Genomic DNA, 56,337 nt, shown 5'->3' on the forward strand with positions numbered 1-56,337 from the left:
GGAGGACTCGGGCAGCTCCCCCAGTTCGGCGATGGTCAGCCGGAACTGGTCGAGGTACCGCTCGCAACCGGGGCACTCGGCGAGGTGATCGACGAAGGCACGTTCGGTCGCCTCGTCGAGCGCTCCGTCCAGGAACGCGGTGACGAGTTCGACGAACTCCGCACACGTCATCGGTAGTACTCCTCGATCCGCGCCCGTACGAAGGCGCGTCCGCGGTGCAGCAGCACGCGCTGGTTGGCGGTCGAGATCTCCAGCAACGCGCACACCTCCTCCGCCGAATGCCCTTCCACGTCCCGCAACGTCACGACGATCCGCTGCCGCGTGGGCAGCTCCCCGAGTGCCCGGCCGACGACCTGGCGAAACTCGCCGTCGAGGACCCACGGCTCGGGAAAGTCCCGCCAGTGCCCGGGATAGTCGTCACCGGGCCCGCGGAACCGCTCCGGGTCGACGGTCGGCCCGGCGTCGCTCCACGGGACGGTGCGCTGCTCACGTACACCCCGCTTCTTCGCGGTGTTGACCAGGATCCGGTACACCCACGTGCGCAGCGACGAGTTCCCCTGGAAACCCGCGACGCCGCGGATGACGGCGAGCCACGTGTCCTGCACGACGTCCTCGGCCGAGGCGTCGGTGGACACGAACGACCTGGCCAGCCGCAGCATCGACGCCGACCAGCTGTCCAGCAGCCGCGCGAACGTCGCCTCGTCACCGGACCGGAGTCCGGCGACGAGCACGTCGTCCGCGGGCAGCACCCACGGGAATCTACCGGTACTCGGGGTTGTCGAAGTCGTAGCGACATCCCGCGTCCCACCCCGCGCGCTGGTTTCCGTGCGCCGGTATCCCGCCCGCGTCCTTCAGCATCCTGGCCAGGTGCAGCAGGTTCCACGTCATGAACGTCGTGTTGCGGTTGGTGAAGTCGTTCTCCGGACCACCCGATCCGGGGTCCAGATAGGACGGCCCCGGCCCGGCCTCGCCGATCCAGCCCGCGTCGGCCTGCGGCGGGATCGTGTAGCCCAGGTGCTGCAGGCTGTAGAGGATGTTCTGCGCGCAGTGCTTCACCCCGTCCTCGTTGCCCGTGATGAGGCATCCGCCCACCCTGCCGTAGTAGGCGTACTGGCCGGCGTCGTTGAGCAGGTGCGAGCACGCGTAGAGCCGCTCGATGACCTGCTTGGTGACGGAACTGTTGTCCCCGAGCCAGATCGGGCCCGCGATCACGAGGATCTCGGCGGCCAGCACCTTCTCGTAGATCTCCGGCCACGCGTCGGTCGCCCAGCCGTGTTCGCGCATGTCCGGCCACACGCCGACGGCGATGTCGTGGTCGATCGCGCGCAGCACCTCGACCTGGACGCCCTGCTTCTCCATGATCGCTCTACTGAGGTCGACCAGACCCTCGGTGTGACTGCGCTCGGGCGAGCGCTTCAGCGTGCAGTTGATGAACAACGCCTTGAGGTCGCTGTAGTCGGTCACGAGAAACGCTCCTTCACAAGAGTTCGGCGTCCTGTTCGACGCACAACAAAGCGGGTCCTTCGGTGGCGAAGAGCTCGGTCATCGCCTCGTCGAGCTGGTCGCGCCGGTCGACGTGGATGCCGGTCGCGCCGCAGATCCGGGCGTAGGCCGCCCAGTCGGGGTTGTGCAGTGACGTGTGCCAGACCGGGTAGTCCTCGGCCAGCTGCTCCTTGCTGATCTTGCCGAGGCTGTTGTTGTTCAACAGCACGTGCTTGATTCCGATCCCGTACTTCACCGCCGTGGTCAGCTCGGCGGCGTACTGGCCGAACCCGCCGTCTCCCGTCACGGCGACGATCGGGCGGCCGGGCGCGGCGGCCCACGCGCCGATCGCGGCCGGGTAGCCGAAGCCGATCGACCCGAGGTAGCCGGACATGAGCACCGGCTGGCCCTTGGACTCCAGGTAGCGGCCGAGCGAGTACGCGTGGTTGCCGACGTCCACGGTCACGACCGCGTCCGCGCTCAGGTGCTGTGACAGCGCGGCGAACACCGCCGCCGCGGGCACGCCACGTCCGCGGTCGTCGGCGGCGCGCCGGGCCTTCTCGTGCCGCCAGATGTCCCACCGGGCGGCCACGTCGGGCCGCTGGTCGGTCGACTTCACCTCGTCCAGCACGTCCAGCAGGGCGGTCAGGGTCAGCGCCGCGTCGCCCAGCACGTCCGCGGTGACCGCGTCGAAGCGGCCGATCGCGGTGTGGTCGTCGTCGATCTGCACGATCGGCTTGTACGGCGCGATGCCCGTGTGGTTGGCGAACGAGGCGCCGACCACGACGAGCAGGTCGGACTCGTTCATCAGCCAGCTCGCCACCGGCGTGCCGCTGCGGCCGAGCACACCGCCGGCCAGCGGGTGCGAGTCGGCGACGAGGCCCTTGGCCTTGAACGTGGTCAGCACGGGCGCGTTCAGCCGTTCCGCGAGCATCCGCACCTCCGTGCGGGCCGCCCACGCCCCGTGCCCGGCGATGAACACCGGCCGGCGAGCGTCACGGATGAGCGCCGCGGCCCTGGACAACGCCGCGTCGTCCGGCCGCGTCCGGCGGTCCGACAGCCGGCCGTCCGGCGTGGCGGCACGGGCGTCGGACGGCAGCACCTGCACCTCGTCCGGCAGCACCAGGTGCGCGACACCGCGTCCGTCGATCGCGCGCTTCACCGCCAGTGCGGCCAGCTCCGCGTGATCGCTTCCACTGTGGACGGTCGTGGTGGACACCGAGACGTCCTTGAAGACCGCGGACAGGTCGACGTCCTGGAACGCGCCACGCCCGAGCACCTTGGACGGCACCTGCCCGGAGATCGCCACGACGGGCGCCTGGTCGAGCTTGGCGTCGTAGAGACCCGTGAGCAGGTTGGTCGACCCCGGTCCGGCGATCGCGAAGCACGCGGCGGGCCGGCCGGTGAGCTTGCCGTACGCGCTGGCGGCGAACGCGGCGGCACCCTCGTGCCGGATTCCGACGTAGGTCAGCTCGCCGCGGGCCTCCGCTCGTCGCAGCGCCTCGGCGAACCCGAGGTTCGAGTGGCCGACCATGCCGAACACGTGCGTCACGCCGTGCGCGACGAGCGTCTCGACCATGACGTCCGCGACGCTGCGCGGGCGCTTTTCCAACTCGGGCAGCTCGACGTACACACCGTCCGGGCGTTCCTCGACCGGGTACGACGTCACCCCGTCGGAGAAGCCCTCGGGCGGCTTGCCGGTCAACGGGTGGTAGTCGTACCCGTGCCAGGGACAGCGCAGCCAGCCCTTCTCGATCGCGCCCTCCCCGAGCGGGCCACCCTGGTGCGGGCACCGGTTCTCCAACGCCCCCAGCCCGGCGCCGCACCGCGACAACGCGACGGTGCGTCCGTCAACGACGACACTGCGCACCCGCCCGTCCGCGGGTACGTCGGCGGGATCGACCCGATGCCACGACATGTAACGCCTCCTCGGTCGGCGGACACTGAACACTCAGTTCCGCGAGAACCGACGGGCGTTACACGAGGAGACGAGATGACTTTCGAGGCCACCCGCCGAGCACTGCACGGCGTCGCCGAACTGGTGCTCGCCGGACCCCAGTACGAGCGCAGCGGCACCATCCGGCTGCGCGTCACGCCGGGCGGCTTCGGCACCGTCGCCGAGCCGGACCTGCGCGTCGACGGCGACCAGCTGGTCACGGGCGGTCTGCGGCTGCCGTTGAAGGGCACGCCGGCCGAGCTCGCCGACGCCGCCGGGATCCGCGCCCGGCAGCTCACGGACGTCTACCACGACGGGTCGGGTTTCGCGCTCGACGAGACCCTGGAGATCGACGAGCAGTCGGCAAAGCGGATCGCCGACGCGTTCGCGCGCGGTGAGAAGGCGTTGCGCGAGTTCGCGCCGGACCAGACGCCGGTGCTGTGGCCGGAGCACTTCGACCTCGGCATCACCCTCGACGAGGTCAACTACGGCATCTCCCCCGGTGACGCCCACATCGCCGAGCCCTACGCATACGTCGGCCCGTGGACGCCGCGCACGGGCCCGTTCTGGAACGTGTCGTTCGGCGCCGCGCACCCGCTGTCGGAACTGGACTCGATCGCGGACTTCTTCCGCGAAGGCCGGTCGTCGTGAACGCCGTCGACGAGTGGCTGGACGCCAAGGCGCATCCGCTCGACGCCACGATGCGGCGGGCCCGCGAGGTGATCCTGGGCGCCGACAGCCGGGTCACCGAGTCCATCAAGTGGCAGACGCCCACGTTCGCGTTCAAGGGCAACATCGCGAGCTTCAACCCGTCGAAGAACCTCGTGAGCATCATGTTCCACCGCGGCGCCGAGATCCCCGGTGACCATCCGCGACTGGAGGGTGACGGAAAGCTGGTCCGCACCATGCGTTTCCACGACCTCGCCGAGCTCGAGGCCGGCGAGGCCGACCTGGTCGCGGTCGTCAAGGCCTGGTGCGACTGGAAGGCGTAACGCCCGCCGAGATCGCCTCGACGGACCTGAGTGGAGCGAAACCAACTCAGGGACGGTCCACCATGCCTCGACAACATCGTGTCATGACCATGTCGGCCGCGGGTTTACTCGTACTCGCGGTCAGCACACCCGCATCGGCGGTGGTCGCACCGCTCAGCCAGGCCAGCGGCGCCAGCGCGTTCGCCGTGAACTGCAACGGCGCTCCGCAAGGCGGCACCACCTTCCCGAACTCGGAGGTGGAGCCGTTCGTCGGCGTCAACCCCACCAACTCCCAGAACCTCATCGGCGTCTACCAGCAGGACCGCATCTCGACCGGCGGCGCCAACGGCCTCGGCACCAGCGTCTCCGCCAACGGTGGCGCCAGCTGGACGCAGCTCGGCGTCGGCGCCCTGCCGCGGTTCACCCGCTGTGCGGGCGCGGCGCCGGGCAGTGTCGGCGACTACGAGCGCGCCACCGACCCATGGATCACGTTCGGCGCGAACGGCCGCGCCTACCAGATGAGCCTGTCGTTCAACGACACCCGCGACCTCAAGAACGCGATGCTCGTGAGCAGGTCGAACGACGGCGGCCTCACCTGGGACACGCCCAAGGAACTGATCGTCGACACGGATCCGCACGTGTTCAACGACAAGAACTCGATGACCGCGGACCCGTTCAACGCGAGGAACGTCTACGGCGTCTGGGACCGGCTGGTCTTCCCGAACGCTCGCGCGGGCGGGCAGTCGTTCCTGACCGCGGCGGCGTTCACCGGCCCGACGTACTTCACCCGGACCACGAACGGCGGCGCGTCGTGGGAGCCGGCGCGCAACATCTTCGACCCCGGCCAGAACGACCAGACCATCGGCAACCAGATCGCGGTGACCGGTCAGGGAGCGCTGGTCAACATCATGACGGTGTTCCGCAACGACAACTCCGAGGGCCGCAAGGGCGGCACGGTGTCGGTGCTGCGGTCGACCGACAAGGGCGCGACCTGGAGCGGTGAGATCCCGGTCGGCCGCCTGGGCACGGTCGGCGTGCGGGATCCGCGCGACGGCGCGGACGTGCGCACCGGCGACATCATCCCGTCGATCGCCACCGACCCGCGGCCCGGCCACAACGAGGTCTACGCCGTCTGGCAGGACGCCCGGTGGAACGGCTTCCAGCGCGACCAGATCGCGTTCTCGAAGTCGGCCGACGGCGGCCTGACGTGGTCGCCGGCGGTGCGGATCAACGCGGTCGGCACGACGCAGGCATTCACCGCGGCCATCGCGGTAGACGCCGCCGGCAACATCGCGGTCACGCACTACGACTTCCGCAACGACACGACCGCCAGCACGTCGCTCGACACCGACGTGTGGGTGCTCCGGTCGAGCAACGGAGGCGCCTCGTGGAGCGAGGAGCGCGTGACCCCGTCGTCGTTCGACATGCGCCAGGCACCGTTCGCCCGCGGCTTCTTCGTCGGTGACTACGAGGGTCTGGCCGCGACGGGTGAGACGTTCAAGCCGTTCTTCACGATGTCCAACCCTGCGACCGACACGTTCGGCACGACCGTCTCGGCACCGTTCCCGCCGCAGACGATCACGCCCGAAGCGTCGCCGCCGGGGCTGCCGAACTCGGCCTTCCCAGTGCAGCGCGGGAGGCCCTCACCGGCCTGACGTTTTCTCCGGTACGAGGCGCAGCCGCGTCCAGGACTAGCCTGTCGGCCGTGGGACTGTTCACGGTGGACGAAGCACGCGACGAGCTGGCCCGGCTGCGCCCGGTACTGGACGAGTTCATCAGCCTGCGAGCCGACGCGGCCGAGCTGGCCGCGGCACTGCAAGGCGGCGAGACCCAGCTGGGTGGCCTGCCCGAGTGGAAAGCCGCCCAGGCACGACTGGACGAGCTGATGGAGACGATCCAGGCAACCGGCGCCGAACTGAAGGGCTGGGCTCCGCTCCTCGTAGACTTCCCCGCCGAACTCGACGGCGTCCCGGTCCTCCTGTGCTGGCTGGAGGGCGACCCGGAACTGACCTGGTACCACCGCACGGACCTGGGCTTCCCCGGACGCCGCCGGATCCCGGCATGAGCGCGGGCCGCATACTCGGAACCAACATCCGAGCGGTCCGCGAACAGCGCGGCCTGTCACTGTCCGAACTGGCCCGTCGCTCGAAGATCGCCAAAGGCACCCTCTCCCAGCTGGAGAACGGAACCGGCAACCCGACGATCGAAACCGTGTTCAGTTTGTCGAACGCCCTGGACGTGCCGGTCTCCGAACTCCTGACCGAACGAACGCCGCCGGACGTAGTGCTGATCCGCGCGCAGGACGTCGACGTGCTGTCCAGCAACGCCGTGGACCTGCGGCTGATGCGCAGGATGGACATCGGCACCACCGTCCTGGAGATGTACGAACAGCGCGTGCGCCCAGGCGCCACCCAGCACTCCGAAGGCCATCCAGGCAAGGAACATGTGCTGGTCACGTCCGGTCGGCTCAAGGTCGGCCCGCCGGACGCACCGTACGAACTCGGCCCCGGCGACTACGTCTGCTTCCCCGGTGACACCCCGCACATCTACGAGACCGTTGACGGTCCCGTCACCTCGGTGCTGGTGTTGGAGTACCCGAGGCACTAAGGTCGCCTGCGTTCACTTTAATGAACGGCGGTGAGGCGAGATGCACCCGGACGTCGTGGTCGTGGGAGCGGGCATCATCGGTGCCGCGTGCGCCGAGGCGCTCACCGCGCGCGGCCTCCGCGTCACCGTGCTCGACCGCGGGCCGGTCGCGTCCGGCACGAGCGCCGCCGGCGAGGGCAACGTGCTGGTGTCGGACAAGGAACCCGGACCCGAGCTCGACCTCGCGGTCGCCTCTCGCGAACGCTGGTCCGTCCTCGTGCACGAACTGCGCGAGGAGACCGGGCGAGACGTCGAATGGGAGGAGAAGGGCGGCCTGGTCGTCGCGACCACCCCGCGAGCTCGAGAACCGCTAGAAGAATTCGCCGACCGACAACGCCGAGCCGGCGTCGACGCCTGCGAGATAACGCCCGAAGAGGCGCGCGAACTCGAACCGCATCTCAACCCCGAGCTCACCGCCGCGGTGCACTACCTCGACGACGCACAGCTGAACCCGGTCAAGGCGACGCTCGCCCTGCTCGAAGCCGCGAAACGCCGTGGCGGCACGGTACTGCCGCACACCGAAGTGTCCACAACAGACGGTCGAACCACCGTCACAAGCAACGGCACGATCCAATCAACAGCGGTGATCAACGCGTGCGGCCCTTGGGCAGACCGGTTCGGCGTGAACGTCCGACCACGGCGAGGCGTCGTGCTGGTGACCGTGCCGATGCCGGACATGGTGCGACACAAGGTGTACGACGCGGACTACGTCGGCGCGGCAGCGAGTGACGACGCCGGCCTGCAGACCTCCGGCGTCGTCGAGTCCACCCAGGCGGGCACGATCCTCATCGGCTCCACCAGGCAACGGGTCGGCTTCGACGAACGGATCGAGCCGGCAACGCTGAAAGTGTTGGCACAGCAGGCGATCGCGTTGTTCCCCATGCTCAGTGCTGTGCCGGTGATGCGCGCATACTGCGGCTTCCGCCCGTACACACCGGACCACCTGCCGATCATCGGGCCCGATCCGCGCACCCCAGGTCTGTGGCACGCCACCGGCCACGAAGGCGCGGGCATCGGGCTGGCGGCGGCGACCGGGCGGCTGATCGCGGAGCTGATCACCGGCGAGAACCCGCACGTGGACCCGCACCCGTTCCGCGTGGACCGACCGGCGGTGCCGGCATGAAGGTCACCGTGGACGGCGAAGAGATCACGACGACACCCCGGACGATCAGCGCGCTCTTGCTCGAACGACAGCAGCACCACGGCCTGTTCTGCGGCATCGGGGTGTGCTTCGGTTGCCTGGTGGAGGTCAACGGCACACCGGAAGTCCGTGCGTGCCAACGCGCTCTCGCCGAGGGCGACGACGTGCGGACGCACCGATGAGGGTCGTCGTAGTGGGCGCGGGACCGGCGGGCATGGCGGCCGCACGGACCGCCGCGGACGCCGGCGCAGAGGTGGTCCTGGTCGACGCGGAACCCGCGGCCGGTGGGCAGTATCTGCGCGGCGCGGTCACGTTCACACATCCCGGCGTCACCCTGGAAACGAACGCCGAAGCCTGGACCGTCCATGGCAACACGCTGTTCCTCAAGGGATCCCGAACCATCACCTTCGTCGCGCTGGTGCTCGCGACCGGCGCGCACGACCGCGTCCTGCCGTTCCCCGGCTGGACCGAACCGGGTGTCGTCACGGCCGGCGCGGCGCAGGCGTTGGCGAAACAGGGCGTCGCGATCGGCAAACGGGTGATCGTCGCCGGCACCGGCCCGTTCCTCCTGCCGGTCGCGGACACGCTCATGAAACTGGGCGTGGACGTCATCGGTGTGTACGAGGCGGGCAGCCCGCTCAGCTGGCTGCGCGAACCCCGAGCGCTCCTGGCCGGATGGCGCAAGATCGCCGAACTGTTCCGCTACCGCAAGGTGTTCCCGCGCTACCGCATCCGCACCGCGGTGGTAGCGAAGGACAAGAACGAGGTCACGGTCGCGCGCCTCGACCGGCACTGGCGGCCGCGCGTCACCCGCAAGATCACCGTCGACGCGGTGTGCGTCGGCTTCGGGTTCCTGCCGCGCCACGACCTCGCTGCGCACTGCGACCTCGACAACGGCTTCGTCAAGGTGAACGAACGCCAGGCAACGTCGACAGAGAACATCTACGCGGCCGGGGAGATCACCGGCATCGGCGGCGCGGACCTGGCCGAGGCCGAGGGCATCGTCGCCGGGGCAGCCGCGGCGGGCCGCGAGCCGACGGAACAGGAACTCCGCCGCGTGCGCCGGGGACGAACGTTCGCCGCGGGCCTCGCCCGAGCACACGCGCCCCGCGACGGCTGGCGGACCTGGCTAGCCCCGGACACGACGATCTGCCGCTGCGAGCGCGTGCCGCTCGAAGCCCTGACGCAGGCCGACGGCATGCGGGCGTTGAAACTCAGCAGCCGCGTCGCCATGGGCCGCTGCCAGGGCCGGATGTGCGGCCACCTCGTGCAGGAGCTGACCGGCATTCCGTTCACCACCAAGCGAATCATCGCCACGCCCATCCCCCTGGGCGAACTCGCCGCACTGGAGGAGCCATGGAACGACTCGACGGCGTGATCGTCGCGACCGCGCTGCCCTACGCGGAGGATCCGCGGGCACCGGCCGGGCTGCGGCCCGACCTCGACCGGTACGCCGAGCACTGCCGGTGGCTCATCGAGAACGGGTGCCGCGGTGTCGGGCCGAACGGCTCGCTCGGCGAGTACTCCTCCCTCACCGACGCCGAACGCCGGGCGGTGGCGAAGATCGCGATCGAAGCGACCGAAGGCGTAGTCGTCGTGGGCGTGCACGGCGCGGGTGCGCACCAGGCGCGGCACTGGGCCGAACTCGCTGCGGAGGACGGCGCCGACGGCGTCCTTTGCTTGCCGCCGACGATGTATCGCGCAAGTAAAACTGAGATCGTGCACCACTTCCAGGAGGTGGCGAAGGCCGGACTGCCGATCATGGTCTACAACAACCCGATCGACACCAAGGTCGACCTCACCCCGGACCTGGTAGCGGAGCTCGCGGACATCGAACAGGTCGTCGCGGTCAAGGAGTTCTCCGGCGACGTACGGCGCGTGCTCGCGATCCGCGAGGCGGCACCTCGCCTCACCGTCGTCGCCGGCGCGGACGACGTCGTGCTGGAGAGCCTGCTGATGGGCGCGACCGGCTGGTTCGCCGGGTTCCCGAACGTCTTCCCTGCCGAGTGCGCACGGCTGTTCTCGTTGGCGTTCAAGGGGGACGTCGCCGAAGCGCGGAAGCTCTACGAACCGATGGTCGCGGCGTTCCGCTGGGACTCGCGCACCGAGTTCGTCCAGGCGATCAAGCACGGCATGGACTTCGTCGGCCGCTACGGCGGCCCGTGCCGACCGCCGCGCGGCCCGTTGTCCGCCGAACACCGAGCCCTGCTCGACGCCGATCTCCGCAAGGCCACGGAGGTGTGAAGTGCACGCGTCGCGTTACTTCAGCGCCGTCGACTCGCACACCGAGGGCATGCCGACGCGCGTGATCACGGGTGGCGTCGGCGTGATCCCGGGCGCGACCATGGCCGATCGGAGGCGACATTTCGTCGAGCACCTCGACCACATCCGGCAGCTCCTGATCAACGAACCGCGCGGCCACTCCGCGATGAGCGGCGCGATCCTGCAGCCGCCTGCCCGCGACGACGCCGACTGGGGTGTGCTGTTCATCGAGGTGTCCGGCTGCCTGCCGATGTGCGGGCACGGCACGATCGGCGTGGCGACCGTGCTGGTGGAAACCGGAATGGTCGAGACGACGGAACCCGTCACCACGGTCCGGCTGGACACCCCCGCCGGGCTGGTACGAGTTGACTACGACACGCGCACCCGGCAGGTGACCCTGCAGAACGTGCCCGCCTACGCGCACGAGCTCGACGCCGTCGTCGACGTACCAGGCATCGGCGAGGTTCGCTACGACATGGCCTACGGCGGCAACTTCTACGCCATCCTGGCGCTGGAGCAGCTCGGCATTCCGTTCGACCGCAAGGAAAAAGACCGGATCCTGAGCGCCGGACTGTCAATCATGGACGCGATCAACGCGGCGAACCGGCCCGTGCACGTCGCCGATCCCACGATCTCCGGTTGCAAGCACGTGCAGTTCACCGCACCCGGAACCGGCGGCGCCGACTCGCGCAACGCGATGGCGATCCATCCCGGCTGGTTCGACCGATCCCCTTGCGGCACCGGCACATGCGCCCGCATGGCACAACTGCATGCACGCGGTGAGCTGGGCCTGAACCAGGACTTCGTGAACGAGTCGTTCATCGGCACGCGGTTCACCGGCCGGTTGGTCGAGGAGACGAGGCTCGGTGACAAAATTGCCGTTGTGCCGACGGTGTCCGGGCGGGCGTGGATCACCGGCATGGCCCAGTACCTGCTCGACCCGACCGACCCGTTCCCGCGCGGCTTCGAGCTATGACCGGTCCGGCCGCCGGATCGCGGCGACCGGACCTTGTCCAGAAATCCAACACAGCGAGCTAGAAGTCGAACACCGCTCCGGTGTGGGCGGCCAGCACGCACGAGTTGGGGAACGTGCGGGTCTGCGAAACCCATTCACCGCGCCAGAACCCGACCATCCGCGCCTCGACGGGGGCGTAGATCATCGGGCACGGCCGGTCCTTGCCGGACAGCGCGGCGAGGTCGCCACTCACGGCGGCGAGCTGCGCGCACGCGGCGGCAGACCGGGGGTGCTCGTCACGGCCGCTGCAGTCGAGCCACGTCACCTTCACGCGGTAGTCGTCCACTTCGGAGGCGTGCGTGCTCAGCACGAGCCCCGTAGGACCGGCCGGCGCGGCCTGCGCCGCCCCGGCGACCGCGAAGAAGGAAAAGAAGAATGCAGCAATCGCGACAATCCGCGAATTCATCGGAAAGGTCCTCCTGAGACCTGGACAACAATGCGGCCGGATCAGCCGCCGAGGAAATGTTGCCACAGCGGAAGCCCTGCTCCGACGTGCAAGGCGTCACAGTGCGAACGCGAACGAATACGCCGACAGTGTGAATGCACATGGCCGGTACTGCGGTATTCCCGCGCATTTCGCATTCACCGTGGCCGTGCGCGTCAATAAGTCAGCCGCGGGCGTACCTATCCGTTCGGCGGGTTGACCGAACCCACTGGTGCCGCAAGGGTTCTGGCACACCCTGCACCAGGAGGTTCCGTGACGAAGAAGCTCCTCTCCCTGCTCGGCGCGGTTCTGCTCGTCGCACTTGTACCGGGAACGGCGTGGGCCGACCCACCGCAGGCGTTACCGGAGAACCACACCGCCGCCGAAGGCAAGTGGCAGCCCGCGTTCGACTACGACACCGATGGCTGCTACCCGACCCCCGCGATCGGCCCCACCGGCACCGTCGCACCCGGACTGAAGAACTCGGGCGCACTCAACGGCAACTGCCGCGACCGGTCCGATCTGGACAACACCAACTCGTACTCGCGCTCCAAGTGCGACAACGGCTGGTGCGCCTACCTGTACGACCTGTACTTCGAGAAGGACCAGGCGGTGCCGGGCCTCGACTGCTGCGGGCACCGGCACGACATCGAGCACGTCATCGTCTGGGTCAGCAACGACCAGGCGCAGTACGTGTCCACGTCCGCGCACGGCAACTTCTCGACATACCCACGTGACCGGGTCGCATGGGAGGGCTCCCACCCGAAGATCGTCTACCACAAGGACGGGTGGAGCACGCACTGCTTCCGGCTCGCCGGGATGACGGAGACGCCGGAGAACCACTACGGCACGTGGCAGTACCCGGACCTGGTCGGCTGGGACCACTTCCCGGCCGGGATCCGCGACATCCTGGTGCGGGCGGACTTCGGCAGCGCGAGTCTGGCGATCAAGGACGGCTCGTTCGAGTACAACCTCGGCAAGGCCAAGCCGGCGGGCATCCCCTTCAACCCCAACGCCTGACGCTATGGGGGGAGCTTTCCAAGCGCTCAGCGCTTGGAAAGCTCCCCCCATGGCAATCAGCGCTCGCCGAGCTGCCACTCCGGACGGACGTAGTGGCAGGTGTAGCCGTTGGGGTAGCGCTCCAGGTAGTCCTGGTGCTCCGGCTCCGCCTCCCAGAAGTCGCTCGCCGCGGTCACCTCGGTGACGACCTTGCCCGGCCACTTGCCGGACGCGTCGACGTCCGCGATGGTCGCCTCGGCGACCTGCTTCTGCTCGTCGGTGTCGTAGAAGATCGCCGACCGGTAGCTGGCGCCGATGTCGTTGCCCTGCCGGTTGCGCGTCGTCGGGTCGTGGATCTGGAAGAAGAACTCCAGGACCTGCCGGTAGGTCAATTTCTCCTCGTCGAAGACGATCTCGATCGCCTCGGCGTGGCTGCCGTGGTTCCGGTAGGTCGCGTTCGGGACGTCGCCGCCGGTGTAGCCCACGCGGGTGGAGACGACGCCGGGGTGGCGGCGGAAGAGGTCTTGCATGCCCCAGAAGCAGCCACCGGCAAGAACAGCCCGCTCGGTCACAGTCACTCCTCTGATCGATGTCCACTCAGCCCAACGTCCGGGGCACCCCGGTTCATCCCCGATCCAGCCGCGCGGCCCTGAGACGCAGGTAACGCTGCCGCGGCACGCTGGCCGTCCGCCTCGCCGCCTCCACGTACGAGGCGCGCGCCGCGACCGGGTCGCCCGCCAGCTCCAGCAGGTGGGCGCGCACCGCGTGCAGCCGGTGGTCGTCCGCGAGCCGGTCGTCCAGCAGGCCGAGACCGGCCTCGGGACCGTCGACCATAGCGACCGCCACGGCGTGGTTGAGCGACACCACGGGGTTGTCGTCGAGCCGAAGCAGCACCTCGTACAACGCCCTGATCTGCGGCCAGTCCGTGTCCTCCGCCGACGGCGCCTCGTCGTGGAGCGCGGCGATGGCCGCCTGCACCTGGTACGGGCCGGGCTCGCGCCGCGGCAGTGCCTCCTCGACCAGCGCGATCCCCTCGGCGATCAGGTCCTTGGACCACAGCTCGCGGTCCTGCTCGGCCATCGGGACCAGTTCACCCGCGGGTCCCGTCCGCGCCGGCCGGCGGGCATCGGTGAGCAGCATCAACGCGAGCAGCCCGGTCACCTCGGCGTCCTCGGGCATCAGGTGGTGCACGATGCGCGTCAGCCGGATCGCCTCGGCGGACAGCTCGACGCGCTGCAACCGCGGCCCGGCCGTGGCAGCGTAGCCCTCGTTGAAGATCAGGTACAGCACGTGCAGCACCGCGCCGAGCCGGTCGTCGCGCGGCATGGCGAACGGCAGGCCCTTCATGCGCTGCTTGGCGCGGCTGATGCGCCGGGCCATGGTCGCCTCGGGCACGAGGAACGCGCGGGCGATCTCCTGCGTCGTCAGACCGCCGACCGCGCGCAACGTCAAAGCGATCTGCGACGCCGGCGACAACGCCGGGTGGCAGCACAGGAACAGCAGGATCAACGTGTCGTCCGCGTCGGGCCCCGGCTCGGGCACGGGCCAGCGCGCGACGTGGTCCTCGCGCTCGCGGCGCGCCTGCTCGTTGCGCAGCAGATCGGTCAACCGGCGCGCGGCGACCGTGACCAGCCACGCCTTGGGGTTGTCCGGCAGCGGTGGCCACTTCGTCGCGGCGGCGAGCAACGCCTCCTGCACGGCGTCCTCGGCGAGGTCGAAGTGGCCGTACCGCCGCACGACCGCGCCGAGGACCTGCGGCGCGAGCGTGCGCAGCAGGTCCTCGACCCCCCTGTCAGGCATCCAGCTCCTCGGCGCCGCCGATCGGCCGGATGTCGACGTACCACTCGCGCCCCAGCTGCGCGCCCTCCGGATGCGGCGTGTCCGCGAGCTTCGCGGCGATCTCCGTGGCCCGGTCGAAGCTCGCGCAGTCGACGATCGTGTACCCGGCGAGCACCTCGGCGGTCTCGGGGTACGGCCCGTCCGTCACGACGGGCACGCCCTCGCGCACCTGGACGCGCCGCGCGTGCACCGGGGCGCCGAGGCCCTGGGCGTCGACGAACTCACCGGACTCGACGAGCTCGTTGTTCCACTCCCCCATGAACTTGTGCAGGGCCATCAGGTCGTCGGGCGTCCAGCTCGCGAGCATGTCGTAGTCCTGCTGGGACCCGAACATCATGATCATGTACTTCACGATCTCTCCCATCCTCCGGCGGGTGCTTCACCAGAGATGTCGAGGCCGCCGCCGCGTTCCGGACATCACCGCCGGTGAGTTTCGTACATCCGCCCGGCCACCACGACTCCGGACGCGAACGTGATCGCCGCGACCACCCACACCGCGGTCCGCAGCCCGTACAGGTCGGCGACCACACCGGCCAGCAACGCGCCGACCGCGAACCCGCCGTCCCGCCACAGCCGGTACACACCGACGGCCCGAGCCCGCCAGCTCGGGTGCGCGACGTCGCCGATCGCGGCGAGCAGCGTCGGATAGACCATCGCGGTGCCCGCACCGAGCAGCACGGCAGCCAGCGCCCACATCCCGAACGACGAAGCAACCGCGACCACGGCGAGCGCGAAGGCCTGCACGAGCATTCCCGAAGTGATCAACCCCTTGCGCCCCAGGCGATCCGACAGCGGACCGGTCACCAGCTGCCCGAAGCCCCACACGGCCGGATACAGCGCGACGAGCACGCCGATCTGCCGCAGCGAAAGCCCGGCGGTCGCGAACAACACCGGGAACAGGCCCCACGCCAGACCGTCGTTGAGGTTGTTGACCATGCCCGCCTGGCTCGCGGCCGACAGCGCGGGTTCGCGGAAGCTCGTGCGCACGAGGACTTCCCGGTTGGTGATCGACTCGAACGTGCGGGCCTCGAACCGGGCGTGCTCGTGGGTCTCGCGGACGAGAACCAGCGACAGCCCCAGGCCCACCGCGACGTAGGACAGGCCGAGCAGGAACGGCGCGGGGCGCAGGCCGTGGCGGGCCGCGAGGTAGCCGGTGATCAGCGCGGTCATCGCGACCGCGATGTACCCGGCGGCCTCGTTGAGCCCCATGGCGAGGCCGCGCCGGGCGGGACCGGCCAGGTCGATCTTCATGATCACCGTGGTGGACCACGCGAGGCCCTGGTTCACGCCGAGCAGGACGTTGGCGAACACCACCCAGCCCCAGTGCGGCGCCCAGATCAGCAGCAACGGCACGGGGATCGCGACCAGCCAGCCCGCGAGGAGCACAGGTTTGCGGCCGAAGCGGTCCGACCACGTGCCGGCGAAGTAGTTCGTCGCAGCCTTCGTCAGTCCGAACGCGAGGATGTAGGTGAGCGCGGCGCTGTAGGCGACCAGGTGGAACTCGCGTTCGGCGAGCAGCGGCAGGACCGTGCGCTCCTGCCCGAGCACGCCGCCCACCATCGCGTTGACCGCGACCAGTAGCGAGAACTGCGCGAGGTTGGCGCGCAGCCCCAGCCCGATGCCGGTCATGCCTGCCGCAGCACGGCGAGGTCGCGGTGACCCGCGCGTTCGAGGATGCTGGCACCGCTCATGGCCCGTTCGCCGTGTGCGCACATCACCACGGTGGGCTCCTTCGACAGCTCCCGGCCGGGGAGCTCGCCGAGCTCGACGTGGACGGCTCCGGGGACGTGGCCCGCCGCGTACTCCCTGTCCTGGCGGACGTCCAGCACACGTTCGCCGTTCAACTCGGCGACGAGCCTGGTGCGGGCGAGGTCGCCGGTCCACTGCGACAAGGGAAACTCTCCGCTCAGGTCGTAGCCGATCTTCGCGGCCTGCCAGGCGATCTCGGCCGGGTCCTGGTCGTCCCCGCGGACGATCACGACCGGCCGGTCGGCGGGCACCAGCCAGCCCAGCCAGCTGGCGAACGACGGGCGCAGCGCGATCGACAGGGATCCGGGCACATGCCCGGCGGCGAACTCGGTGATCGGCCGGGTGTCGACCACGACCGCGTCCGCGGGAATCTCGCCCAACGGGGCCAGCCTGACACCGTCGAGCAGGGCCGCGCCGCACCGGTTGAGCTCGGGCAGCCGGCCGAAGTAGGCGGGGTAGCTGCCGAGCGAACCGAGCAGTTCCGCGACGAACGCGTCCTCGGACTCCGCGCGCAGCAACGAGTTCGTCGCCTTCTCCCGGCCGATCGTGCTGATCCGCTCGGCACCTGGTGGCGCGGAGCAGAACGACCCGGCACCGTGGGTCGGCCAGACGGTTGTTTCCTCCGGCAGCGTCGCGAGCCGTTGCAGCGACGAGAACTGCTGGCGCGCAAGGATTTCGGTCTGGTCCGGTGCGACGAGGTCGGTCCGGGCGGCCGAGCCGACGATCAGCGAGCCGCCGGTGAACACGCCGGCTGGGCGGTCGCCGTCGAGCAACAGGAACGACACGTGCTCATGCGTGTGTCCCGGAGTCGCGAGGACGCGCAGCCGCAGGCCACCGAGATCGACCTCGTCACCGTCGTGCAGCCCGACGTGCTCGAACTCCCGCTCCCCCGCGGCCGACGCCAGGACTTGAGCCCCCTCGGTCGCCGCGAGCTGAAGGGCGCCGGACAGGAAGTCCGCATGCAGGTGAGTGTCCGCCGCGAACGCCAGGCGCCATCCGCGATGGGCCGCGATCCGGTGCACTTCCCGCAGGTCACGGCTCACGTCGACGGCGAGCGCGCGGCCGTCGCCGAGGTCCACGAGGTACGCGGAGTTGCCGAGTCCTTCGTCCACGAGCGGCACGACGTCCATGTCCTACAATATTCCACGAATGATTGGAGGACGCTATGGGAGATCGGGCGGCCAAGACCGCGCTGTTCGAGCAGTTCGCACGCGTGACCAAGGCGCTGGCCAGCGGAAAGCGCCTGGAGCTGGTGGACCTGCTGGCCCAGGGTGAACGCACGGTCGACTCGCTCGCGAAGGCCGCGAACCTCGGGCTGTCCACGGCGTCCGCACACCTGCAGACCCTCAAGCACGCCCACCTCGTCACCACCCGCCGCGAGGGCACGAAGATCTACTACCGCCTAGCGGGTGACGACGTCGCGGCGTTGTTCGCGCTGGTCCGCTCGGTCGCCCAGGACCGGCTGGCCGACCTCGAGACCGCGCGCTCCGCGTACCTCGGACCGGACGACACCGGCTACGTGACGCGCGAGGAGCTGCTGCGGCGCGCGCGGTCCGGGACCGTCACGGTGCTCGACGTGCGGCCGGCCGAGGAGTACGCGGCGGGGCACATCCCCGGCGCGATGTCCGTGCCGCTGGCGGATTTGACTGACCGGCTCGCGGAGATTCCAGCCGACCAGGACATCGTCGCCTACTGCCGCGGCGCCTACTGCGTGCTCGCGCACGACGCGGTCCGGCTGCTCACCGCGGAGGGCCGCGCGGCTCGCAGGCTGGTCGACGGCATGCTCGAATGGCGGCTCGCCGAACTTCCGGTCGCAATCTGATCGAGCCGTGTCGAGATCGGGCGGGTTCGATCGTCTTCACCTCGACGACGAGAGGACCGCGATGTACTACATGCTGCTGATCTACGAATGCACCGACCGTCCGCAGCCCGGTGACCCCGGCTTCGAGCAGGCGCTCGAGCGGGTCAACGCCTACGCCGACGAGTGCCGCAGGCGGGGCGTGTTCGTGGCGGGCGACCCGTTGAAGAAGGCGAGCACGGCGACGACCGTGCGGGTGCGGGAGGGCAAGACGATGCTCACCGACGGGCCGTTCGCCGAGACCCACGAGCATCTGGGCGGGTACTACATCTTCGACTGCCGCAACCTCGACGAGGCGCTCGAGCTGGCCGCGATGTGCCCGATGGCGCAGACCGGGTCGATCGAGGTACGGCCGCTCGACCACATCCCGGGCCTCACCCACGGCGTGGCATGACCGATCTCGCGGCCGCCGCGGTCGAGCGGGTCTACCGCGAGCACCGCGCCCGGATGCTCGCCGCACTGGTGCGGGTGCTCGGCGACTTCGAGCTAGCCGAGGACGCCCTCCAGGAGGCGTGCTCCCAGGCGTTGCGCAAGTGGCCCCGCTCGGCCGTGCCGGACGACCCGCTGGCCTGGCTGCTGACCGTCGCCCGCAACCACGCGATCGACCGCGTCCGGCACGCGGCGATGGCGCGCACCAAGCTGGAGCCGCCGCGGGAAGTGGTGCCGATGAACGACAAGCAGCTGATCGACATCGGCGACGAGCGCCTGAGCCTGATCTTCACGTGCTGCCACCCGGCCCTGGCCGAGGAGGCGCGCGTGGCGCTCACCCTGCAGGCGGTCGTAGGCCTGACCGCGGCCCAGATCGCGCGGGCGTTCCTGGTCGGCGAGTCCACTCTGGCCCAACGGCTGGTGCGCGCGAAGCGCAAGATCCGCGACGCCGGGATCACCCTCGAGGTCCCGGCGGATCACCTGCTGCCCGAACGGCTGTCCGGCGTGCTCGCGGTGGTGTACCTGATCTTCACCCAGGGCTACACGACGCGCGACTCTTCGCTGCGTCAGGAGGCGATCCGGCTGGGCAAGCTGGTCGCGTCGCTCATGCCCGACGAACCCGAGGCGATCGGCCTGGTCGCGTTGCTACTCCTCCACGACTCGCGCAGCGCCACCCGCTACACGGACTCGGGTGACGTGGTGCTGCTGGAGGACCAGGACCGGTCGCGCTGGGACTTCGCCTCGATCGACGAGGGCGTCCGGCTGCTGGATCGCGCGCTGCGGTTCGGCACACCGGGTCCGTACCAGCTGCAGGCGGCGATCGCGGCGGTGCACACGCAGACACCGCCCAACTGGTCCCGGATCGCCGCGCTGTACAACGACTTGCTGATGCTGGCACCGACGCCGGTGGTGGCGCTGAACCACGCGGTCGCCGTTGCGATGGCGGACGGTCCGGCGCTCGGGCTCGCGTTGATCGACGAGATCTCGGACCTCGACCACTATCACCTGCTGCACGCCGCCCGTGCGGACCTGCTTCGGCGCCTGGATCGCCTGGACGAGGCCGCCGACGCGTACCGCCGTGCCCAGTCGCTGGCTACCGACCCCGCGGACCGGCGCTTCCTGGCCGGCCGGTCGCTCGAACTCGGAAATCGTTGAAGTTGGCTGTCGAGTTCGTCCTTGGCCGCTCGTCCTTGGTGCGTCAGATCGCATCTTGGTGAAGGGACACGGTCATGCCTGGAGAGGTCAACTGGTTCGAGCTGCCCGCCGAGGACACCGCGCGGGCTCGTGAGTTCTACGGCCGGCTGTTCGGCTGGCAGACCAGCGAGATGGGTGGCGACTACCACGTCGTCACCAACGGTGCCGCTGGGGCGATCGCCGCGCGCGACGCTCAGTTGACGCAGCCCCGGCTTTACTTCCACACCACCGACATCGAGGCGTCGGTCAAGCTGATCGCTTCGCTCGGCGGGAAGAGCGAGGACGTGCAGTCCGTGCCCGACGTTGGGCGGATCGCGCACTGCCAGGACGATCAGGGCACGCCGTTCAGCCTGTACGAGCCGGCCTGATTCAACGGACCGCGGGTGGCGCGCGTCTGGTTGGCATGGGCCACCTCGAAGCCAGACGTCGCGCCTACCGCGAGCGGGTGCGTGCGGAGTACCCGGAGTCGGCTGAACCCCTCTGGGCTGAGGAACACACTGGCGTTGTGTGGCTGGCGATCGGGTTCCTGCTCGGCGGTGTTGCGGTTGCGGCGTTCGCGGCCGACCTCGTTGACGTCTGGTTCGATCGACTCTTCTGCGGGCCTGGCGGATGCTATCCGTTGCTTTTGACGCTGTCGGGGTGGGCGTTCGCCGCGTTGCCTCTGGCCGCATGCGTTGTGGCGCCTCGGTATGCGGTGCACGTTTGTGCGTTCTTGCTCGGCTTCCTTGGTTGCTACTTCTGGACTGGGGCGGCTGATCATCCGTGGCAGGACTCGTTGTGGCCCTTGCCGGTTACCTACTTCGTGGTGTTTCTGCTTGCCGCGCCTGGTAGTTGGGGGCTTGCCTGGTTGTTCGCTCGGACGTCGAGGGCTCGGTTGGCTGTCGCTGCTGCGTTTCACTGGGTGCTGTTGGCTGGGATCATCGTGTGGTTGGCCTAGTTGGGCTTTGACGCGGCTGCGCCGCGACACGTTGGCATTTTCGCGCACGCCCGGCGCTAGGGCGCCGGGCGTGCGCGAAAATGCCAACGTACCGAGACGGTGGTTGGCTGCCGTCGTGGTCCCGATCCTGTCCAGACTTGCGTTCGTTCGGTGCGGTTGCGGGCGTGGTCGCCATGAGGTGGCTTGAGTTGGCACCGTTTTTCCCATGCGTCAGCTCACCATGTGCAGTGGGTTGCGTCTCGGCTGCCGTAGCGGGTCGAGGAACGCCGGTGGGATGAAGTACGGGATCCCGTTGAGCAGCTTCACTTCCCAGTCGCTCTGGTGGATCAAGTCGTGATGTCGTCGGCAGAGCAGCACGCCGTTGTGCAGGCTCGTCTTGCCGCCATCGGCCCAATGCTTGATGTGGTGGCCTTCGCAGTGCCGTGGCGGCCGGTCGCAGCCCGGGAAGGCACAGCCCCGGTCTCTCGCGACGAGCGCTCGGCGTAGGCCGCTGTTGAACAGCCTGGCCTTGCGGCCGACGTTCAGGGGTTGCGAGCGGCTGCCCATCACGATCGGGATGACGCCTGCTTCGCAGGCGAGTTTGCGGAGTTGCTTGACCGGGATGTGTTCCTGGTTGTCCAGCACCGCCTGACCCACGTTGGCCTTGAGGTCGTCGTAGGAGACGGTGACGGCCATGGTGACGGTCTCGCCGCCGTGCTCGGGCAGTACGTCCGCGCGCAGCACCAGGTTGATCAGTTCGGCGAACGCGTCGCCCTGCCGCTCGACCAGGCTGCGTGGATCCGGGCCCTCCGGACCGGCCGGATGCGGCTTGGCCAGCGGGTCCAGCGCGGCCCGGAACGCCGCGCCGATCACCGGGTCGACATCGCCCCAGAACCTCAGGCGACCGCGCTGATCGCGCAGCACCACCTTGTTGACCGGCGGCTCCGGCTCCTTGTCGACCGGTTCCTCGTCGTTCTGGAACATGCCGTAGACCAGCCGCTTGCCGAGCTTGCGGGTGATGCGCGGCTCGTAGTCCCGGCCGAACTCGACGACCAGCCGCTCCACTTCGGCAGCCTGCTCCGCCGGGGCATCCACCGGAAGGCTCTTCATCACCTCGGCGACCGCCGCCACGTGCTCCTCGGTCAGCTGCCCCTCGGCCATCGCCTCGGCGGTGGCGGGCAGCTTCGGCTCGATCTCGGCCCCGGACGGCCCGACCTGAGCAGTGAGCAGCCGCGCGGTGGCCACCTTTGCCTGGGAGAATTTGGTGTCCCATTGCACCAGGTGCTTGAACACCTGAGCCAAGTCCTTGTGGCCCAATTCGGCGGCCAGGCCGCGTCGATCCATCTCACCGATGAAGCGCAGCTTCATCTCCGCACGCACCCGATCCTCACGCTCCATGTCGACGAACCTGCGAAGCAGTTCGTCGTTGGAGAGAAGAGCAAGGCGTTGATCGCTCACGTGTTCGACTCTACCGCAAGATCACAACCAAAAGGGCCGTCTACCTGCGAAAACAAGCCACACGATCGGGTGAACCTCTTTCAAAAACGATCAAAACGCAAGCCACCTCATGGCGACCACCCACGCAACCGCACAACACGAACGCAAGTCTGGAACGGATCAGGACCACAACGGCGGCCAACCACCGTCTCGGTACGTTGGCATTTTCGCGCGGACGCGGCGCCCTAGCGCCGTGGCCGCGCGAAAATGCCAACGTGTCGCGGCGCAGCCGCGTCCAAGGCTCATCCGGCCGACCGCAGGAACGCCAACACGGCTGCCACCCGACGATGCACAGGCTCATCCGCAAGCCCAAGCTTGGAGAAGATCGAGTTGACGTGCTTCTCCACGGTCGACGAGGACAGGTGCAGAGCCCGCTCGATCCCGGTATTCGTCTTCCCCTGCGCCATCTCCCGCAACACGTCCAGTTCCCGGGCCGTCAACGACCCCAGCGGCGAGGCAGCAGCCCGAGTCCGCCGAGCCACCAGAGCCTCGACAACAAGCGGGTCGATAAACGACCCACCACGAGCCACCTCCCGCAAAGCCCGCACGAGATCCTCAAGATCGCCCAAACGATCCTTCAGCAGATAGGCCAACCCAGCAGTCCCGTTGCACAACAGGGCAAAGGCGTAACTCTCATCGGTGTGCTGAGACAACACGGCCACACCGATCGAAGGATGCTCGGCCCGGATCGAGTGCGCGGCCTCGATGCCCTCCATGTGATGACCGGGCGGCATCCGAATGTCGGTCAGCACAACCTGAGGCCGGAACCGCCGGACAGCATCATGCAGCTCGGAAGCGGACCCCACGGCGGCGAGCACCTCAACCTCCCCGGAGTCCTCCAACAACCGCCGAGTCCCCTCGCGGACCAGGTAGTTGTCCTCGGCGATCACCACACGCAGGAGTTCACTCACAAGGCAGCTCCGCAAGCACTCGGGTCCCCGACGAGCCGGACAGGGTCAAGGATCCCCCCAGCGCCTCCACGCGGTCACGGAGATTGGTAAGCCCGTGCCCGTTGCCGGACCCGAGCCCAACACCCGAATCCTGCACCGAAACCTCCAGCCGTCCATCCACAGCAGACAAAGACACCACGGCATCCGAAGCACCCGAGTGCTTGACCACGTTGGTAAGCGCCTCGCACACAACGAAGTACGCAGCACCTTCCACGTCGGGGCCCAAGCGTCGATCCCGCAGCTCCGGCGAAGCGTTCACGGTGACGGTCAACGGCAGCCGATCAGCACGTGCCTCGACGGCAGCCACCAGACCACGGTCGCTGAGCACCGGCGGATGGATGCCATGGGCGAGCTCGCGCAGGTCCGCCAGGAGCTCGCGAGTATCGGACTGCAGCTCATCGAGCACGTCACCGACCGGACGCGCTCCACGCAGAAGCTGGTTACGCGCCAAGCGGAGTTTCATGATCAGAGCGACGACCTGTTGTTGGGCACCGTCGTGGATGTCGCGCTCGATGCGCCGACGCTCCTCGTCCTGCGCGGTAACGATGCGAGTACGCGACAAAGCGAGCTCGTCGACCTGGGCGGCAAGGCGGGCGGTCAGCTGGACGTTCGAAATAGCGGTCGCCGCCTGCCGCGCCAGGGTGACCAGCAGCTCGCGGTCGGCCGGGCCGTAGCCGCCTTCCTTGGAGCCGCACTCGATCCGGCCGGCCACTGACCCCAGCGGCACGGACAGCACCGGATCCCCCGAGACGACACCGGCGACGGCAGAGGTGCTCGGCAGCGCCACTCGGACCCATGACGCCGCTAGTCCTTTGTGGACTGTCTCGGCCAGGCGCGGCAGCAGCTCCCCCAGCTCAACCGTCTGCTCCAAAGCCGCGCCGAACCGGGTGACCAGCTCGTAGCGGTTGACCCGCTCGCCGAACACCAGGCGGTTGGCGACCCGTTCGAGATACTTGCGCAACGGCTGGAACGCGGCCGCCGCCACGATGGTCAGCACGACGGCCAGCTCGACCGGGATCTGGTCACCGAGCGCCAGGCCCGGCGCGACGCTCAGTCCGATGTAGACGGCCGCGATCGCCAGCGACAGCAGGCCGAACGCCACCGACCGGCGCACGACCAGGTCGATGTCGTACAGCCGGTGCCGCACGATCCCGACGACCACGCTCACCGGCACCATCAGGAGGAAGACGATCGAGATCCCGCCGAACAGCTGCACCCACAGGGGCCGTTCGGGGAACCGGCTGGCGAGCGCCTCCTCCAGCCCGAAGCTCACGATCAGGCCGATCGTCACGTACATGAGCAGCCGCATACGCGCCCGCTGCTCGGCGTCCGCCTGCAAGAACCGCACGAACAGCACGCTGACCAGCACCGCCGCGCCGTAGTAGCTCAGGTACAGGTCGGCCAGTGGCCCGCCGAGCGGTGCCAGCCAGGGCACGAAGAACGGGCTCGGCACCACCGGCGGCGTCGGGAGGAGATAGACGTCGATCGCCAGGTTCGGGGCGGTGATCAGCAACAACGGCGGCATGGCGAGGTGCAGCCACACGGCCCGCAGCGCCCAGCGCTGCCACGTCCGCTCCACCACGCCGTCCGGGAACGACGCCAGCAGGAGCACGGCCGAGATCAGCGCCAGCATCCCGGTGTACTGGTAGATCAGGTTGGCCCACCAGAACCACCGGCCCGGGCCGTTCGACTCGAACGCCCGCTGGATCGGGATCTCGACGCCCGCGTTCACGGCCAGTGCGGTACTCATCAACAGCATCCGGCGGGCCTGCGGGTGGTCGGGGCGCTTTCGCGCCAGCCACACGCCGACGACGAACAGCGGCAGGATGCCGAGCGCCACCCAGCTCAGTCCGGCCACGGTCCCGTGCGGGCCGGCGGCCTCCCCGAGCCGCAAGCCGATCGCGACCGCCAGCCCGGCACCGCCCAGCGCGGTGCCGGCATACCACGCGATGCGGGGCCAGGAGGGCACGACGGAATTGTGTGCCCACCACGATCCATCGCGCCACGGGGACAACCCCCACCCAGACCCCGCGGAAAACCGCCAGACGGCTGTGCGACCGGACCGCGTTCCCGCGCGACGGACGAAACCAGACCATTTCCGGCGAGAGAGGAAGTGGTGGTCATGAAGGTGATGCGCAGGCTGATGCGGATGGGCAACTCGCTCGGCGTCTCGCTCTACCGCCGGTCACACGGCCGCATCAACGGCAGCGGGAGGGGTCTGCCGGTGCTGCTGCTGACCGTGCCGGGCAGGCGGAGCGGGCAGCCGCACACGGTCCCGGTCGTGTACATGGAGCACGACGGCGCCCACCTCGTGATGGGCTCCGGCGGCGGGTCGAAGCCCGAGCCGCAGTGGATGCGCAACCTGCGGGCCGCGTCCAACGCCACGATCCAGATCCGTGACGACGTCCGCGAGGTCACGCCGCACGTGCCCACGGGCGCGGAGCGCGACCGCCTGTGGCACGACGTGGTCCTCGCCCGCGCGCCGTTCTTCGCCGACTACGAGCGCAAGTCCGGCCGCACGATCTCGGTCGGGGTGCTGCGATGAGCGCGCGGACGTGGGCGGTGGCCGCCGGGATCGCCGGGCTGTTCGCGAACCTCTCGCTGGTGCTGTTCTTCGCCATCGACCAGCCGTGGCGGCCGCAGCCGTATGGGACGGGCTGGCTCGGTCCGGTGAACGACATGCTCGTCGTGATCCAGTTCGCGCTGCTCGTTCCGGTGGCGGTCGCGCTCCGGCGCGGTGCGGCGATCGCCGTGCCGGCGATGGCCGCGGTGGTCGCGCTGCAGCTGTTGCTGATCGTCGGCGTGCTGTCCTTCGAGGTCGAGGTGATCCCCGTGGTCGCCTGTTTCGCGGTCGCCGTCGGGTGGGCGTTCGTCGTGAGCAGGCGCGCCGGACTGCCGCGCCCGGCCGCCCGGCTCGGCACCGCCGTCTCGGTCGGCTACCTCGCGGGCCTCGCGATCGTGCTGCTCGCGCTGCTGCTGCCGTGGGGATCGACCGCCCAATGGATCGTGCTGGCCGTCGGGGGACTCATCGGAATCTTCGGCTACGTCGGCTTCGGCGTCTGGCCGCTGTGGCTGTTCAAGGAGGAGAGATGATCACCGACACCGTCGCGCCCGAGGTCGTGCTTCCAGGACCACGCAAGTCGTTGCGGGCACTGCGGATCGTCGCCGCGGTGTGCGGCGTGTCCGCGGTCGCCCAGCCCATGCTGGCCGGGCTGTACCTCAGCGGCGTCATCGACGCGCTGTTCCCCCACGGCCGCAACGGCGACGCCATCAGCGTGTTCACGCTCATCCAGCTGATCACCGCGATCATCTTCGTGTGGCGGGGCCACGGCCGGCGGTGGCCGTTGTGGGCCTCACTCGCGATCTTCCTCGCCGTGATGGTGCAGATGCCGCTCGGCATCGAGGGCATCGTCGCGCTGCACGTGCCACTGGGCGTGTCGATCGTGGTCAGCCAGGTGCTGTTCACCGTGTGGGTGTTCCGCGCGGACGCGGGCAGGCGGCGGTCATGACCCTCTCGCGACGCGGTTTCCTGGGAGCGCTGGGCATCTCCGCGCTCGGCGTGTCCAGCTTCGGCGGCGCGCTGCTCCCGGCCGGGCAGACCGCACAGTTGCTGCGCAGCCGGGCGCGGCTGCCCGAACCGTTCACGGTGCCGCTGACGATCCCGCCGCCCGCCCGGCAGATCGCCACCGATCACTACGAGATCGTGCAGCGAGCCGAGTCGTTGGAGATCCTGCCCGGCCTGCGCACCCCGGTACTGACGTACGACGGCCACTTCCCGGGACCGACCGTGGTGAGCCGCCGCGGCCGCGCGATCACCGTGACGCATCGCAACGAACTGGACGTGCCGACCGTCGTGCATCTGCACGGCGGCCACACGCCCGCCGAGAGCGACGGCTTCCCGACCGACCTCCTCATGCCGGTTTCGGGCGCGCACCAAGGGCATGCGATGCACGGCGGCGGCATCATCGCTCACGGCACGCGGGACTACGTGTATCCGTGCGACCAGCCGGCGGCGACGCTCTGGTACCACGACCACCGGATGGACTTCACCGGCCCGCAGGTCTACCGCGGGCTCGCCGGGTTCCACCTCGTGCACGACGACGAGGAGGACGCGCTGCCGTTGCCGAAGGGCGAGCGCGACCTCCCGTTGATGATCACCGACCGCGCGTTCGCCGAGGACGGCTCGCTGCTCTACCCGTCGCGCGGTCCTGAGGTACCAGGCGTCACCGAGGAGTACATGGAGGGAGTCCTCGGTGACGTCATCCTCGTGAACGGCAGGCCGTGGCCGGTACTGGAGGTCGACGCGGCGCGCTATCGGCTCCGTTTGCTCAACGCCTCCAACGCGCGCCGCTACCGGTTGACCGGCCTGCCGTTCACCCAGATCGGCTCCGACGGCGGCCTGCTCGAACACCCCGTGTCGCTGAACGAAGTGCTGATCGCACCGGGCGAGCGGGTCGACGTCGTCGCCGACTTCTCCGGCCTGGCAGCCGGCACCGAGGTGATCGTCCACAACGGACTGGGCAGCGGAACCACCGCGCAGGTCATGAAGTTCCGCGTGACCCGCCGGGTCCAGGACGACAGCCGAGTGCCGGACGTGCTCACCCGGTTCGAACGCCTGGACCCCGCGAAGGCGGTCCGCACCCGCGACTGGCGGTTCGGCCGTGGCAAGCACGGCGGCGGTGACAACCACGGCTGGCTGGTCAACGACCGGCCGTTCGACCCCTACCGCGCGGACGCGACGGTCCGGCTGGGTGAGGTGGAGATCTGGCGGTTCAGCACCGACCTCCACCACCCCGTGCACGTGCACCTGAACCCGTTCCAGGTCGTCTCGTCGTCACGAAGCGAGCCGCCCGTGGGGTGGAAGGACACCGTGAACCTGGGCCCGGCCGAACACGTCGAGGTGGCCGTCCGGTTCACCGACCACGCGGGCAGGTTCCTGGTGCACTGCCACAACCTCGAGCACGAGGACATGGCGATGATGGCGAGCTACGACACCGTCTGACCCGGCCGGTGGATGCCGAAGGTCCACTCGAAGCCCTCGGGGTCCAGGACGCGGAACCGGTAGTTGAACGGCGTGGTCTCGGGCTTCCACACGACGGTCGCCCCGGCGTCGACCGCCCGCGCGAACACCGCGTCGACGGCGGCCTCGTCGGCGACCGAGAGGTAGAGCCCGAGCCCGCTCGTGTCGCCCTTGCGCGGCGCGCGCTCGTAGCCGTCACGGTCGGAGAACACGATGATCGCGGCGTCACCACGCCGCAACTCCGCGTGCGCGACACCGCCCTGCTCGTCGGGGAAGCGCGAGGTGGTCTCGAATCCGAAGGCGTCGCCGAGCCAGTCGATGGCGGTGCCGGCGTCGCGGTAACCGATGTATGCGTTCAGTTGAGTCATGACCCGAGCATTTCGGGCGAAGCGGTCAGTTCCCGACCTGAATTCATCTCGGCCGTGGCACGGAACGGAGAACTCACCTGAAACGTCCCTTCGACAAAGGCGATAGGTGAGCTAGCGTCCCGCCGTCGAAGGGAGCCGTCGTGACCGACCGCGGCGATCGGATCGTGAGCGTCCTGCAGGACGCGTTCGAAGTGCTGATGCTGGCCGACCCGGCCGCGTTCCGGCACAAGTTCCGCAAGATGGCGGCCTCGCCCTGGGCCTTCTACCGCGGCAGCGCGTGCCTGTTCTACGCCGACATGGCCGGCGAGCCCGACGAGTGGGCCGACGACCGGACGGGCCGGGTGTGGATCCAGGGCGACCTGCACGCCGAGAACTTCGGCACGTACATGGACTCCGAAGGCACGCTCGTGTTCGACGTCAACGACTTCGACGAGGCGTACGTCGGGGCGTTCACGTGGGACCTCAAGCGGTTCGCGGCGAGCATGGCGCTGCTCGGCTGGCGCAAGGCGTTGCCGGACAGCGTGATCAAGGACCTGATCCGCACCTACATCGCCGCCTACATCGCCCAGGTACGAACTTTCGCGGAGAAGCCGGGCGACGAGCTGTTCAGCCTCCGCCTGGACACGACTGACGGCGTGCTGCGCCGGGTGCTGCAACGAGCGCGGCTGGCCACCAGGGTCGGCCTGCTCGACGAGAAGACCATGATCGTCGACTTCGAGCGGGTGTTCCGCCGCGACAGATCGGGCACGCGGGACGTCCCGGACAACGAACGCGCGCGCGTCGAGGAGGCCTTCGCGGCGTATCTCGACACCATCCCCAGCGGCAAGCGCGCCACCAGCAGCCTCACCTACGCGGTCAAGGACGTGGTGGGGCGCAGCGGGTTCGGCATCGGCTCGGCCGGGCTGCCCGCGTACAACGTGCTCGTCGAGGGCCGATCGCAGGCGCTGGAGAACGACGTCGTGCTGTCCATGAAGCAGGCCAACGTCGCGGCGCCCAGCCGGATCGTGCACGACGACTACATCCGCCGGTACTTCACCGACCACGGGCACCGCACCGCAGTGTCCCAACGCGCGCTGCAGGCGCACGCCGACCCGTGGCTCGGCCACACGCAGATCGACGGCGTGGGCTACATCGTGTCAGAGCTGTCGCCCTATCTGTCCGATTTGGACTGGTCCGATCTGACCGAGCCGGCCGACATGCTGCCGGTGCTCGGCTACCTCGGCCGCGCGACCGCCAAGATGCACTGCGTCGCCGACTCGGACTCGTCGCAGACACTGGTCGGGTTCCAGGTCGAGGAGGCCATCGCGGCCGCGATCGGGGGCCGCGACCAGGAGTTCACCGACTGGATCGTCGAGTTCGCCCTGCGCTACGCCGCCCAGACGCGCGAGGACCACGAGCTGTTCGTCGACGCGTTCCGCGAGGGCCGGATCAAGGGCGTGGACGCGACCGCCTAGTCCGCCGAGGCATGACCGGGCCGGTCAGGCGCCACTAACTGTTCGTGAACGCGTTCCGCGCAGGGCGGATCAAAGGCGTGGACGCGACCGCCTAGTCACGCCGACCACGACCAGCAGCACCAAGCCGCGCAGACAAATGCGGCGTGGCCGGGCCGGTCAGGCGCCACGAACTCTTCCTGAACGCGTTCCGCGAGGGGCGGATCAAGGGCGTGGACGCGACCGCCTAGTCACGCCGACCACGACCAGCAGCACCAGACCGAGCAGACACATCCCGAAACTGATGGCGTAGGTCGACCGGAACCCCAGCACCTGCGCCACCCCCAACAGCGGCCCGGCGATCATGCCGCCCGCGGTAGCCGAATTGGTGAACACCGTGGTGGCGTGGCCGGGCCGGTCGGGCGCGAGGCTCTGGAAGTACGAGATGCCGACGCCCATGATCGCGGAGATGCCCGCGGCGTGCAGCAGCTGCAACGCGGCGACGTGCCAGATGTTCTGGGTCAGCAGCATGGTGACGTGGTACGTCACCGCGATCGCCCCGCCGGCGAGCACGATGCGGTGCAGGTCGCCCCGGCGCGCCAGCATGCCCAGCCCCAGCATCATGGGGATCTCCAGCGCCGCGCACAGCCCGAGCACGAGGCCGGCTTCGCCCTCCGTGCCACGCAGCACCTCGATGACGAACAACGGCAGGCCGGACACCGCTAGCGCCGTGGAACCCTGCAGGAATGTGAACGACGTGGCGGCCAGGAGCATCCCGCCGCCGCCTTCGTTCGACAATGTCGGCGCCCGTTCGACATCGGGCAACGTGGCCGCGAGACCGGCGACGAGCGCGTAGAGCAACGCCGTCACGACGTAGAGGCCGGTGAAGCCTGCGAGGCTCACGATCAGTGCCGCGAGCGGCGGCCCGGCCACCCAGGCGACCGAGATCAGCGTGCGCAGGACGCTGACCACCATCGACTCGCCGGCGAGCTGCCGTCCGTACGCGAAGAGCTGCGGCAGCAGCGACGAGGCGATCGCGACGAACGTGACCGACGCGGCGAGCAGGATCCAGTAGTCGCGCAGTACGGCGAACAGGGCGTACCCGAGCAGGCCGGCGAGGCCGCCCAGGATCATCACGCGCCGCCGTTGCACGCGGGTGTCGGAGAGCTTGCCGATGATCGTGCTCGCGACCACCGACGCGACCGGCGAGAGGAACATGAACGTGCCGAGCGCGAGCGGCGAGACGCCGACTTCGCGCGTGAGGAACAGCGAGCCGAACGGCAGCGCGAACGCCGTCGACACCCCGATGACCACGCTGATCACCGCGAGCTGGAGCACGGACCTCGTGCGGAAAGGGTTCTCGCGAGTCAGCGTCACGCCCCGCATCGTGCAACCTGACCCATCAGTCAGGAAACATAGTTTCCCAATATGCGAGCTAAACCACTGCGGTGACCACGGTGGCGGTATAGCGCATGGTGAAGTCGCCGATGTCCATGCTTTTCAGCAGCTCCGCCTGCTGGTTCGGCGTGAGCTGAGAGAACCCGCCCATCGTGGGCACCTGGTCCAGCCACTCGGCACGGGTGTAGGGACGCTCCCACTCGAACTCCCAGTACTCGGGTTCGCCGAGCCCCATCCCTTCGGCGGCCCTGCGGGCCAGCGCGCCGTACCCGTCACCGGACGGCGCCACGCCGATCACCCGGTGGAAGACCGCGATGCACTCGGGCGGCAGGTGGAAGGCGTTCCAGAACACGGCGAGCCGGCCGCCAGGCCGCAGCGCCTCCTTCGCCTTGGCCGCGCCCGCGACGGGGTGGATCCAGTGCCATGTCTGACCGGAGATCACCAGGTCGAACGTGCGTCCGGCGGGATCCCAGTCCTCGAACCGAGCGACCTCGACGTCCACCCCGGTGCCCCGAGCGAACGACGCCATCCGTTCGTCGATCTCGACACCGAGCACCGTGCATCCGGCCTTCGCGAACTGCCGCGCGGCGATGCCGGTGCCGCAGCCGACGTCGAGCACGTCGCGCCCCGGACTGGCGGCGATGATCCGGTCGACCATCGCGTCCGGATAGCTGGGCCGGGTCCGGTCGTAGCGCTCGGGATCCTCGCCGAACGACGAAGCCCAGCTCCGCGCCTGCGCGGAGTCGGGCGAAAGTAAAGTGGGCATGCGCCCACGGTAGTGGGCAAGCGCCCACTCGACAAGAGGAGTTCGTGGTGCCGACCGGGGTCGCCCTGCGCGACGTGCGCGAGCAGCTGTTCGCCGCCGCCGATCGAATCCTGCTGCGCGACGGCCCCAGCGCGTTGACGAGCCGGGCGGTCACCACGGAGGCCGGCTGCGCGAAAGGCGTGCTGCACAAGCACTTCGCCGATTTCGACGACTTCCTCGCCGAGTTCGTGCTGGCTCGGGTCGACCGGATGGACCCACAGGCCGCCGCCCTGCGCGAGGTCGCGGGTGACGGCACGGTCGAGGACAACCTCACCGACGCGCTGATCGCGTTGTTCGGCTCGGTCGCCGTCGCGATCGTCGCCCTCGTGACGTTCCGCGACGAGCTGCGCGCCCGCCTGCGCCGGTCGCTGCCCGCCGGGGTCCCGGTGCTGACCGAGGCGGCGACCATGATCGGGGACTACCTGTTCACCGAACGCGATCTGGGACGCATCGCCGCGGACGCCGACGTCCACACGTTGTCCGCCATGCTGATCGGGTCCGCCCACCTGCTGTTCGCCGACCGGGACGGCCCCGCGCCGGAACGCGACGCCGTCCGCAAGGTCGTCGGCGCGGTGATCAGCTCCGCTGGACGGGAACCAGGGTCCGGCCGTTGAGCGGCTGCGGCTCGCGCGCGTTGCCGGCCGGGAACACGGCCTGGAACCGGGCGATCGTCTCGGGCGTCACGGTGATCGGCGAGGTCAGGTACCACGCCACGCCCTCGGTGAACGGCGCGGTCGTCAGGGATCCGTTGTAGTGCAACGTGATCCGGACCGGCGACAGCAGCCGGTTCAGGTCGATCGGCGGCACGTGCACCGGCTCGCCGCACTCGGGCGCGAGCTTCGCGAGCGCCTCGTCGACGGCCGACCGCGGCCCGCCGAGCAGCGGAACGCCGATCACCAGCAGCTTGCCCGCGGCGCTGCGGTGCACCAGGTGCATCTCCAGCGGCGTCGACCGCCCGGCGAAGCGGTGCTCGGACGGCGTGTGGAAGTGGAACTGCACGAGCTCGTACCGCACGCCGGCCACGGTCACGTGCCCGGCGCCGGGCTCGACCTCGGCCTCCTCGGTCTCCTCGTGGTGGCGGGTGGTGCAGCCGGATGGGCTCGCGGCGTCCTTACGGATGTACTTCAGCTCCAACGCCGAACGCCCGTAGTCGACGTCCAGCTTCGGCTCTCTCGGGTCGAGTCGGACCGATCCCGGCGTGACATCGACGGGACTCTGGGCGGGAAGCGCGGATTCGGCGGTCGCGGTGAATCCGGCGGTGAGAAGCAGGGATAAGAACAGGGATAACTTGAGCTTCATCGGGCCACTGTTCACCCGGTCGAGCTACGCAGGAAATACCCTGTGAGCACGCTCTCACAAAGACTGTGGTTTTCCCCAGACCAGTGCGGTGCAGACGACCAGAACGACTGCCAGGCCCAGGAAGCCGGCGTCCAGCGACAGCGCGACCGCGATCGCGCCGACGAGCAGCGGGCCGCCCGCGTCGCCGAGCTCGCGGCCCACCTCGGCCGCGCCCATCGTCTGCCCCAAGCGCGATTCCGGCGTACCGGAGGCGAGCTGGGCGAACGCCAGCGGCGTGGCCAGGCCGACGCCGGTACCGATGAACACCGCAGCGGCCAGCACACCGAGAAAACCAGGGACCAACGCGGCCAGAACCATCCCCAATGCGGTCACAACAAGGCCGCCCGCCAAACCCGTGCGATCACCCAGCCGTCCGGCATCGCGCGCCCGGCCGGCCCACGGTTGCACCAGCGCGGAACACAGCGACAGCACGGACACCGCGGCACCCGTCACCACCGGCGTGAGCCCGGTATTCGCGACCGGCAGGAAGCCGACGCCGACGGCCAGCGCGGCGGTGGTCGCCGCGAGCACGACGGTCGGACGCACGAAGCTCGGCTGCGACAGGCGGCGCGCCAGGTCCACGACGGTCTGCCGGGCGCGCGGCAACGGCGGCACCGCGGGCACGACCGCGAACGCCCACAACGCCACCACCAGCGCGAGCGCGGCCAGGGTGCCGAACAGCAGCGGATAGCCGCCCGCCGTGATCAGCACGCCACCCAGCAGCGGCCCGAGCGTGTACCCGAGGCTCTTCCACGCCCCATAACCGCCGAAGGCCCGGCCGATCCGCCGCGGTGACAACCGGGCGACCAACGCTCCGGCCGCGGGCGAGAACGCCGCCGCGGCAGCGCCCTGACCGAGTCGCGCGACGCCGACCAGCGCCGGGTTTCCAGCGAGCACGAAGACAAAAGAAGCGAGCGCGAACGCGAGCAGGCCGCCCAGCAGAACCGGGCGAGGGCCGATCCGGTCGGCGAGCGACCCGAAGACGGGTTTGAGGACCACCTCGGCGCCGTCGTACAACGCCAGCAACAGGCCGAGCGTCAGCAGGGATCCGGTCGTGTACGACCCGAGGTTGGCGGCGATGCTGTGCGCGCCGAACGCGGTGACGAAACCGGCGGCGTACAGCGGTCTCAGGACTGCCGCCACCGATGCACCTCCAACGCGACGCCTACGTTCACCAGATTGTCCTCGACCGGCACCGGCAGCAGGCGCGACGCCCGCGCCAACCGGCGCAGCAACGTGTTGCGGTGCGTGTACGTCCGGGTGGCCGCGTGCGTCGCGTTGCAACCGGAGGCGACGTAGGCGCGCACCGCCTCGATCACGTCCGGGTCCGCGGACAACAGGTCGCCGAGGGTGCGTTTGACGAACCGGTCCGCGCGCTCGGCATCCGCCGTGAGCAGGGCGACGAGCTCGACCTCGTCGTGCGTCGCGAGCTGTTGCGGCGACGCCAGCCTGGCCAGCATGCGCTGCACCGTGAGCGCGTCGAGGTGGCTGCGCCGGAAGCCGTCCGCGTCCTGGCCGCTGGAGCCGAGCGCGACGCGCGCCGCCGGAAAGCGCGCGACCTCTGTGCGGAGAAAGACAACGTCCGGGGCGCCGGGCACCCAGATCCACCGGGTGGCGGCGCTGGCGAGCACGGTCAGCGCGGATCCCGAGCCGAGCAGGTCCGCCACGCGGTCGAGGTCACCGGACGACTCCGGGTCGTCGCTCCACACGATCGCGGCCGTGTGCGGCCCGGAGAGGCGGTAGCCGAGGCGTTGCTCGGCGCGGGCGGCCGAGATCGGCGCGCCGTCCAGCAGCAGCGTCACCGTCTCCAGCCGTTCGGCGTGCGTGCCGCGCGTCAGCTGTTCGCGTTCCTTCCCCATCTGCACCGAGATCGCGGCCACCGTGTCGTCCACGAACGCGGCGATCGACCGGCACGACACGTCGACCAGCTCCCGCAGTTCCTCGGGGTCGGACGTGAGCGAGAACGCGATCTGCATCCACAGCCGCAACGCGACGCCCTGCCCGGAGCGGTAGGCGTCCAGCGCGGACTCGTCGAGACCGCGGCGGATGAGGTCACGGGCGAACGCCAGCGGCGCCTCTCCGAGGTCGGCCGGCACGCGCTCCCCCGGCGCCCGGATGTTGGCCGACGCCCAGCCCAGCAGGTTGGATCGGTTGGTGCGCTTGGTCGCCGCCGCGAGCACCGGGTCCTCGGCGATCTGCTGCCGGTTCGGCCCGGACAACGTCGCCTCGTCCAGCTCGGCCAGCCACTCCGCGGGCGGGTCGAGCGCTATCTCGGCGCCCCGCCTGATCAGTTCGCGGACCCGCCGCGACGGCCGTTCCCAAGACATGGTGCATATTGCACCACAGAAGGCCTATCCAGGTGCACTTCGTGCTGGACCGCAAACGTGAAGGAGCGTCACGATGGAGGTGTTCCGCGAACGTGAGGAGCCGGTGCATGACTGACTTCGACGTCCTCATCGTCGGCGCCGGGATCTCCGGCCTCGGCGCCGCGTACTACCTGCGGCGCGAGCACCCGCACAAGACGTTCGCGATCCTCGAGGCGCGCGGGGCGATCGGCGGCACCTGGGACCTGTTCCGCTACCCCGGTATCCGCTCGGACTCGGACCTGCACACGTTCGGCTACGAGTTCAAGCCGTGGCGGGCGAAGGAGGCGATCGCCGGGGCGGACAAGATCCTCGCCTACCTGCACGAGACGGTCGAGGAACACGGCCTCGGCGACGCGATCCGCTTCCACACCAAGGCGATCGCCGCCGAATGGTCGTCCAGGGAGGCGCACTGGACGGTCGAGATCGAGCGGAACGGCGAGCGCTCCACGCTCAGCTGCCGGTGGTTGTTCTGCGCGGGCGGCTACTACCGTTACGACGAGGGCTTCACGCCGCATTTCGAGGGCCGGGAACGGTTCCAAGGACAGATCATCCACCCGCAGCACTGGCCCGAGGACCTCGACTACGCCGGCAAGCACGTGCTGGTGATCGGCAGCGGCGCGACGGCCGTGACGATCGTGCCCGCGATGGCCGAGGCGGCCGGGCACGTGACCATGCTGCAGCGCACTCCGACGTACATCATGCCGGTCCCGGCGAAGGACCCGATCGCCAACGGGCTGCGCAGGCTGTTCCGCGAAGACCGCGCCTACGCCTTGATCCGGCGCAAGAACATCCTGCAGCAGCAACTGATCTGGCGGTTCTCCCAGCGGTTCCCGAACGCGGCGCGCCGGCTCATCCGGCGGTTCAACGCGAAGCTGCTGCCCGAGGGCTATCCGGTCGACGAGCACTTCAACCCGCCCTACAACCCCTGGGACCAACGGCTTTGCGTCGTGCCCGACGGCGACCTGTTCACGGCGATCAGCCGCGGCAAGGCGTCCGTCGTGACCGACCGGATCACGACGTTCACCGAGACCGGCGTGCGGCTCGAGTCCGGCCGCGACCTCGAAGCGGACATCATCGTGACCGCGACCGGACTCAACGTGCAGGCGTTCGGCGGCATGACGCTGACCGTCGACGGCGCCGAGGTGAGCCTCCCGGACACGTTGGCTTACAAGGGCATGATGCTGTCCGGCGTGCCGAACTTCGCCTACGCCATCGGCTACACGAACTCGTCATGGACGCTCAAGGTCGGCCTGCTGTGCGAGCACTTCTGCCGGCTGCTCGCGCACATGGACGAGCACGGCTACGACACCGCGCGCCCGGTCGTCGCCGACCCGGACGCGCCGACCCGCCCGTTCCTCGACTTCGGCGCCGGCTACATCAAACGCGTCGTGGACCAGCTGCCGAGGCAGGGCGGCCGGGCGCCTTGGCTGACGTCGATGAACTACTTCAGCGACGTGAAGCTGTTGCGCCGCCTGCCGGTCGAGGACGACGAGCTGCGGTTGTCCCGCGCCGAGGTCCTGCGTTAGCTGAAGATCGCCGGGTCGCTGACGCCGGGCGCACCCGTCTCGACGTGCCCGGCGAACCGCCGCAGATACCCGCTGTCCTCTGCGGACACCACGGTCACGTCGTACCACCGCTTCGACGCGGTCAGGTCGATCGTGCGGGTCACGTTCGACCCCTGCCCGACCGTGACCGTCTGCGTGCCACCGTATGCGTTCGTGATCTTCAGGTGCCGGACCGGACCGGGGTTGGTGAACCGGAGCACCAGGTTCCCGCTCTGATAGCGAGCGGTCACCTCGGCCGCCGGCGCGCTTCCGTGGAACTCGCGAAGAAACCCGTTCGGACCGTGCACGGTCAGGTCGTAGACACCGTTGGAATACAACGTGTTCCAGGTGTCCGACAGCTGCTTGCCCGCCTCGGTCGTGTACGTCCACGGACCGTCGCCGCGGTTGCGCGCGGTGATGTAGAACTGCGCCCCCGCCTTCGCGCCGCCGCTGACGGTCAGCGTGATCTTGCCGCCGTTCACCGACGCGTCGGCGATCGGCGCATACGGCAACGGCCGGGTGCGCCTGCTCCCCGGTTCCTGCTTCGGCATCGACGGGTTCACCGGCGGCGTCGGCACGTAGTCGGGGTGCCGCTCGCGGTCCGGCGGCTCGTAGCCGCGGGTGTCCGGCAGCGTAACGAAACTCGTGTTCGTGGCGGTGAAGTCGAACGCGGACGTGAGGTCGCCACAGATCGCGCGCCGCCACGGCGAGATGTTCGGCTCGTGCACCCCGAACCGCCGCTCGACGAACCGGATGATCGACGTGTGGTCGAACACCTCCGAGCACGTGTAACCGCCCCGGCTCCATGGCGAGACCACGAGCATCGGCACCCGCTGCCCGAGCCCGTACGGTCCCGGCACGTACGAGAGGCTGCCGCCGTACAGCTCGGTGCTGACGTCCGTTGTGGACAGTCCCTGCGAGGCCGACGCCGGCGGGTACGGCGGCACGACGTGGTCGAAGAAGCCGTCGTTCTCGTCGTAGGTGATGAACAGCGCGGTCCTGGCCCACACGCTCGGGTTCGACGTCAGCGCGTCGAGCACCTTGGCGATGTACCAGGCGCCGTAGTTCGCCGGCCAGTTCGGGTGCTCGGTGTACGCCTCAGGCGCCACGATCCAGGACACCTTCGGCAGCCGGTTGTTCTTCACGTCGTTGCGCAGGATGTCGAACAGCGTGCCGCCGGCCTTGATGTTCGTGCCGGTGCGCGCCTTCTCGTAGAGCGCGTCGCCGGGCTTGGCGTTGCGGTAGTTGTCGAAGTACAGCAACGAGTTGTCGCCGTAGTTGCCACGGTAGGCGTCGGAGATCCAGCCCCAGCTGCCCTTGGCGTCGAGCCCGTCACCGACGTCCTGGTAGATCTTCCACGACACGCCGGCCTGCTCGAGCCGTTCGGGGTAGGTGCGCCAGCCGTACCCCTTCTCGTCGTTGCCCAGCACCGGGCCGCCGCCCGTGCCGTCGTTGCCCGTGTAGCCGGTCCACATGTAGTACCGGTTCGGGTCGGTCGCGCCGATGAACGAGCAGTGGTAGGCGTCGCAGATCGTGAAGGCGTCGGCGAGCGCGTAGTGGAACGGGATGTCGCCGCGGTTCAGGTACGCCATGGTGGTGGCGGTCTTCGCGGGCACCCACTTGTCGTACCGGCCGCCGTTCCACGCGAGGTGGCCGCCGTTCCAGTCGTGGTTGAGGTCCTGCAGGAACTGCATGCCCATGTCGTCGGCGGTCGGATGGAACGGCAGCACGTCCCGCACACCGTCCGACTGGTGCCATACGGACTTTCCGCTCGGCAGCGTCACCGGCCGCGGGTCCCCGAACCCGCGCACGCCGCGCAGCGTCCCGAAGTAGTGGTCGAACGACCGGTTCTCCTGCATGAGCACGACGATGTGCTCGACGTCGTCGATCGTGCCGGTCCTCGTGGCGGGCGCGATCTCCGCGGCCCGCGCGATGCTCTCCGACAGCGCCGTGAACGCGGTGGCGGCGGCACCCAGTCGCAGAAACTGACGGCGGTTGACCCCAGGCATGGCTGACTCCCTCGGCAGCGGCTCAGGAGTCAGATGTCACCCGTCGGTGGAGAACATCCGGCGATGTGCTGGTCAAGCCCGAACGAACTCGGGGTGACCTTCAGTGTTCGGCGGACAGAATGGCGTCGAGCATCCCCGGATACAGCGCGTCGAGGTCGTCCCGGCGCAACGTCGCGATGCGGGACGTGCCCTCGGGCGTCACGCGGATGACACCCGCCTCACGCAGCGTGCGGATGTGATGGGTGCGCGTCGACTTGGTGACCGGCAGGTCGATCGCCCCGCAGGCGCACCCCGTGCCGATCCGGTTCATCTCCCTGACCAGGTGCAACCGCACCGGGTCGGCGAGCGCGTGCAGCACCGCCTCGATCCGGATGTCGGCACGGTCGGGATGCGGCAACGCGTCACTCATGGTGCCCATAGTACGAGAACTCTCGTAGTTCGATAATTCTCGTAGTACGGTGTCCATCGTACTAACGACTTAGGGGGCACCTTGTCACGGATCCACCTGCTCGCCGCCGGAGCGTTCGCCGTCGGCACGAGCGGCTACATAGTCACCGGCGTCCTGCCCGCCGTGAGCCGGGAGCTCGACGTCTCCCCCGCCGCCGCGGGCCAGCTGGTCACCGCGTTCGCCATCGCCTACGCGATCGCCTCACCCGTGCTGGCCGTCCTCACCGGACGGTGGGAGCGGCGCTCACTCCTGATCGCGGCGCTGGTCCTCAGCGCGGCCGGCAACGCGATGGCCGCCGTCGCGCCCACCTACTCGTGGTTGCTCGGCGCCCGCGTGATCAGCGCGCTCGGCGCCGCCGCGTTCACCCCGGTCGCCACGGCGGTCGCCACCGTGCTCGCCCCGCCCGACCACCGCGGCCGCGCCGTCGCGACGGTGTTCGGCGGCCTCACGTTCGCGCTGATCGTGGGCGTGCCGCTGGGCAACATCCTCGGTGAGCGCATCGGTTACCAGGGCGTTTTCGCGGTGGTCGCACTCGTGTCGTTGCTCGGCGCGGCCGCGATCCAGCTCGGTGTGCCCCGCGTAGCCGCGCCGCCGTTCGCGGGCCTGCGTGAACGGTTCGCCGCCGCGCGCGACCGGCGCGTGCTGCTGGTGCTCGGCATGACCGTGCTGGGCTGCCTGGCGGCGTTCAGCGTGTTCACCTACATCGCGCCGATCCTGGCTTCCGTCGCGCACGTGCAGGGCTTCACGATCAGCGCGTTGCTGCTGGTCTACGGGGTGGGTGGCGCGATCGGCAACACGCTCGGCGGCCGCGTCGCGGACCGCTGGGGCAGCCGCACGCCGTTGTTGGTGATCTTCGCCGTGTTCATCGTGGTGCTGGCGACGTTGCCGCTGACGGCCGTTTCCGCCGTGAGCGCCGGGTTCGTCATGTTCGTGTGGGGCCTGTTCACGTGGTCGGTGAACCCGCCGATCCAGAACTGGCTGATCGAGCTGGCGCCGAGGGAGTCGAGCGGACTCCTGTTGTCCGTCAACGCTTCCGCGATCTACCTCGGGGTTGGCCTGTCGGGCGTGTTCGGCGGCCTGGTGATCAGCAACACCAGCCTGCTCGCGCTGCCGCCGATCGCGGCGCTGGTCGCGCTCGGCGCCTTGGGTCTGCTGCTGGCCCAGCCGCTAGACGCGGCGCGCCCACGTCACGATGAACATCTCGCCGAACATGCAGCCTGATCCCGCGTTGGCCGGGCGGTAGCCGGTCACAACCACCTCGGCTCCAGGACGCACAACGGCCCGATCGTTCACGAACAGCGTGTAGGTCTGACCGTCCACCTCCATCGCGAGGCAACTCTCGACCCCCTCGCGGACCACCCCGTGCAGCGTCTCGGCCGGGGTGCACGACGCGAAGCCGAGCAAGAGCACCACGAACACCGCGCGCCACATCGGTCCATCATCGACGGTCGCCCGCCACGGGTGAAGACGCCGCCCGGCGGCTTCGGCGACGGTGATCGGGTGCTCGTTCCGCTCGCACTCGCGCAGTTCATCTGCAGCTTCGCCGGCTCGAACATGAACGTGATGATCAACGACATCAGTGCGGACCTGGACACCGACGTGCACGGTGTCCAACTGGCCATCACGATCTTCCTGGTCGTGATGGCCGCGCTGATGGTGCCAGGCGGCAAGCTGACCGACCGGTGGGGCCGCAAACGCTGCTTCACGCTGGGCCTCGTGCTGTACGGCATCGGCGCGGTGCTCAGCGCTGTCGCACCGGGCCTCCCGGTGCTCATCCTCGGCAACTCGATCCTCGAGGGCATCGGCACCGCGCTGCTGATCCCGCCCGTCTACATCCTCACCACGGTGCACTTCGCCGCCGGTTCACGCGCCCGCGCGTTCGGCGTGATCAGCGCGATGGGCGGGGTGGGCGCGGCGACGGGTCCGTTGATCGGCGGGCTGATCACGTCGGCGATCAGCTGGCGCGCGGCCTTCGTCTTCCAGGCCGCGATAGTCGCATTGATCGCGTGGATGGCACGCAAGATCGTCGACCCGATCCCGGCCGACCCGACCCGTCCGTTCGACCTGAAGGGCGCGGTGCTGTCGGCCGCCGGGCTGGTCCTGATCGTCGTCGGAATCCTGGCGGCGGACGACAACCTGTGGCTCTTCCTGGGGCTGATCGGTCTTGGATTCGTTGTCCTGGCCCGGTTCTTCCACACCATGCGCACGCGGTCCGACCCGCTGCTGTCGCCGGACCTGTTCCGCAACCGCACGGCGAACCTCGGGCTCGTCACGCAACACGTGCAGTGGTTGCTGCTCATGGGAATCTCGTTCGTCGTCGCCACCTACTTCCAGGTCATCCACGGCTACAGCGCCGTCCACACCGGACTCATCTTCACCTCGGCGACCGCGGGCATCCTGGTGTCCTCGCTCGCCGCCGGGCCGCTCACGCGACGGTTCCAGCAGCGGAACCTCATCGTGGCCGGATTCCTCGTCACCTTCACGGGCATCGTCTTGCTGCTGACCGTCCGGTCGGTGGCGTGGCCGGGACTGCTGGTGATCGGGCTGGGGCTGGGTGGGATGCTCACCCCGTCCGTCAACGTCGTGCAGTCGAGCTTTCCGGAGGCGCGGCAGGGCGAGATCTCCGGTGTGTCGCGCAGCGTTTCCAACCTCGGGTCGGCGCTCGGTACGGCCATCGCGGGCACCGTCCTCGTGGCCGGGTTGACCGACCACGACTACGCGTTGGCTCTCGTCGTCCTGGCCGTCATGGGTGTGGTCGGTCTGGTGGGGGCCTTGCGGTTGCCGGTCACGCGGGCTTGATGTTCAGGTTGCGGTGGAACACGTTTGCCGGGTCGTAGGACGCCTTGATCTCGCGCAGCAGTTGGTAGTCGGCCGCGCTGTAGGCCGTTTCCACTGCAGACGGGTCGTGCAGGAAGTTGAGGAACGAGCCGCCGGTGGCGTGGGGCCAGAGGCGCTCGGCCGCTTCGTCGGGGCCGTCGACGATGATCGAGAACGGGACGTTGCGGTGGCCCGCCGGGCCTTCGCCTCTCGTCATCGCGCCGCCCCAGTACCGGATCTCGACTGCGGCGGACTCGGCCGCCACTTTGAGGATGGTGTCGATGTCGGGTAGCTCGTTGAACAGTTCGAAGTGTCGTGGGGCGGTGCCCGGCACGGGTTGTTCCGAGAACGCGTCCGCCACGCCCAGCGGTTTGAGGGCCTTCCGCGCCGCATGCGCGTCACCGAGGTAGGTGGCGCGGACCGCTACGTGCTCGGCCGTGAGGGCGATGGTGCACGTCAGTTCTTCGGGCATGATCGGTGCGTAGGCCCGGAACCTGGCCAGGATGTCGGCCGCCTGCTCGCTGGGGAACAGCGCCTGGCCTGCATACACCTCGTCTACCGGATGCAGTCGGACCTCCATCGACGTGACGACGCCGAAGTTGCCACCACCGCCGCGCAGTGCCCAGAACAGGTCTGGGTTGTGGTCGTGTGTCGCGGTCACGGCCTCGCCGTCTGCCGTGACGAGGTCTGCGCGGAGGAGGTTGTCCGCGCCGAAGCCGTACTTGCGGGACATTGCTCCCAGGCCGCCGCCCATCGTGAATCCGGCTACGCCGACGCTCGCGTGTGAGCCAGATACCGGGGCCAGGCCGAATGGGGCGGCTGCCTTGAGGACATCAGCCCACACCGCTCCGGCGCCGATCCTGGCGATTCTGCGGTCCGGGTCTACCAGGACGGATTTGATCGCGGACGTTTTTAGCAGTAGGCCACCGTCGGAGGGGACGTGGGTGCCGTGTCCTGTGGATTGGATCGCTATCGGTAGGTCGTTGTTGCGTGCCCACGTGACTGCGGCTTGGACGTCGGCCGTGTTGATTGCCTCGACGATGATGGCGGGGGTTGCGTTGAAGGCCGGGTTGAGCGTGGCGCGTTGGGTGTCGTAGGCGGTGTCGCCTGGGCGGTGGATGTTGCCCTGGACTGTGGCGTAGCTGCTGGTGCGGGCTGGCTGGGTCATCGTGGGGCGCCTTCCGTGGGTGGTCGTTACCCCTGCGTCGAACGGGCCCGCCCTCGTTCGACAGTTGTGCGGTCCTGGCTTCGACGCGGCTGCGCCGCGACACGTTGGCATTTTCGCGCGGCCACGGCGCTAGGGCGCCGCGTCCGCGCGAAAATGCCAACGTACCGAAAAGATGGCTGGCTTTTGTTGTGGGTCCCGATCCTGCCCAGACTTGCGTCGTTTGCTGCGGTTGCGGGCTTGGCCGGGATGAGTGGCTTGAGTTTCGTTGTTTTTTAAAAAAGTACGAAACTTCAGCCACTCATCCCGGCCACCTATGCAACCGCACATCAACATCGAAAGTCTGGAAAGGATCGGGACCACGACGGCAGCCAGCCATCTTTTATCGTTACGTTGGCATTTTTGTGCGGGACAGGCGCCCTAGCGCCTGGCCCGCACAAAAATGCCAACGTGTCGCGGCGCAGCCGCGTCCAAAGCCAACCGGTAGCATCCCCGCGTGACCTACGAAGATCCATTCGACCACCTCGACGCCGCCTCCCTGCCCGAGCGGCAGCAGCACATCCTCGTGGCAATCCGCGACTGGGTGGTCCGACATGGATACTCGCCGAGCACGCGAGAGATCGGCGAAGCGGTGGGCCTGAAGTCCCCCTCAACGGTCTCCAAGCACCTGGCCGCCCTAGAAGACAAGGGCTTCCTCAAGCGAGGCGCAACCATCACCCGCCCCATGGACGTCCGCCTGTTCCTGACCGACACGAAGCGCGAGCCGGACGGCGACTCGGTGTCCGTACCGGTCGTCGGCGACATCGCGGCCGGCACCCCGATCTCCGCGGTAGAGCACGTAGACGACATGATCACGCTGCCCCGAGGCCTCACGGGCCGGGGCACGGTCTTCGGCCTACGCGTCCGAGGCGACTCGATGATCGACGCGGCGATCTGCGACGGCGACATCGTCGTGGTGCGCCAGCAGTCCGAAGCGCATTCGGGCCAGATCGTCGCCGCGATGATCGACGAAGAGGCGACCGTCAAGGTCTACCGCAAGCGCAACGGCCACGTGTACCTGGAACCACGCAACGAGAACTACGACGTCATCGACGGCGACCACGCCGTGATCCTGGGCATCGTCGTCTCGGTCCTGCGCTCCATGTGACTCAGTACTGGATGTAGTGCTTGATCTCAGCCGCTCGCGATGAACCAGCGAACCGCGACACGAGGTGCAGCGCCATATCGATGCCCGCGGACACCCCGGCGGCGGTGATCACGTCACCGTCGTCGACGAACCGGTCGTCCGGGCGCACCTCGATGGTGGGATCGAGCACCTCCAGGAACTCCAGCGTCGCCCAGTGCGAAGTGGCCGGGCGGTCGGTCAACAGCCCAGCAGCGGCGAAGACCAGTGACCCGGTGCAAACGCTGGTCATCAGCGGCGCCGCAGACCGCACCCAGTCGAGGTGCTCCTCGTCCTTCACCAGCACCTCGGTGCCCTCACCGCCGGGATGCACGATCACGTCCCAAGCCGGAGCTGAAGAAAACGAGTAGTCCGGTGTAAGGACCATGCCCTTCGCGCACGTCACGGGTGAACCGCCGGACGACACCGTGGCCACGCGGAAACCGTCGCCGGGATGCTGCTGCGTCCACGCGGCGAGCACCTCCCAGGGACCGACGACGTCGAGCTCCTCGACGCGGTCGAACAGCAGGATGCCGATGTTCTGGGTCATGGAGCAACGAAAGCACCGAGCGGTTACGTAACCGGCCGGGAACCGCGCGTCCCTAGCGTTCGGCGCCATGAGCAGCCCGAAGATCGTCGCCATCCACGGTTCCGAGCGCAACCACGGCAACACGGCCGACGTGCTGGAGTTCGTCGGCAAGGTGCTCGCGGCACGCGGGGCCGAGCTGGAGGTCGTCCGGCTCGGCGATCTGCGCATGTCGCCCTGCGGGCCGTGCGGTGACTGCAACTCCCGCACGGTCCCATGCGCTCTCCAGGACGACATCCCCAAGGTCGTGGAACAGATGGCGAGCGCCGACGGGATCCTCTACACCGCACCGGTGCACGGTTTCGGCACCGGCGCGTTGATGCAGGCGTTCATCGAACGCTCGGGCGTCGGGTTCATGCGGTTCGACCGGCCGCTGACGAACAAGGTCGGTGGCGTGATCGTCATCGGCCGGCGGTACAGCCACGCCGAGGTCTACAACCATCTCGTCACCAACGTGCTGCTCAACCGCATGGTGCTGGTCGGCAGCGGGTTCCCGGCGATCGTCTACGGCAACCAGCCGGGGGATGTGCTGCACGACGACGAGGGGCTGCAGATGGTCGAGCGCATGGTGAACCGGATGGTGGACATGATCCACGTGTTGCGCGAGCACCGCGAGCTCACCGGGCGCGACGGCCTCGACACCGAGCTGGCCAACGAGCGCGACGACAAGTGGTTCGCCGCGCGTCAGTCCCCGATCGGATGAGCCCATGGACCACGCCGAGCTGTGCCGCCGCTACTACGCCCACGAACTGTCCCAAGTGGACCTGCAACAGTGGCATGCCGAACGACTGGACATCGTGCTGCGCCACGTACGGGAGAAGTCGCCGTTCTACAAGGAACATCTGAAGGACGACCTGCCGTTCACCACCAAGGCCGACCTCCGCCGCGAGCTGCACAACGTGCTCAGCGGCGACGTCAGCGAAGCGGCGATCTACTACGAGACGACCGGCACGACGGGCACTCCCACGCCATGTCCACGCAGCGCCAAGGACATCGAGTGGAGCAACCTGCACGTCGAGCGATCGTGGCGGCACATGTTCGCGCACCACTTCGGCGAGCGCATGCCGGTCATCGGGCTGATGGGCCCGTCCGAGCTGTACGCGTTCGGCGACACGTTCGGCGACGTCGCGCAACGCATGAGCGCGTGTCATGCCAAGATCTGGCCGGAGTCGAGCCGGGTGGGTTTCGCGAAGGCGTTGCGGCTCATCAAGGAGCTCAACGTCGAGGTGATCGCGTGCGCGCCCACGTTGTGCCTCAACCTCGCGAAGGCCGCTCTGCACCACGGATATCGACTCGAAGACCTCCCCATCAAGCTCTTCCTCGTGCTGGGCGAGATCTGCACACCCGAGTTCGCCGCCAACGTAAGGTCGATCTGGGGTGCCGACGTCCTCCCCGGCCTCTACGGCTCGCAAGAGGCACTCGCCATCGCGACCGGCTGCGTGCGCAACCGCCTGCACCTGTCCGAACCCAACTACCTGGTCGAGGTGCTGGACTCCGACCCGAGCGGCGCCGGCGAGCTGTGCCTGACCATGCTGATCGACGGCATCAAACCGTTGATCCGTTACCGCACCGGCGACCTGGTCCGCGTCGGCGGATCGTGTGACTGCGGCATGCCCGGCCGTGTCGTCGAGGTGATCGGCCGCGTGGATGACCGAATCTCGTTGGGCGACGGTCAGTTCCAGCCCGCGGAGATCGAGTCCGCGATCCTCCAGAACGTCACCGGCTGCCTCGGCTACCAGGTCGAGATCGACGAGGGCGACCGCGTGACGGTCCGGCTCGACCTGCTCGACGGCAACGAAACCCTGGTGCGACAAGGAATCGTCTCACGGCTGCGCACGCGGTTCGGGGTAGGTGCGGACATCGCGGTCGACGCCGAGCTGGATCCGATCACCAACACCGGCGCCTTCGTCAGCTGGAAGGCCGCGCGCATCAAGGACAACCGGACCGCACCGGACCACGTCGTCGAAGCGGCCCGCGCGGCCGCCGCACGGCACTCGTACACCACCTGATTCGGGAGGCCGCGATGGTGTCGACGGAACGCAGGGCGCTACCGGCACTCGACCCGCTCACCGCGTACCTGGCACTAGCCGAGCGGTTCGGCGAGGACGAGGTCTACCTGCTCGAATCGCCGTCCGGACCGGCCACCGACCGACGCCAGGCGGTGGTCGGCTTCGGTGTGCTGCTGACCATCTCGGTAACCGGGACCGATGTCAGCATCACCGGCGAACCGGCAGTGGTGTCCGCAGTGCGAAACCGGATCTCCGCCGGACTCACCGACCGCCGCCACCTGTGGGAACTGCTGCGCTGCGCGCAGAGCGCGTTCCCCGAGATCGCGGACCTGGGCTTCCTGTCGTTCTTCGGCTACGACACCGCGCACTACGTAGAGGACCTGCCGCGCACCATCCCGGACTCCTTCGACGCGCCGGACGTGTGCGTGGTGCTGCACCGCGGCCGCATCCGGATCCCGGTGGACGGCGAAGCCGAACTGATCGTCCACCACAGCGACCTGTGGCCCGACCTGGAGCCTGATGTCGTTGTCGACGCGCTCTCGATCACTCGCTTCGAGCACGACACGCCCGTCCCGCAGGCTGTATGCCACGACGAGACCGACGAGCCCACCTTCCGCCGCAACGTGCGCAAGGCGTTGGACCACATCGCGATCGGCGACATCTACCAGGTGCAGATCGGGCACGAGCTGCGCATCACCAGCCCACTCGCGCCAGCCGAGGTCTACCGCCGGCTACGCGACCGCAACCCGTCCCCGTACATGTACCTGGCCCGGTTCGCCGGGCACACGGTAATCGGCGCGAGCCCGGAACTGTTCGTGCGCTTCGAGGACGGCGTCGCGACCATGCGACCGATCGCGGGCACGATCCCGCTGGACGCCGGGCCAGCGGCGGCCGCGCGGCTACGCGCCGACCCGAAGGAGATCGCCGAGCACGTGATGCTGGTCGACCTGTGCCGCAACGACATCGGCCGGGTCTGCGACCGCGACACACTCGACGTGCCAGACATGCTGGTAGTCGACCGGTACTCGCACGTCGCACATCTGGTGTCGACCGTGGTCGGCCGGGTGTCCGATGTGGACGCCTACGAGGTCGTGCGCGCACTCTTCCCGTCCGGCACGATGACCGGCGCACCGAAGATCCGCGCCATGGAGATCATCGAGTCGATCGAGACCAGCCGTCGCGGCCTCTACGCCGGGGCGTTGGGGCTCATCGACTTCGACGGGACCGTGAACCTCGCATTGTGCATCCGCAGCCTGACGCACCGGGGCGACACCTACCGCACCAGGGCGTCCGCCGGCGTCGTCGCGGACTCCGATCCGGGCGCCGAGTGGCGCGAGACGCTGGCCAAGATGAGTGCCGCCTACTGGGCGGTGACCGGGAAGGAGCTGGTCCCGTGAGGACCCTGGTGGTCGACGCCTACGACAGTTTCGTGCACATCATCCGGCAGTACCTCGAGACTCTCGACGCCCAGCCGATCGTCATCCGCTCCAACGAGCTGACGCACGCCGACGTGTGCGCGATGAGCCCGGACCTGATCGTCCTCGGCCCCGGTCCAGGCCACCCGTCAGCGTCCGGGCACGTCGAGCTCGTGCACCGGTTCGCCGACGAGGTCCCGATGCTCGGCGTGTGCCTTGGCCACCAGGCCATCGGGCTCGCGCATGGCGCCGAGGTCCGGCCCGCCACGCACCTCGTGCACGGCAAGACCAGCCCGGTGCGGCACGACGGGGACGGCGTGTTCCACGGCCTGCCCAGCCCGTTCGAGGCCACCCGCTACCACTCCCTGATCGTCGTTTCGGAGTCCGTTCCCGACGCTCTCGAGGTGACCGCTCACGCCGAGGACGACGGCTACGTGATGGGCCTGCGGCACCGCACCCTGCCGCTCGAGTCCGTGCAGTTCCATCCGGAGAGCATCACGACGGACCACGGCCTGCGCCTGTTCGGCAACTTCGTCAGCACCTGGGCGGCACAACGGATCGCATAACAAAATACAGCCCCGCACCCGGAAAGTTGTATTCAGCGGTCTATACCACAGACCATGGAATAGTCATCTCAATAGGCCGAACATGTCGCACACTCGACATCGCACCTGATAGCGTCGCCGCCCTCCGAAATCCTTCATCGCAATACCTCCTCCAGGAGAACGGTGTCCGAGGAAAATACATCAGCGACTGATACTGGCCAAAATATGGCCTATTCCCTGCGTGTCGAGAGCGCGAACAGCGGGCAGATCGTCGTCGGCGAGAACAACATCGTGATCAACGCCGCGGACGGTTCGTCGATCACATTGCACGAAGGCCGCCCACCTGTCGTCCGGAAACGCACCAGGCCTGTGGCGCGCCCCCTGCCCAGGCGTGGCCCGAACCTGATCGGCCGTGACGACGAGCTCGACCGGATCGATCGGGCCGTCGCCGAGGGCAGGCCGGTGCGCGTTTCGGGGCCGCCTGGCTGCGGAAAGTCGGCGTTGTTGCGTCATGTCGCGCTCCGGCGGGCGGCGTCGGGTGAGGACGTGGTGTTCCTTTCCGCGGCGGGACTCGATCCGCGCGACCTGGTGCAGGAGTTGTTCCAGGCCTGCTATGACGCGGACGACTACCTGCCGGACCCGGATCGGCTGCGGCGACTCATGGGGTCGATCAAAGCCGTTGTGGTAGTCGACGATTTCGACGGCTCGCCCGAGGATGCCGCCGCACTGTTGGACGCCTGCCCAGCTTGTGACGTGATTGTCGCTTCCCGACGTCCAGGCGCATTCGCGGGCGGAACCGCGATAGTTCTGGAAGGGCTGAGTCAGGCGGACTCTTCGGCCTTGCTCACGGCGGAACTGGGCCGATCGTTGCTGCCGGACGAGACCGGTCCCGCGGAGCAACTGTGGCAGACATCCGGGGGCTGTCCGCTCGCATTGGTCCAGGCGGTAGCCGCGCTGAAATCATCCGCAAGGCTCACACTCGACGCCACTCCGCCGGTGCTGGCGTCCGCCCTGGCTTCCCGCCTTACCGAACCTGCTCGGCGCACGTTGTCCCTGTTGGCGGCACTGACGGATGTCGAGGTTCCGGACGCCTGCCTGATCGCGTTGGCAGCAGGGGATTCCGCACTCGCGGAACTCCGCGACGCCCGGCTGCTCGCATCCGGCCCGGTCGGCCACCGCGTGGCGGGCGACCTGGCCGTGCTCGTCGCCGAGCAGGTCGCCGCGAGGCCGAACCCGGAGACACTCGCCGCCGAGCTCGTCACGTGGATGCGTGGTCGTGCGACCTTGCGGGACATCGCCGATGCCGGCCCCGTCATCCTGCAGGTGCTCCGCCTGTGTACAGCACAGGAACAGCACGCCGCCGTCGTGACACTGGCCCGTATCACCGCGCCGGTTCTGCAGCGCACCTTGCGTTGGGGCGGCTGGCGTGAGGTGCTGGCGCTCGGTCGCACATCCTCGCAACGGATCGGCTCCGCGGCCGATGAGGCGTACTTCGCACAGGAAGACACGATTCGCCGGAAAGCCCTGGGCGTGGGGCTGGCCACGGGAGCGGCGATCGGCGGCGCGTACTCGGCCGCGACCAGCGGCGCGACGACCACGGGTTCAAGGACGAACGGCCCCGCGGACACCATGAGATCAGGGCCCACCGCACCAGCCGTCGTGGGCACCGCCGCCGCGGCGATCACGGTCGCCGCGATTGTCGGCGCCGTCGCGCTGGCAGGCGAATCAGGCCCCCGCAGCACCGAAACCGTCGCGCGGGCCACCACCGTTCCGACTACGACGAGGCCGATTCCGACGCCGCCCACGTCGGTTCGCGTGATCGCGGGACCGACGACCACACCGCCTCCCGTATTCGATCAGCAGCCGACGAACGAACCTACGATCGGCACACCGGGCTGCGCCGGCGGCGGTGCCCCGGAACCGCTCGAGTTCGAGACCGTTCCGGTCGGCCGGACGAGCGTGGTGCCATGGACGTTCACTCTCGGCACCTGCTGGCCACCGGAGGGCGCGAACACGGCGGCGATGCGGATCGAGGGGCAAGGCTTCACCTTCACGCGGAACCCGGCGACGTGCCCGAGCCCGCTTCCCCGCTTCGGCTCGTGCGATGTGGACATCACGTTCCGGCCGGTCGCGGGAAGAACGGACTACACCGCATTGCTTTTCGTGCCCGAGATGGGCGCTCCGAACAAGGGCGCCGAGCAGCCACTCCACGGCCAGGCGGCGACGTCCCCGAGCTCCAAACCGCAGAACACCACATCGGGCACACCCACCTCGTGAATCGGAGGAGACCCATGAAGCACGACAACCGTCTCGACATCCACATCGACGGCGACGTCAGCGGACAGATCATCGCGGGCGACAACAACACCGTCATCCGTGGGAGCGGCACCGCTCGCGAACGATCTGACAGCCACAACTCGGCCACGGGCTCCACCACCGGCCACAGCATGCAGGCCGGAACGATCAGCGGGGACGTCCACTTCCACCAGGCCGCCGATGACGCGGCCGGGCAGGATTCATGAGCGGTTCCATGGGACGACTTCCGCTTGCGATGCACCGTGCGATCCTCATCGTGGACGTCGAAGGGTTCAGCGATCGGCGCAGGACGCACTCGCATCAGATGGCCGTACGAGATGGCATGTACCGGGTGTTGCGTGAGGCGTTCTCCCGTTCGCGGATTCCCTGGGACGACTGCTACCGAGAGGATCGCGGCGACGGCGTGCTGATCCTGGTCCCCCCAGAGGTGCCCAAGAGCCTGCTGACCGGGCCCTTGCCCGGTGCGATCGTGGCGGGCCTGCGCAGGCACAACGCGGTGAGCTGCCCCGAGGCGCGGATGAGGCTTCGCCTGGCCGTGCACGCGGGCGAGGTTCTCCAGGACGACACCGGCGTGGTGGGCTCGGCCGTCATCCACGCCTTTCGCCTGAGTGATGTGCGGGCGTTGAAATCCGCGCTCGCCGGCTCGCCGGGAGTGCTCGCGGTCGTGGTGTCGGACTGGATCTACCACGAGGTCGTGCGGCACAACCCGGCGATCATGCCGGACGACTACCGGGAGATCCAGGTCGCGGAAAAAGAAGCACGGGCGACAGCATGGATCCACATTCCCGATCACCCGGCCGGCCGGCCCGACGTGATTCGTCCGGGACGCGGCCTGCAGACACTGCCGCCGTCGGTGTGGGCGTCGGCGGAGGTTCGGGAAGCGGCCTGCCTCGGTGTCGTCGGCTCGATTGTCGCGACCGCACGCCGGGCACACGGCCTCACCCAGGCCCGGCTCGGCGCGATGGCAGGTCTTTCGAAACACGCGATCGGCCGCCTCGAGGCTCACGGCGGCCGCGTGCACGACATACGTGTCCTGCGCACGCTTCAGCGAGTACTCGGCATCCCTGCCCACCTGCTCGGTCTCACGGACCAGGCCGTGCTGGTCCGTCCCCAGGCCGCACAACAACTGTTGGGCGAAGTTCCCAGCGCACACGCGTCCGTCGCGGTCGATGGCCACGCGCTGCTCTCGCTGTTGTCGATCGACCCGACGACCACCCATCACCTCCTCGTCCTGCGCCGCGTGGTCAACGACGCGGACAACTACGGCCGCCCCGCGGCGCTCAAGCCCACGGTTCGTGAACTCTGCGAGTTCACCGACCGGCTTCGGCGGTCGGCATCGGGAGAGTTCCGGCGACAACTGCTCGCGGTCGGTGCGGTGTACGCGGAGTTCTACGGCTGGCTCCACGAACAGACGCACGACCTGCGTGAAGCGACGTACTGGACCACGCAGGCGCTGCAGCAGGCACAGGCGGCCGACGATCCGGATGCGATCGCGTACGCAACTGTGCGCATGGCCGAACTCGCCGCGTTGGAAGAGGACAACGATCGCGTGATGGGGCTCTTGCGGGCCGCGAAGCAGACCAGCGGGGTGAGTCCCGTGGTGCGGGCCATGCTGCTGCGGCAGGAGGCGTCCGCGCTGTCCCGTGCTGGTGACCGGTCCTGTATGAACACCCTCGACGAAGCGAAGAAGCTGGTCGGGAATCGGCAGATGAGCAACGCGGACGAGTACGAGATCGGATACTGCTTCACCGAGCGGCACCTCGACGTGCAGCGGGGCGCTTGCCTGCTCCGGCTGGGCGAGCTGGACGAGGCGATCATCCACTACGAGCACCTTCGCTGGGGCAACGTCTGTCAGTGGGAACGAGGCGTGCACACCGCGAAGCTCGCCGTCGCCCATGCCTTCGCCGGCGACCTCGAGCAAACCGTCCTCATCGCGTCCGAAGCGTTGGAGCTGGCACGCAGCACCGGATCCACAGTGATCACCAGGGAGCTGCGGGCACTCGCCCCCTGGATCACCGACCCGAAAATCGCCGAAGTCGCCGAGAACGCGAATGTGCTGCACGCGAATCAGGCGCGCACCTGACCGTCACACCACCCGCACGGGCATGTGCTTGGTTCCTAGCATGAAGTTCGACCGCAGCCGCTCGATCGGGCCATCCAACTCGAACCGGATGCCACGCTCACGAAGCAGGTCGAACAGGATGGTGACCTCCTGACGCGCCACGGTCTGCCCGATGCACCGGTGGTTGCCCACACCGAACGCGATGTGGTGGTTCGGCGTGCGCGTCACGTCGAACCTATCCGCGCGATCGAACACCTCCTCATCCCGATTCGCCGACGCGTTCCACAACGTGAGCTTGGAACCCGCCGCGATCGGCACGCCGCGGATGACCACGTCACGGGTCGCGGTCCGCTGCACGTAGGCGTTGGTCGAAGTCCACCGCAGAATCTCATCCACAGCGGTGGGCAGCACCTCAGGAGAGGCGTAGAACCGATCAGCCTCACCAGGGAACTCGGCAAACGCCGCCACCCCAGCACAGGCGGTATACGGCGTAGTCTCGTTTCCACCAACGACAACGTTGAGGCAGTTGTACAGAATCTGAGCGTCACTCATCGGATACCCGTTGATGCACGAGTTGAGCAACATGGTGACCAGGTCGTGCCCAGGCCGATCCTTACGCGAGTCGGCAAGCTCAGCGAGGAAGTCGAAGATCTCCACCTGCGCGGTCACCAACGCGAGGTCACCGTCGTTGTACTCGCCATCCTCGGACCCAATCATGTTGCGGGTCAAGGCGAGCAGATAGTGAGCGTCCTCAGCGGACAACCCGAACATCGCCGCGAGCACACCGGCAGGCAGCTCCGGCGCCACGTCAACGGCAAAATCGCCACCACCATCGGCCACGATCCGCGAAAGCGCCCGGTCGGCATACAACCGCACACTCTCACCGATCAACGCGAGCATCGAGTTGGCGAACCCCTGCTTGACCTGCTGGCGCAACAACCGGTGCTCAGGTGGATCAGCACAGATCAGCATCTGCCCGGTAGCACTGTCCTGCGCGCTACCGAACGAGCCGCCCATGACAGTGCCCTGCTCGGAACTGAAGGTACCGGGATCGACGTACACATCGTGGATGTCGGCGTACCTGGTCAACGACCAGAACCCGCCGTCCGGCGAAGGGTTCCAGTGCACCGGCTCATTGGCACGAAGGTATGCCCACACCGCATGCGGGTCGCCGTGCACGAACAGGTCGGTGTCAGTGAGATCGACGAGACCGGCGGTCACGAGATCAGCACCTCCTCACGGGTGCGGTCGACGAGCGCGGCGAGTTCTGAGAGCTCGCTCGACTCGAACACCGCGCGCGGCTTGAGGGTTACGCCGAGTTCCTTGCGCACCAACGAACGGACGCGCACGGCCAGCAGTGAGTGGCCGCCCAGCACGAAGAAGTCGTCGTGCACGCCGACGTGCTCGACGGTCAGCAGGCGCTCCCACAGGTCGGCCAGGTACTGCTCGGTCTCGGTGCGCGGGGCCACGTAGTCGGGACGTTGCCGCATGCGGCTGGACGCGGTGTGCCCGAGGTCCTCCCAGTCGCGCTTGCCGTGTGCGTCGGTGGGCATCGCTGGCAGCACGATGAACTCGCTCGGCACCAGGAAATCCGCCACCCGCTGTGAAAGGTCGGCGCGCAGTTCTCGCAGCGACAACGTATCCACGGCGGGCACGAGGAAGGCGACGAGTCGCTTGTCCCCCGGCTCGCCCACCGCGATGACCGCGGCCTCGCGGACGTCCGAGTTGGCGCAGATGGCGCGTTCGACCTCGCCGGGCTCGACCCGGTAGCCGCGGATCTTGACTTGCGTGTCGACGCGGCCCAGGTACTCCAGCACGCCGTCGCCGCGGTCGCGCACCCGGTCGCCCGTGCGGTACATCGCACCGCCGTCGGCGGCGAACGGGTCCGGTACGAACTTGTCCGCGGTCAGTTCCGGGCGGTTCAGGTAGCCGCGGCTCACACCCGCGCCGCCGACGTACAGCTCGCCCGGCGAGCCGACCGGGACCTGCTTGAAGTCCTCGTCCAGCACATACAGGTGGTAGCCGGCGAAAGCGGATCCGATCGGCACGCTCTCGGCGTCGTCGGGAACGGACTTCACCTCGTACGCGGTGCACGCTGTGGTCGTCTCGGCCGGGCCGTAGAGGTTGAACAGGCGTCCGGAGAACTTGCTCGCCAGCAGGTCACGGCACGACGACGGGAGCAGCACGTCGCCGCCGGAGTGCAGGATTCGCAAGGGGGCGAAGGAA

59 protein-coding genes (2 of these 59 cut by a window edge) are annotated in these 56,337 nt (G+C 68.8%); 33 read left to right on the plus strand and 26 right to left on the minus strand.

Annotated elements, in window-relative coordinates; genetic code table 11:
• The 4 genes in view from QSK35_RS36205 to QSK35_RS36220 are tightly spaced (at most 13 nt apart) and all read right to left on the minus strand, a layout consistent with a single transcriptional unit that may run on beyond the window.
• Positions 1-171, minus strand: partial view of an anti-sigma factor family protein gene (locus QSK35_RS36205; protein ID WP_285752217.1) — the 5' portion only. It extends 57 nt beyond the left edge of the window; 171 of the gene's 228 nt are visible here — the first part of the coding sequence; its start codon is at positions 169-171; its stop codon lies off the left edge, out of view.
• The gene (locus QSK35_RS36210) at positions 168-749 is read right to left on the minus strand and encodes an RNA polymerase sigma factor (RefSeq protein WP_285752218.1); all 582 of its coding nucleotides are present in this window, start codon (positions 747-749) and stop codon (positions 168-170) included. The genes QSK35_RS36205 and QSK35_RS36210 overlap by 4 nt, the downstream gene beginning before the upstream one ends.
• A gap of 10 nt (positions 750-759) precedes the next feature.
• The gene (locus QSK35_RS36215) at positions 760-1,464 is read right to left on the minus strand and encodes a flavodoxin family protein (protein ID WP_285752219.1); all 705 of its coding nucleotides are present in this window, start codon (positions 1,462-1,464) and stop codon (positions 760-762) included.
• 13 nt (positions 1,465-1,477) lie between these two features.
• A complete protein-coding gene (locus QSK35_RS36220) occupies positions 1,478-3,400 on the minus strand; it encodes a thiamine pyrophosphate-binding protein (RefSeq protein WP_285752220.1) in 1,923 nt (640 codons plus the stop codon).
• Between the two features lie 75 nt (positions 3,401-3,475).
• On the opposite strand from QSK35_RS36220, the gene QSK35_RS36225 reads away from it, so the two are divergent.
• The 10 genes from QSK35_RS36225 to QSK35_RS36270 all read left to right on the plus strand — a co-directional run bounded on the left by QSK35_RS36225 (position 3,476) and on the right by QSK35_RS36270 (position 11,414).
• Positions 3,476-4,069 (plus strand): hypothetical protein, encoded by a 594-nt coding sequence (locus QSK35_RS36225; RefSeq protein WP_285752221.1) that lies wholly within the window; start codon positions 3,476-3,478, stop codon positions 4,067-4,069.
• Positions 4,066-4,410, plus strand: a complete 345-nt coding sequence (locus tag QSK35_RS36230) for a DUF1801 domain-containing protein (RefSeq protein ID WP_285752222.1) — start codon at positions 4,066-4,068, stop codon at positions 4,408-4,410. Before QSK35_RS36225 ends, QSK35_RS36230 begins: the two co-directional genes overlap by 4 nt.
• Positions 4,411-4,493: 83 nt before the next feature.
• The gene (locus tag QSK35_RS36235; protein ID WP_285752223.1) at positions 4,494-6,044 is read left to right on the plus strand and encodes a sialidase family protein; all 1,551 of its coding nucleotides are present in this window, start codon (positions 4,494-4,496) and stop codon (positions 6,042-6,044) included.
• Between the two features lie 50 nt (positions 6,045-6,094).
• Entirely contained in the window at positions 6,095-6,454 is a 360-nt protein-coding gene (locus tag QSK35_RS36240; protein WP_285752224.1) for a DUF2203 domain-containing protein, read from the plus strand.
• On the plus strand, positions 6,451-6,996 hold the full coding sequence (locus tag QSK35_RS36245) for a helix-turn-helix domain-containing protein (protein WP_285752225.1): 546 nt from the start codon (positions 6,451-6,453) through the stop codon (positions 6,994-6,996). The genes QSK35_RS36240 and QSK35_RS36245 overlap by 4 nt, the downstream gene beginning before the upstream one ends.
• Before the next feature lie 40 nt (positions 6,997-7,036).
• A complete protein-coding gene (locus QSK35_RS36250) occupies positions 7,037-8,158 on the plus strand; it encodes an NAD(P)/FAD-dependent oxidoreductase (protein ID WP_285752226.1) in 1,122 nt (373 codons plus the stop codon).
• Complete coding sequence (locus QSK35_RS36255) at positions 8,155-8,358, plus strand: 2Fe-2S iron-sulfur cluster-binding protein (protein ID WP_285752227.1); 204 nt, start codon at positions 8,155-8,157, stop codon at positions 8,356-8,358. The genes QSK35_RS36250 and QSK35_RS36255 overlap by 4 nt, the downstream gene beginning before the upstream one ends.
• The gene (locus tag QSK35_RS36260) at positions 8,355-9,554 is read left to right on the plus strand and encodes an FAD-dependent oxidoreductase (RefSeq protein ID WP_285752228.1); all 1,200 of its coding nucleotides are present in this window, start codon (positions 8,355-8,357) and stop codon (positions 9,552-9,554) included. Before QSK35_RS36255 ends, QSK35_RS36260 begins: the two co-directional genes overlap by 4 nt.
• On the plus strand, positions 9,533-10,420 hold the full coding sequence (locus QSK35_RS36265) for a dihydrodipicolinate synthase family protein (RefSeq protein ID WP_285752229.1): 888 nt from the start codon (positions 9,533-9,535) through the stop codon (positions 10,418-10,420). Before QSK35_RS36260 ends, QSK35_RS36265 begins: the two co-directional genes overlap by 22 nt.
• Position 10,421: 1 nt before the next feature.
• On the plus strand, positions 10,422-11,414 hold the full coding sequence (locus tag QSK35_RS36270) for a proline racemase family protein (protein ID WP_285752230.1): 993 nt from the start codon (positions 10,422-10,424) through the stop codon (positions 11,412-11,414).
• Between the two features lie 58 nt (positions 11,415-11,472).
• Here QSK35_RS36270 and QSK35_RS36275 read toward each other — a convergent pair whose 3' ends face one another.
• Positions 11,473-11,859 (minus strand): SSI family serine proteinase inhibitor, encoded by a 387-nt coding sequence (locus tag QSK35_RS36275; RefSeq protein WP_285752231.1) that lies wholly within the window; start codon positions 11,857-11,859, stop codon positions 11,473-11,475.
• Between the two features lie 291 nt (positions 11,860-12,150).
• Here QSK35_RS36275 and QSK35_RS36280 point away from each other — a divergent pair, with 291 nt between their 5' ends.
• Positions 12,151-12,897 (plus strand): NPP1 family protein, encoded by a 747-nt coding sequence (locus QSK35_RS36280; protein WP_285752232.1) that lies wholly within the window; start codon positions 12,151-12,153, stop codon positions 12,895-12,897.
• Positions 12,898-12,953: 56 nt separating this feature from the next.
• Here QSK35_RS36280 and msrA read toward each other — a convergent pair whose 3' ends face one another.
• The 5 genes from msrA to QSK35_RS36305 all read right to left on the minus strand — a co-directional run bounded on the left by msrA (position 12,954) and on the right by QSK35_RS36305 (position 17,594).
• Entirely contained in the window at positions 12,954-13,448 is a 495-nt protein-coding gene (msrA, locus tag QSK35_RS36285) for a peptide-methionine (S)-S-oxide reductase MsrA (RefSeq protein WP_285752233.1), read from the minus strand.
• Between the two features lie 52 nt (positions 13,449-13,500).
• Positions 13,501-14,676: an RNA polymerase sigma factor gene (locus tag QSK35_RS36290; RefSeq protein ID WP_285752234.1), complete on the minus strand. Its 1,176-nt coding sequence runs from the start codon at positions 14,674-14,676 to the stop codon at positions 13,501-13,503.
• Positions 14,669-15,058, minus strand: a complete 390-nt coding sequence (locus QSK35_RS36295) for a YciI family protein (protein WP_285752313.1) — start codon at positions 15,056-15,058, stop codon at positions 14,669-14,671. The genes QSK35_RS36290 and QSK35_RS36295 overlap by 8 nt, the downstream gene beginning before the upstream one ends.
• Positions 15,059-15,132: 74 nt before the next feature.
• Positions 15,133-16,344 (minus strand): MFS transporter, encoded by a 1,212-nt coding sequence (locus QSK35_RS36300; RefSeq protein ID WP_285752235.1) that lies wholly within the window; start codon positions 16,342-16,344, stop codon positions 15,133-15,135.
• Positions 16,341-17,594, minus strand: coding sequence for an MBL fold metallo-hydrolase (locus QSK35_RS36305; protein ID WP_285752236.1), 1,254 nt, complete (start codon positions 17,592-17,594; stop codon positions 16,341-16,343). Before QSK35_RS36305 ends, QSK35_RS36300 begins: the two co-directional genes overlap by 4 nt.
• A 35-nt stretch (positions 17,595-17,629) precedes the next feature.
• On the opposite strand from QSK35_RS36305, the gene QSK35_RS36310 reads away from it, so the two are divergent.
• The 5 genes from QSK35_RS36310 (at position 17,630) to QSK35_RS36330 (ending at position 20,882) form a co-directional block, all read left to right on the plus strand.
• A complete protein-coding gene (locus QSK35_RS36310; protein ID WP_285752237.1) occupies positions 17,630-18,286 on the plus strand; it encodes an ArsR/SmtB family transcription factor in 657 nt (218 codons plus the stop codon).
• A 7-nt stretch (positions 18,287-18,293) separates the two neighbouring features.
• Complete coding sequence (locus tag QSK35_RS36315) at positions 18,294-18,716, plus strand: YciI family protein (protein ID WP_285752238.1); 423 nt, start codon at positions 18,294-18,296, stop codon at positions 18,714-18,716.
• Positions 18,713-19,906: an RNA polymerase sigma factor gene (locus QSK35_RS36320; protein WP_285752239.1), complete on the plus strand. Its 1,194-nt coding sequence runs from the start codon at positions 18,713-18,715 to the stop codon at positions 19,904-19,906. The genes QSK35_RS36315 and QSK35_RS36320 overlap by 4 nt, the downstream gene beginning before the upstream one ends.
• A gap of 74 nt (positions 19,907-19,980) precedes the next feature.
• The gene (locus QSK35_RS36325) at positions 19,981-20,313 is read left to right on the plus strand and encodes a VOC family protein (RefSeq protein WP_285752240.1); all 333 of its coding nucleotides are present in this window, start codon (positions 19,981-19,983) and stop codon (positions 20,311-20,313) included.
• A gap of 137 nt (positions 20,314-20,450) precedes the next feature.
• Positions 20,451-20,882 carry a hypothetical protein gene (locus tag QSK35_RS36330; protein ID WP_285752241.1) on the plus strand — a complete coding sequence of 144 codons (432 nt, stop codon included), beginning with the start codon at positions 20,451-20,453 and terminating at the stop codon, positions 20,880-20,882.
• 210 nt (positions 20,883-21,092) lie between these two features.
• Here the strand turns inward: QSK35_RS36330 and QSK35_RS36335 are convergent, their stop codons facing one another.
• The 3 genes from QSK35_RS36335 to QSK35_RS36345 form a co-directional block, all read right to left on the minus strand.
• The gene (locus QSK35_RS36335; RefSeq protein WP_285752242.1) at positions 21,093-22,319 is read right to left on the minus strand and encodes an HNH endonuclease signature motif containing protein; all 1,227 of its coding nucleotides are present in this window, start codon (positions 22,317-22,319) and stop codon (positions 21,093-21,095) included.
• A 281-nt stretch (positions 22,320-22,600) separates the two neighbouring features.
• Complete coding sequence (locus tag QSK35_RS36340; RefSeq protein WP_352244182.1) at positions 22,601-23,251, minus strand: response regulator transcription factor; 651 nt, start codon at positions 23,249-23,251, stop codon at positions 22,601-22,603.
• Between the two features lie 10 nt (positions 23,252-23,261).
• On the minus strand, positions 23,262-25,277 hold the full coding sequence (locus tag QSK35_RS36345) for a sensor histidine kinase (RefSeq protein WP_285752243.1): 2,016 nt from the start codon (positions 25,275-25,277) through the stop codon (positions 23,262-23,264).
• Between the two features lie 153 nt (positions 25,278-25,430).
• Between QSK35_RS36345 and QSK35_RS36350 the strand changes: the two genes are divergently transcribed.
• The 4 genes from QSK35_RS36350 to QSK35_RS36365 are packed head-to-tail and all read left to right on the plus strand — an operon-like array spanning position 25,431 to position 28,310.
• Positions 25,431-25,853 carry a nitroreductase/quinone reductase family protein gene (locus tag QSK35_RS36350; RefSeq protein WP_285752244.1) on the plus strand — a complete coding sequence of 141 codons (423 nt, stop codon included), beginning with the start codon at positions 25,431-25,433 and terminating at the stop codon, positions 25,851-25,853.
• On the plus strand, positions 25,850-26,401 hold the full coding sequence (locus QSK35_RS36355; protein WP_285752245.1) for a hypothetical protein: 552 nt from the start codon (positions 25,850-25,852) through the stop codon (positions 26,399-26,401). The genes QSK35_RS36350 and QSK35_RS36355 overlap by 4 nt, the downstream gene beginning before the upstream one ends.
• Positions 26,398-26,817 (plus strand): hypothetical protein, encoded by a 420-nt coding sequence (locus QSK35_RS36360; RefSeq protein ID WP_285752246.1) that lies wholly within the window; start codon positions 26,398-26,400, stop codon positions 26,815-26,817. The genes QSK35_RS36355 and QSK35_RS36360 overlap by 4 nt, the downstream gene beginning before the upstream one ends.
• Entirely contained in the window at positions 26,814-28,310 is a 1,497-nt protein-coding gene (locus QSK35_RS36365; protein ID WP_285752247.1) for a multicopper oxidase family protein, read from the plus strand. The genes QSK35_RS36360 and QSK35_RS36365 overlap by 4 nt, the downstream gene beginning before the upstream one ends.
• Here QSK35_RS36365 and QSK35_RS36370 read toward each other — a convergent pair.
• A complete protein-coding gene (locus tag QSK35_RS36370; RefSeq protein ID WP_285752248.1) occupies positions 28,295-28,696 on the minus strand; it encodes a VOC family protein in 402 nt (133 codons plus the stop codon). The two genes, QSK35_RS36365 and QSK35_RS36370, sit on opposite strands and share 16 nt — an antisense overlap.
• A 197-nt stretch (positions 28,697-28,893) precedes the next feature.
• On the opposite strand from QSK35_RS36370, the gene QSK35_RS36375 reads away from it, so the two are divergent.
• Positions 28,894-30,150 carry a DUF2252 domain-containing protein gene (locus QSK35_RS36375; protein ID WP_285752315.1) on the plus strand — a complete coding sequence of 419 codons (1,257 nt, stop codon included), beginning with the start codon at positions 28,894-28,896 and terminating at the stop codon, positions 30,148-30,150.
• Positions 30,151-30,351: 201 nt separating this feature from the next.
• Here QSK35_RS36375 and QSK35_RS36380 read toward each other — a convergent pair whose 3' ends face one another.
• Positions 30,352-31,503, minus strand: a complete 1,152-nt coding sequence (locus QSK35_RS36380) for a sugar efflux transporter (protein WP_285752249.1) — start codon at positions 31,501-31,503, stop codon at positions 30,352-30,354.
• Positions 31,504-31,561: 58 nt separating this feature from the next.
• A complete protein-coding gene (locus QSK35_RS36385; RefSeq protein WP_285752250.1) occupies positions 31,562-32,290 on the minus strand; it encodes a class I SAM-dependent methyltransferase in 729 nt (242 codons plus the stop codon).
• A gap of 47 nt (positions 32,291-32,337) precedes the next feature.
• On the opposite strand from QSK35_RS36385, the gene QSK35_RS36390 reads away from it, so the two are divergent.
• Positions 32,338-32,943 carry a TetR/AcrR family transcriptional regulator gene (locus QSK35_RS36390; RefSeq protein ID WP_285752251.1) on the plus strand — a complete coding sequence of 202 codons (606 nt, stop codon included), beginning with the start codon at positions 32,338-32,340 and terminating at the stop codon, positions 32,941-32,943.
• Here the strand turns inward: QSK35_RS36390 and QSK35_RS36395 are convergent.
• The 3 genes from QSK35_RS36395 to QSK35_RS36405 are packed head-to-tail and all read right to left on the minus strand — an operon-like array spanning position 32,906 to position 35,994.
• Positions 32,906-33,628 carry a carbonic anhydrase family protein gene (locus QSK35_RS36395; RefSeq protein WP_285752252.1) on the minus strand — a complete coding sequence of 241 codons (723 nt, stop codon included), beginning with the start codon at positions 33,626-33,628 and terminating at the stop codon, positions 32,906-32,908. The genes QSK35_RS36390 and QSK35_RS36395 overlap by 38 nt on opposite strands.
• 54 nt (positions 33,629-33,682) lie before the next feature.
• Positions 33,683-34,810 (minus strand): MFS transporter, encoded by a 1,128-nt coding sequence (locus tag QSK35_RS36400; protein ID WP_285752253.1) that lies wholly within the window; start codon positions 34,808-34,810, stop codon positions 33,683-33,685.
• Positions 34,795-35,994: a PucR family transcriptional regulator gene (locus tag QSK35_RS36405; protein ID WP_285752254.1), complete on the minus strand. Its 1,200-nt coding sequence runs from the start codon at positions 35,992-35,994 to the stop codon at positions 34,795-34,797. The genes QSK35_RS36400 and QSK35_RS36405 overlap by 16 nt, the downstream gene beginning before the upstream one ends.
• 107 nt (positions 35,995-36,101) lie before the next feature.
• Between QSK35_RS36405 and QSK35_RS36410 the strand changes: the two genes are divergently transcribed.
• Positions 36,102-37,559 (plus strand): flavin-containing monooxygenase, encoded by a 1,458-nt coding sequence (locus QSK35_RS36410; protein ID WP_285752255.1) that lies wholly within the window; start codon positions 36,102-36,104, stop codon positions 37,557-37,559.
• Here QSK35_RS36410 and QSK35_RS36415 read toward each other — a convergent pair.
• The gene (locus tag QSK35_RS36415) at positions 37,556-39,586 is read right to left on the minus strand and encodes a phosphocholine-specific phospholipase C (protein WP_285752256.1); all 2,031 of its coding nucleotides are present in this window, start codon (positions 39,584-39,586) and stop codon (positions 37,556-37,558) included. The two genes, QSK35_RS36410 and QSK35_RS36415, sit on opposite strands and share 4 nt — an antisense overlap.
• Before the next feature lie 100 nt (positions 39,587-39,686).
• Positions 39,687-39,995, minus strand: coding sequence for an ArsR/SmtB family transcription factor (locus QSK35_RS36420; RefSeq protein ID WP_285752257.1), 309 nt, complete (start codon positions 39,993-39,995; stop codon positions 39,687-39,689).
• 81 nt (positions 39,996-40,076) lie between these two features.
• On the opposite strand from QSK35_RS36420, the gene QSK35_RS36425 reads away from it, so the two are divergent.
• Complete coding sequence (locus QSK35_RS36425; protein WP_285752258.1) at positions 40,077-41,255, plus strand: MFS transporter; 1,179 nt, start codon at positions 40,077-40,079, stop codon at positions 41,253-41,255.
• Here the strand turns inward: QSK35_RS36425 and QSK35_RS36430 are convergent.
• Positions 41,202-41,465 carry a hypothetical protein gene (locus tag QSK35_RS36430; protein WP_285752259.1) on the minus strand — a complete coding sequence of 88 codons (264 nt, stop codon included), beginning with the start codon at positions 41,463-41,465 and terminating at the stop codon, positions 41,202-41,204. The genes QSK35_RS36425 and QSK35_RS36430 overlap by 54 nt on opposite strands.
• A gap of 30 nt (positions 41,466-41,495) precedes the next feature.
• Between QSK35_RS36430 and QSK35_RS36435 the strand changes: the two genes are divergently transcribed.
• Positions 41,496-42,833: an MFS transporter gene (locus tag QSK35_RS36435; RefSeq protein ID WP_285752260.1), complete on the plus strand. Its 1,338-nt coding sequence runs from the start codon at positions 41,496-41,498 to the stop codon at positions 42,831-42,833.
• Here the strand turns inward: QSK35_RS36435 and QSK35_RS36440 are convergent.
• Positions 42,820-44,019, minus strand: a complete 1,200-nt coding sequence (locus tag QSK35_RS36440) for an FAD-binding oxidoreductase (protein WP_285752261.1) — start codon at positions 44,017-44,019, stop codon at positions 42,820-42,822. The genes QSK35_RS36435 and QSK35_RS36440 overlap by 14 nt on opposite strands.
• A gap of 493 nt (positions 44,020-44,512) precedes the next feature.
• On the opposite strand from QSK35_RS36440, the gene lexA reads away from it, so the two are divergent.
• On the plus strand, positions 44,513-45,163 hold the full coding sequence (lexA, locus tag QSK35_RS36445) for a transcriptional repressor LexA (protein WP_285752262.1): 651 nt from the start codon (positions 44,513-44,515) through the stop codon (positions 45,161-45,163).
• A gap of 1 nt (position 45,164) precedes the next feature.
• Here the strand turns inward: lexA and QSK35_RS36450 are convergent, their stop codons facing one another.
• Complete coding sequence (locus QSK35_RS36450; protein ID WP_285752263.1) at positions 45,165-45,728, minus strand: DJ-1/PfpI family protein; 564 nt, start codon at positions 45,726-45,728, stop codon at positions 45,165-45,167.
• Positions 45,729-45,795: 67 nt separating this feature from the next.
• Between QSK35_RS36450 and QSK35_RS36455 the strand changes: the two genes are divergently transcribed.
• The 7 genes from QSK35_RS36455 (at position 45,796) to QSK35_RS36485 (ending at position 54,132) form a co-directional block, all read left to right on the plus strand.
• The gene (locus QSK35_RS36455) at positions 45,796-46,467 is read left to right on the plus strand and encodes a flavodoxin family protein (protein WP_285752264.1); all 672 of its coding nucleotides are present in this window, start codon (positions 45,796-45,798) and stop codon (positions 46,465-46,467) included.
• Between the two features lie 4 nt (positions 46,468-46,471).
• Positions 46,472-47,773 carry a phenylacetate--CoA ligase family protein gene (locus QSK35_RS36460; RefSeq protein WP_285752265.1) on the plus strand — a complete coding sequence of 434 codons (1,302 nt, stop codon included), beginning with the start codon at positions 46,472-46,474 and terminating at the stop codon, positions 47,771-47,773.
• 14 nt (positions 47,774-47,787) lie between these two features.
• A complete protein-coding gene (locus QSK35_RS36465) occupies positions 47,788-49,170 on the plus strand; it encodes an anthranilate synthase component I family protein (RefSeq protein WP_285752266.1) in 1,383 nt (460 codons plus the stop codon).
• Positions 49,167-49,754 carry an anthranilate synthase component II gene (locus QSK35_RS36470; protein ID WP_285752267.1) on the plus strand — a complete coding sequence of 196 codons (588 nt, stop codon included), beginning with the start codon at positions 49,167-49,169 and terminating at the stop codon, positions 49,752-49,754. The genes QSK35_RS36465 and QSK35_RS36470 overlap by 4 nt, the downstream gene beginning before the upstream one ends.
• A 204-nt stretch (positions 49,755-49,958) precedes the next feature.
• Entirely contained in the window at positions 49,959-52,010 is a 2,052-nt protein-coding gene (locus QSK35_RS36475) for an AAA family ATPase (RefSeq protein WP_285752268.1), read from the plus strand.
• Positions 52,011-52,024: 14 nt separating this feature from the next.
• On the plus strand, positions 52,025-52,255 hold the full coding sequence (locus QSK35_RS36480; RefSeq protein ID WP_285752269.1) for a hypothetical protein: 231 nt from the start codon (positions 52,025-52,027) through the stop codon (positions 52,253-52,255).
• Positions 52,252-54,132 (plus strand): helix-turn-helix domain-containing protein, encoded by a 1,881-nt coding sequence (locus tag QSK35_RS36485; protein ID WP_285752270.1) that lies wholly within the window; start codon positions 52,252-52,254, stop codon positions 54,130-54,132. The genes QSK35_RS36480 and QSK35_RS36485 overlap by 4 nt, the downstream gene beginning before the upstream one ends.
• A gap of 3 nt (positions 54,133-54,135) precedes the next feature.
• Here the strand turns inward: QSK35_RS36485 and QSK35_RS36490 are convergent, their stop codons facing one another.
• Entirely contained in the window at positions 54,136-55,332 is a 1,197-nt protein-coding gene (locus tag QSK35_RS36490; RefSeq protein ID WP_285752271.1) for a cytochrome P450, read from the minus strand.
• On the minus strand, positions 55,329-56,337 hold the 3' portion of the coding sequence (locus QSK35_RS36495) for a non-ribosomal peptide synthetase (protein ID WP_285752272.1). The gene runs 746 nt beyond the window's last position; 1,009 of the gene's 1,755 nt are visible here — the last part of the coding sequence; its start codon lies off the right edge, out of view — the gene reads right to left on this strand; it ends in the stop codon at positions 55,329-55,331. The genes QSK35_RS36490 and QSK35_RS36495 overlap by 4 nt, the downstream gene beginning before the upstream one ends.

Source organism: Lentzea sp. NBRC 105346 (assembly GCF_030269605.1).
GTDB lineage: Bacteria > Actinomycetota > Actinomycetes > Mycobacteriales > Pseudonocardiaceae > Lentzea.

Coding starts and splice junctions, on each gene's coding strand:
- QSK35_RS36220 (WP_285752220.1), bottom strand. CDS start 3,400: ATGTCGTGGCATCGGGTCGATCCCGCCGACGTACCCGCGGACGGGCGG.
- QSK35_RS36225 (WP_285752221.1), top strand. CDS start 3,476: ATGACTTTCGAGGCCACCCGCCGAGCACTGCACGGCGTCGCCGAACTG.
- QSK35_RS36235 (WP_285752223.1), top strand. CDS start 4,494: ATGACCATGTCGGCCGCGGGTTTACTCGTACTCGCGGTCAGCACACCC.
- QSK35_RS36245 (WP_285752225.1), top strand. CDS start 6,451: ATGAGCGCGGGCCGCATACTCGGAACCAACATCCGAGCGGTCCGCGAA.
- QSK35_RS36250 (WP_285752226.1), top strand. CDS start 7,037: ATGCACCCGGACGTCGTGGTCGTGGGAGCGGGCATCATCGGTGCCGCG.
- QSK35_RS36255 (WP_285752227.1), top strand. CDS start 8,155: ATGAAGGTCACCGTGGACGGCGAAGAGATCACGACGACACCCCGGACG.
- QSK35_RS36260 (WP_285752228.1), top strand. CDS start 8,355: ATGAGGGTCGTCGTAGTGGGCGCGGGACCGGCGGGCATGGCGGCCGCA.
- QSK35_RS36265 (WP_285752229.1), top strand. CDS start 9,533: ATGGAACGACTCGACGGCGTGATCGTCGCGACCGCGCTGCCCTACGCG.
- QSK35_RS36275 (WP_285752231.1), bottom strand. CDS start 11,859: ATGAATTCGCGGATTGTCGCGATTGCTGCATTCTTCTTTTCCTTCTTC.
- QSK35_RS36290 (WP_285752234.1), bottom strand. CDS start 14,676: ATGCCTGACAGGGGGGTCGAGGACCTGCTGCGCACGCTCGCGCCGCAG.
- QSK35_RS36295 (WP_285752313.1), bottom strand. CDS start 15,058: ATGATCATGATGTTCGGGTCCCAGCAGGACTACGACATGCTCGCGAGC.
- QSK35_RS36300 (WP_285752235.1), bottom strand. CDS start 16,344: ATGACCGGCATCGGGCTGGGGCTGCGCGCCAACCTCGCGCAGTTCTCG.
- QSK35_RS36305 (WP_285752236.1), bottom strand. CDS start 17,594: ATGGACGTCGTGCCGCTCGTGGACGAAGGACTCGGCAACTCCGCGTAC.
- QSK35_RS36310 (WP_285752237.1), top strand. CDS start 17,630: ATGGGAGATCGGGCGGCCAAGACCGCGCTGTTCGAGCAGTTCGCACGC.
- QSK35_RS36320 (WP_285752239.1), top strand. CDS start 18,713: ATGACCGATCTCGCGGCCGCCGCGGTCGAGCGGGTCTACCGCGAGCAC.
- QSK35_RS36325 (WP_285752240.1), top strand. CDS start 19,981: ATGCCTGGAGAGGTCAACTGGTTCGAGCTGCCCGCCGAGGACACCGCG.
- QSK35_RS36350 (WP_285752244.1), top strand. CDS start 25,431: ATGAAGGTGATGCGCAGGCTGATGCGGATGGGCAACTCGCTCGGCGTC.
- QSK35_RS36355 (WP_285752245.1), top strand. CDS start 25,850: ATGAGCGCGCGGACGTGGGCGGTGGCCGCCGGGATCGCCGGGCTGTTC.
- QSK35_RS36360 (WP_285752246.1), top strand. CDS start 26,398: ATGATCACCGACACCGTCGCGCCCGAGGTCGTGCTTCCAGGACCACGC.
- QSK35_RS36365 (WP_285752247.1), top strand. CDS start 26,814: ATGACCCTCTCGCGACGCGGTTTCCTGGGAGCGCTGGGCATCTCCGCG.
- QSK35_RS36370 (WP_285752248.1), bottom strand. CDS start 28,696: ATGACTCAACTGAACGCATACATCGGTTACCGCGACGCCGGCACCGCC.
- QSK35_RS36375 (WP_285752315.1), top strand. CDS start 28,894: ATGCTGGCCGACCCGGCCGCGTTCCGGCACAAGTTCCGCAAGATGGCG.
- QSK35_RS36385 (WP_285752250.1), bottom strand. CDS start 32,290: ATGCCCACTTTACTTTCGCCCGACTCCGCGCAGGCGCGGAGCTGGGCT.
- QSK35_RS36395 (WP_285752252.1), bottom strand. CDS start 33,628: ATGAAGCTCAAGTTATCCCTGTTCTTATCCCTGCTTCTCACCGCCGGA.
- QSK35_RS36405 (WP_285752254.1), bottom strand. CDS start 35,994: ATGTCTTGGGAACGGCCGTCGCGGCGGGTCCGCGAACTGATCAGGCGG.
- QSK35_RS36410 (WP_285752255.1), top strand. CDS start 36,102: ATGACTGACTTCGACGTCCTCATCGTCGGCGCCGGGATCTCCGGCCTC.
- QSK35_RS36415 (WP_285752256.1), bottom strand. CDS start 39,586: ATGCCTGGGGTCAACCGCCGTCAGTTTCTGCGACTGGGTGCCGCCGCC.
- QSK35_RS36420 (WP_285752257.1), bottom strand. CDS start 39,995: ATGAGTGACGCGTTGCCGCATCCCGACCGTGCCGACATCCGGATCGAG.
- QSK35_RS36430 (WP_285752259.1), bottom strand. CDS start 41,465: ATGTGGCGCGCGGTGTTCGTGGTGCTCTTGCTCGGCTTCGCGTCGTGC.
- QSK35_RS36440 (WP_285752261.1), bottom strand. CDS start 44,019: ATGACCCAGCCAGCCCGCACCAGCAGCTACGCCACAGTCCAGGGCAAC.
- QSK35_RS36450 (WP_285752263.1), bottom strand. CDS start 45,728: ATGACCCAGAACATCGGCATCCTGCTGTTCGACCGCGTCGAGGAGCTC.
- QSK35_RS36455 (WP_285752264.1), top strand. CDS start 45,796: ATGAGCAGCCCGAAGATCGTCGCCATCCACGGTTCCGAGCGCAACCAC.
- QSK35_RS36460 (WP_285752265.1), top strand. CDS start 46,472: ATGGACCACGCCGAGCTGTGCCGCCGCTACTACGCCCACGAACTGTCC.
- QSK35_RS36465 (WP_285752266.1), top strand. CDS start 47,788: ATGGTGTCGACGGAACGCAGGGCGCTACCGGCACTCGACCCGCTCACC.
- QSK35_RS36475 (WP_285752268.1), top strand. CDS start 49,959: ATGGCCTATTCCCTGCGTGTCGAGAGCGCGAACAGCGGGCAGATCGTC.
- QSK35_RS36480 (WP_285752269.1), top strand. CDS start 52,025: ATGAAGCACGACAACCGTCTCGACATCCACATCGACGGCGACGTCAGC.
- QSK35_RS36485 (WP_285752270.1), top strand. CDS start 52,252: ATGAGCGGTTCCATGGGACGACTTCCGCTTGCGATGCACCGTGCGATC.